The sequence below is a fragment of the Streptomyces malaysiense genome (genome assembly GCF_000980885.2).
In the GTDB taxonomy this organism is placed as follows: domain Bacteria; phylum Actinomycetota; class Actinomycetes; order Streptomycetales; family Streptomycetaceae; genus Streptomyces; species Streptomyces malaysiense.
On the sequence record NZ_LBDA02000024.1, the window covers coordinates 115,344 to 173,014 of the forward strand.

Below are 57,671 nucleotides of genomic sequence, written 5' to 3' on the forward strand. Positions count from 1 at the left end.
CCAGGTACGTCGTGCGGGCACCCTGGTCGGCGGCCGCGACCTCGAACGCGCAGCGGGTGCGCGTCGAGGTCTTCTCGAAGATCAGCGCGATGTTGCGGCCCCGGAGGTACTGGATCTCGGCCCCGGCCCGTTTGGCGGCCTTCAGTTCCGCGGCCAGCTCGACCAGGCCGCGGAACTCCCCCTCGCCGAGGTCCAGCTCCTTGAGGAAGTGGCGGCCGGCGAGGGCGGTCGGGACTGTCGCCATGGGGGCGCTCCAGGGGTACGACTATAGAGACTCTGGAATTCTATACGACCTTCAGTAACTTTATGCAGCCTCGTGACGTGCGGCTTCTCACACAGGATCCCTTTCCACCGGACAGCTCATGCACCGGGGTCCGCCCCTGCCCCGCCCCAGCTCGCTGCCCGGGATCTCGATGACCTCGATGCCCTGCTTGCGCAGATGGGTGTTGGTGGTGGAGTTCCGTTCATAGGCCACGACGACGCCGGGTTCGACGGCGAGCACATTGCAGCCGTCGTCCCACTGCTCGCGCTCGGCCGCGTGCACGTCCTGGGTGGCGGTGAGCACCCGGATCTCGCCGAGCCCGAGGGCGGCGGCGATCGCGCGGTGCATGTGCTCCGGCGGGTGGTCGGTGACCTTCAGCTCCTTCTCGCCCACCCCCGGTTCGATGGTGTACGAGCGCAGCATGCCGAGCCCGGCGTACTGGGTGAAAGTATCGGCGTCGACCATCGTCATCACCGTGTCGAGATGCATGAAGGCGCGCCGCTTGGGCATGTCGAGCGCGACGATCGTGCGGGCGGAGCCGGCCGCGAACAGCTTGTGCGCGAGCATCTCCACGGCCTGCGGGGTGGTGCGCTCGCTCATCCCGACGAGGACCGCGCCGTTGCCGATCACCAGGACGTCGCCGCCCTCGATGGTGGAGGGGTAGTCGGCCTGGCCCTGGGACCAGACGTGGAAGGGTTCGTCCCGGAAGAGCGGGTGGTGCCGGTAGATCGCCTCGAAGTGCACGGTCTCGCGCTGCCGGGCGGGCAGCCGCATGGCGTTGATGGAGACCCCGTCGTAGATCCAGGCCGAGGTGTCGCGGGTGAAGAGGTGGTTGGGCAGGGGGGCGAGGAGGAACTCGTCCAGGTCCATGGCATGGAAGCGGACGGAGGTCGGCTCCGCGTGCGCCGCCAGGAACTCCCGCTTGGTCATGCCGCCGACGAGGGCCTCGGCCAGTTCCCGTGCGGGCAGGGCCTCGAACGCGGCGCGCAGATGGACGGTGGCGAGGGGACCGTACTCCCGCTCGTCGAAGACGCGGTCCAGGACCAGGGTGCGGGCCTCGGGCACCTCCAGGGCCTCGACCAGCAGATCGCCGAAGAGGTGGACGGCGACGCCCCGGTCACGCAGCACGTCGGCGAACCCGTCGTGTTCGGCGCGGGCCCGGCGCACCCAGAGGACGTCGTCGAAGAGGAGGGCGTCCTTGTTGCTGGGGGTGAGCCTTTTGAGCTCGAGATCGGGCCGGTGCAGTATGACGCGGCGCAGCCGCCCGGCCTCGGAGTCGACTTGGAATCCCATGTGACCATCCTGACCACCGAGGACCGGATTCACCCTCCTGTCGGTCATTTCAGCGCGCTCTTGTTGCGACTTCCGCCCGCTCACGCGGCTTCCGGTATGCACCCCACCGCTTTTCGTCTACTTGACGACAAAGGCTTCCCCCTTTATCGTCTCCGCGACGAAAAGAAGCGAGGGGGACCCATGGCCGACATCACCCGGCGTCTCGGCTGGCGCCATCTGCGGGGCACACCGACGGCGCACGTCCGTCACCACCGCTCCGGGCAGTTGGCGCACGACGGACCCGGACTCAGTTTCTGGTTCCGCTCGCTGACCGCGGCACTGTCCGAAGTACCGGTGGACGACCGCGAGCTGGCGATGACCTTCCACGCCCGTACGGCCGATTTCCAGGACGTGACGGTGCAGGCGACCGTCACCTACCGCATCGGCGACCCGGCGCTCGCCGCCGCCCGGCTCGACTTCTCGGTCGACCCGGACACGGGCGCCTGGCGGGGCACGCCGCTGGAGCAACTGGCCACCCTGCTCACGGAGACGGCTCAGGAGCACGCCCTGGACGCGCTGGCCCAAACGCCGCTGTCGGCCGCGCTGACCGACGGGGTGGGCACGGTGCGCGAACGGCTCGCGGCCGGGCTCGCCGCACAGCCCCGGCTGCCGGACACCGGCATCGAGGTGGTCGCGGTGCGCGTGGTGGCGGTGCGCCCGGAACCCGAGGTCGAACGGGCGCTGCGCACCCCCGCGCGGGAGCAGATCCAGCAGGAGGCCGACCGGGCGACGTACGAGCGGCGGGCGGTGGCCGTCGAGCGCGAGCGCACGATCGCCGAGAACGAGCTGGCCAGCCGCATCGAACTCGCCCGGCGCGAGGAGCGGTTGGTGGAGCAGCACGGCACCAACGCACGGCGTGAGGCGGAGGAGCGGGCGGCCGCGGACGCGGTACGCGCGGACGCCGAGGCGGCGCGCACGGTACGGCTGGCAAAGGCGGAGGCGGACAAGGCAATACGGCTGGCCCGCGCGGCGGCCGAGCAGGAGCGCGAGGTGGGAGAGGCGCGGGCGCGGGCGCGGGCGGCGTGGCTGCGGGTGCACGGCGAGGCGGATGTGGCGACGCTGCACGCGGTGGCGGCGATGCGGGTGGCGGAGAACCTGCCGGACATCGAGAGCGTGACGATCTCACCGGACGTGCTGACGGGGCTGCTGGCGAAATGGGGCGGGGCGCGTGCCGGCACCGGCCGGGCCGGCGCGTGAGCCTCGCGCCGCGCGCCGTGCTGGTCCATCGCACCACGGAGTACGAGGAGTTGGTGGCCCGGTACGGCACCCACGGCCAGGCGGCGTTCGTGCTCGCCGCCCGGGGCCGGGACATCGCGGAGATCGCGGCCCGGCACCAGGGGACGCGGCGGGCGCTGGCGGAGGTGGCGGCGGCCGTGCCGCTCACCTGGCGGCAGGCCCGGGTGGAACGCGCCGACCTGGAACGGTTCCTGTTCGCGCCCGAGGACGTCGCCGTGGTGGTCGGCCAGGACGGCCTGGTCGCCAACGTGGCCAAGTACCTGACCGGGCAGCCGGTGATCGGGATCGACACCGACCCGGGACGCAACCCCGGTGTGCTGGTACGGCACCGCCCGCGGGACGCCGCGAAGTTGCTCGCGGCGCCGGGCGGGTGCGACGAACTGACGATGGTGGAGGCGGTGGCCGACGACACGCAGCGGCTGGTCGCGCTCAACGAGATCTACCTCGGCGCCGCGGGCCACCAGACCGCCCGATATCGCCTGGGCCTCGACGGCGACAGGGGTGTCGTCGAGGCCCAGGCCTCCTCCGGGGTCCTGGTGGGCACGGGCACGGGTGCCACGGGCTGGCTCCGCTCCCTCTGGCAGGAGCGGGGCGCGCGGCTCCCCCTCCCCTCCCCCACCGAGCCCCGCCTGGTCTGGTTCGTCCGCGAGGCCTGGCCGTCCCCGGCCACCGGCACGTCGCTGGTCTCCGGGCAGCTGGACACCCGCGCCGCGCTGACCCTCACCGTGGAGTCCGACCGTCTCATCGCCTTCGGCGACGGCATCGAGACGGACGCGCTCCAGCTGACGTGGGGGCAGCGGGTGCGGGTCGGGGTGTGGGGGGAGAGGTTGCGGCTGGTGGGCTGACGGTCACGGTCCCGCCGCTTCGCCGACGTGCCCGTGGCGGCGCCCCGGTGGGGCGCCGCCACGTCGTCGCTGCGCGCGCTACAGCCGTGGGTCCACCGGCTCCGATTCCAGGGCCAGGACCCCGAACACCGCCTCGTGGACCCGCCACAGCGGCTCGCCGTCGGCCAGCCGGGAGAGGGCTTCCAGGCCGAGGGCGTACTCGCGCAGGGCGAGGGAGCGCTTGTGGTTGAGGAAGCGGCGGCGCAGACGGCTGAGATTGTCGGGGCGGGTGTACTCGGGGCCGTAGATGATCCGCAGGTACTCGCGGCCCCGGCACTTGATGCCGGGCTGGACCAGGCGGCCGTCCGGGCGGTGGGCCAGGGCGGTGAGGGGCTTGACCACCATGCCCTCGCCGCCGCGACCGGTCATCTCCAGCCACCAGTCGACGCCCGCGGCGACCGACTCGGGGTCCGTCGTGTCGACGTAGAGGCGGCGGGTGGTGGCCAGCAGGCCGCTGCCGTCGTGCTCCACCAGGCGGTCCAGCAGCGCCAGTTGCTCGTCGTGCGGGAGCGCGGCCAGGCTGCGGCCCTCGGCGGCGAGGATCTGGAAGGGAGCCAGACGGACCCCGCGGAGGCCGTCGGTGGTCCAGCAGTAGCGACGGTACGCGGCGGTGAACGCGGCCGCGTCCAGGGCACGTTCGCGCTGCCGGTCGAGCAGCCCGGTCACCTCGGCACCCCGGGACGCCGCCGCCTCCAGCGCGGCCAGCGCCCCCGGGAACACGGCTGCGGAGGCCGCGCCGACGGCCGCGTACTGGCTGCGCAGCAGACCCGCGGCCTTCAGCGACCACGGCATCAGCTCGGTGTCCAGCAGCAGCCAGTCCGTGTCCAGTTCGGACCAGAGACCGGCGTCGGAGACCGCCGTGCGCAGCCGGTCGAGGATCTCCTCCGTCGTCTTCCGGTCGTCGAAGAAGGGGCGCCCGGTACGGGTGTACAGCGCGCCCGTGGGACCCTCCACGCCGAACCGCTTCGTCGCCGCCGCCGCGTCCCGGCACACCAGGACCACGGCCCGCGAGCCCATGTGCTTCTCCTCGCACACCACCCGCGCGACCCCGTCCGCCGCGTACTGCGCGAACGCCTCCCGCGGGTGCTCCAGGTAGCCGTCCACCTCGGAGGTGGCCGTCGGCGCCATGGTCGGCGGCAGATACGGCAGCAGGCGCGGATCGATCGCGAAGCGGCTCATGACCTCCAGGGCCGCCGCCGCGTTCTCCTCGCGGACCGCGACCATGCCGGCGTGCCGGGTCTCGACCGCCCGGCGTCCCCGTACGTCGGCGAGGTCCAGCGGCCGCCCGTCCGCTCCGCCGGGCGCCTCGGTGCGCAGTGGGCGCGTCGGCTCGTACCAGACCCGCTCGGCCGGTACGTCGACCAGTTCCCGCTCCGGCCAGCGCAGCGCGGTCAGCTTGCCGCCGAAGACGGCACCGGTGTCCAGGCAGATGGTGTTGTTGAGCCAACTGGCCTCCGGCACCGGGGTGTGGCCGTAGACGACCGCCGCCCGGCCGCGGTAGTCCTCCGCCCACGGGTAGCGCACGGGCAGGCCGAACTCGTCGGTCTCGCCGGTGGTGTCGCCGTACAGGGCGTGCGAGCGAACCCGGCCCGAGGTGCGGCCGTGGTACTTCTCGGGCAGTCCGGCGTGGCAGACGACGAGCTTGCCGCCGTCGAGGACGTAGTGGCTGACCAGACCGTCGAGGAACTGGCGTACCCGCGCCCGGAACTCGTCGCTCTCGCCCTCCATCTGGGCGATGGTCTCCGCGAGGCCGTGGGCGTGCCGCACGTTGCGGCCCTTGAGGTAGCGGCCGTACTTGTTCTCGTGGTTGCCCGGCACGCACAGCGCCTGCCCCGCCTCGACCATCGACATCACGCGGCGCAGCACACCCGGGGAGTCCGGGCCGCGGTCGACGAGGTCCCCGACGAAGACGGCCGTACGGCCCTCGGGGTGGGCGCCCTCCACGTAGCCCAGCCTGCCGAGCAGCGACTCCAGTTCGACGGAGCAGCCGTGGATGTCGCCGATGATGTCGAAGGGGCCGGTGAGGTGGGTGAGGTCGTTGAAGCGCTTCTCGGTGACGACGGTGGCGCTCTCGGCCTCCTCGGCGCCGCGCAGCACATGCACCTTGCGGAAGCCCTCGCGCTCCAGGTTCCGCAGGGAGCGGCGCAGTTCGCGGATGTGCCGCTGGATGACCCGGCGCGGCATGTCGGCGCGGTCGGTGCGGGCCGCGTTGCGCGCGGCGCACACCTCCTCCGGCACGTCGAGGACGATGGCGATGGGCAGCACGTCGTACTGCCTGGCCAGTTCGATCAGCCGGCGGCGGCTGTCCTGCTGCACGCTGGTGGCGTCCACGACGGTGCGGCGCCCGGCGGCGAGCCGCTTGCCGGCGATGTAGTGCAGGACGTCGAAGGCGTCGCGGGTGGCGCCCTGGTCGTTCTCGTCGTCGCTGACCAGGCCGCGGCAGAAGTCCGAGGAGATCACCTCGGTGGGCTTGAAGTGCCGGCGGGCGAAGGTGGACTTGCCGGAGCCGGAGGCGCCGACGAGGACCACGAGGGAGAGGTCGGTGACGGGGAGGACCCGTCCGTCGCGTGTCTCGGTCATGCCGCCTTCGCCTCCTTCTCGGTACGGATGGTGAACAGGGCCAGCTGGGTGGGCGGGCCCACCTCGGGGTCGTCGGGACCGACGGGCGCGAACTCGACCTCGTAGTCGTGTCGTCCGGCCACCTCGGCGGCCCAGTCGCGGAACTCGGCGCGGGTCCACTCGAAGCGGTGGTCGGCGTGCCGGACGTGTCCCGCGGGCAGCGACTCCCAGCGGACGTTGTACTCGGCGTTCGGGGTCGTCACGACGACCGTGCGGGGGCGGGCGTGCCCGAACACGGCGTACTCCAGGGCGGGCAGCCGGGGCAGGTCGAGGTGTTCGACGACCTCGCTGAGCACGGCGGCGTCATAGCCCTTGAGCCGCTTGTCGGTGTAGGCGAGCGAACCCTGCGTCAGCTGGACGCGGGACGCCTGCCGTTCGCCCATGCGGTCCAGCCGCAGCCGCCGGGAGGCGATGCCGAGCGCCCGCACGGAGACATCGACCCCGACGATCTCGGTGAACCGGACGTCCTTGAGGAGTTCTTGGATCAACTGCCCCTGGCCGCAACCGAGATCGAGGACCCGGGTGGCACCGCGGGCGCGCAGCGCGGCGACGATCGCCTCCCTGCGCAGCACCGCGAGCGGGGTCGGCCGCTCCTCCGCATCGGTCTCCTCGCCGACCGCGTTGTCGATCGCCTCGACCTCGCTGTCGTCGGCCTCGGCGAGCCGCACCAGTTCCAGCGCCTCACGCGCCTGCCGGGTCAGCGACCAACGGCGGGAGAGGTAGCGACTGGTGATCAACCGCTGCTCCGGGTGGCCGGGCAGCCAGCCCTCACCGGCCCGCAGCAGCTTGTCGACCTCGTCGGCGGAGACCCAGTAGTGCTTGGCGTCGTCGAGGACCGGCAGCAGGACGTACAGGTGGCGCAGTGCCTCGGCGAGGGTCAGTGTCTCGGACTCCAGCACCAGACGGACGTACCGCGAGTCGCCCCACTGCGGGAACTCCGTGTCCAGCGGCACCGGTTCGGCGTCCACGGTCCAGCCCAGCGGCTCGAACAGCCGTCGTACGAGCGCGGCGCCGCCCCGGGCGGGCAGGGCCGGGACCTCGATGCGCAGCGGCAGCGGCGCGGCGGCCCGCCCGGGGCGGGCGGCGCACACCCCGCGCATGGCGCTGGAGAAGACGGTGCTCAGCGCGACGGCGAGGAGGGAGGAGGCGGCGTAGGGGCGGTCGTTGACGTACTGCGCGAGCGCCGCGTCGGGCGCGCCGCCACGGCCCTTGCCCTTGCCGCGCCGCACCAGCGCCGCGGGATCGGTCTCCAGCAGCAGGGCGGCCGTGCAGCGCGCGTCGTCCGCCTCCGGGTAGAAGACGTGCGCGGTGCCGTAGGACGTCGAGAAGCGCTGTGCCTTGCCCGGGTGCTTGTGCAACAGGTACCCGAGGTCGGTGGCCGGTTCGGCGGCGTCGCCGTTGAGAGAGATCGTCAGGAACACACGTCCGAGTCTGGCGGCCCGAGCACCCCGCTGACCACCGGTTTTCACGCCTCCGGGCGGCTTTGTGCATGGTTGCGTCAGCAACGGCGTGCATGATGGGCGTATGGATCTTCGAGTCTTCACCGAACCCCAGCAGGGCGCGACCTACGACACGCTCCTGCGTGTCGCCAAGACCGCCGAGGAACTGGGCTACGACGCTTTTTTCCGTTCCGACCACTATCTCCACATGGGCAACGTGGACGGGCTTCCCGGCCCCACCGACGCCTGGATCACCCTTGCCGGAATCGCCCGGGAGACCAGTCGCATCCGGCTCGGCACCCTGATGACGGCCGGCACCTTCCGCCTCCCCGGAGTGCTGGCCATCCAGGTGGCCCAGGTGGACCAGATGTCCGGCGGCCGGGTGGAGCTGGGCCTCGGCTCGGGGTGGTACGAGGAGGAGCACAAGGCGTACGGCATCCCGTTCCCGAAGGAGAAGTTCGGGCGGCTGGAGGAACAGCTGGCGATCGTCACGGGGCTGTGGGAGACGCCGGTCGGCGAGCGGTTCGGCTACGACGGCACCTTCTACCAGTTGCAGGACTCCCCCGCGCTGCCGAAGCCGGCGCAGAGCCGGGTGCCGGTGCTCATCGGCGGTCACGGCGCCAAGCGCACGCCGGCGCTGGCGGCGAAGTACGCCGCCGAGTTCAACATCCCCTTCGCCTCCGTCGAGGACAGCGAGCGCCAGTTCGGCCGGGTGCGGGCGGCGGCCGAGGAGCGCGGTCGCAAGGGTGACGACCTCGTGTACTCCAACGCGCTGGTGGCCTGTGTCGGCAGGAACGACGCCGAGGTCGAGCGGCGGGCGCGGACCATCGGCCGCGAGGTGGACGAGCTGAAGGCCAACGGTCTCGCGGGCTCGCCGGCCGAGGTCGTGGAGAAGCTGGGGCGCTATGCGGCGGTGGGTTCGCGGCGGGTCTACCTTCAGATGCTGGACCTGGACGACCTGGACCACCTGGAGCTGATCGCGTCCGAGGTCATGCCGCACGTCGCCTGACGGGGCGGACCCTCGCGCACGGGGGCCGGGCGCGCCGTCGTCCTCGGCGGTGGCGCCCGGTGCGGCTGTTCGGGACGGTCGGTCAGGACGGCTGTCCGGGGGGCGGCTCGACGGGCCGTCGTCGGCACTGCGCACTTCGTGGGCCTATGCGCAGGGCGCGCCCCCGAAGGGGCTCCTCTGGTTGTCGTCCGCCGATAACACCTCCTCCCGCGCGGCCAGCTTGCGCAGCATCTCGCGGACCCGGTCACGGGACTCGTCGGCCGCGTCGATGGCCTCCATGCACTGCCAGTACGTCGTCTCGTCGGCCGCGGCACTGGCCATGCCGACCAGGGCGATACCGACCTCGCCGAGCAGCCCGCCGAGGCAGAGCAGGGTCTCACGGGCGTCCTCCAGCCGGGTGAGCTGGGCGGCGCGCAGATCTCCGAGGTCCAGTTCGGGCGGATCGAGGACCCCGCAGCCCCGGCCCGCCAGCTCGGTCAGCCCGAGCGCCTCGCCGCGCAGCTCCGGGGGTCCGGATACCGCGAGCCTGCTGCCGATCGCCTGGGCGAGGGCCTGCGCCTGCCACACCTCCGCCATCAACTCGCGGGTGTCCGCGCCATTCGCCAGGGCTCGTCTGCCGGTGAGGATGAGTCGTACCGCGTCCATCCGTCGCCCCCGTCCCTCCACGCACTCGCTCGTACGTTCACTGGTTCTTCTGTCCACTACCCAGAGTGAGGGTCGTTGGTGCGAAAAGCTAGAGGAAGCCCGAAATCTGTGGACAACAATTCGGATTCGGCAGGTGAATTGACTGCGGAGAGTAATAACGGAACCAGATGGTCCGCCTGTTGTCAGTCCTCAGGCGCCGGAAAGCGGTGTTCGTTGCGGTCGATCTTCTCGGACAGCGCGACCAGCGGGTCGATGTCCAGGACCTGGCAGAGCTGGAGGAGGTAGGCGAGGACGTCGGCGACCTCGTCGCGGACGCGGTGCGCGGTGCCGGGGTCGGACATCACCCGGGCCGACTCCTCCGGGGTCAACCACTGGAAGATCTCCACCAGTTCGGAGCTCTCCACGCTCAGGGCGGAGGCGAGGTTCTTGGGGGTGTGGTAGCGCCCCCAGTTCCGGGCGGCGGCGAACTCGGCCAGCCGGCGCTGGAGTCGGGGGAGGTCAGGGTGTTCCGTCACGGTCCAGGTGTACCACCGCGACGCCCTCGGTCCCCGCGCACCAGGAGGCGTCCTGCACCGCCGCGACGAGCCGGATGTGCCCGTACTCGCCCATTCGGGCCGCGAGCCGCAGCAGCGACCGGCGCTGGCCCGGGTCGAGGGAGCGGTCGAAGCCGTCGGCGAGGACGGTGAGGGAGCGCAGGGCGTCGGGAACCTCGCCCGGCGGGTCCATGTCCAGGACACCGGAGCCGGTCAGCAGCACCAACGCGAGCGCGAGATGGCGGAGTTCGCCCTCGCCGAGGCGGGCCAGTTCCGTGCGGTGGCCGTCACCGCGGTCGAGGAGTGCGCGCACCGTGCCGTCGAAGAGGGGTTCGGCGATCAGGTCGTGCACCGGTCCGGCGCAGCCCGCGCGCAGCACCTCGACCAGCCGGCCGTGTCTGCGGGCACACTCGACGCGGGTGCGCCACAGCACGTCGGCGAGGTTGTCGCAGCCGGGCATCAGCCGGCCGGAGCCGGTGGGCACCGGGGTGCGCATGCAGTCGGGGCGCGGGTCGCAGGCGAACACCGAGCGCAGGGCGACGACCATCTGCTCGGCCGCGGCCAGCACCCTGCGCTGCCCGTCCGTCTTGCCGGCCACGCGCAGCGGGAGCAGGGCGGTGCCGAGGCGGTCGTCGGGCAGTGGCGCGCGGGTCACCGGCGCGGTGCCCGCGGTGTGCCAGGCGGCCTGTACCGCACGGCGTCCCGGGTCGCGTAACGCGGTCTGGAGCAGGACGACATCGCCCGCGCTCAGCCGCTCGCCCACGATCCGCAGCTGCGGTTCGGCCTGCACGGCGACGTCGAGCCGCACCGGCCCCTCGGCGCCGTCGGCCGTGCAGCCGATCCGGAAGCCACGGCGCCCCTCGCCGTCGGGCCGGGCCCGCTCGGGCACACAGGCGACCGGGTCCGGGAACGCCTCCACGAGCGGCGCGCCGCCGGCGAGCCGGGCCAGCGCCTCGTAGGCCGCCAGCGCCGTGGTCTTCCCCGATCCGCTGGGCCCCGCGAACACCGTGACCGCCCCCAGCGGAAAACCCGCGCCCCGGTGTCCGGCGAACGCCGACAACCGCAGCTCGGTGATCCGGGGCCGCACGTCGAGGGGCTCCCGGGAGTCGGGCGGGAGGGTCCCGCCGAACTCCTCGGCCACCGGCGGCTCAGCGGAAGCGAAAGGCATGGCCATGCCCGGAACCTAGGGCTCCGCCGAGGCGGTGAACCGTTTACCCGGCGGAGGTTCCCACGATCGAGGCCGTCGGGGGCAACCACGGGACCCGCGCCTCACCCGGAGGAGCTACGCGGCGGGCCCGGCTCACCCCGCCCCCTCCAGCAGCCCGCTGACCTCCGTGCCGGGCGGCGTCAGCAGGAAGACGTTGCGGTCCACCCGGTGCATGCCGCTGCCCAGGCCGAAGACGACGCCCGTGCTGAAGTCGAGGACCCGCTTGGCGACCTCACCTTCGGCGCCGGAGAGGTCGAGGAGGACGGGCGCGCCCGCCATCACCGTCTCGGCGACGTCCCGGGCGTCGGCGAAGACGTTGACGCGCAGGACCACGAAGCGGCGCCGGGTCTCGGTCTCGTCGTCTGGGAGGGACCGGTGGTCCACCGCCGAGGGCCACGCGTCGCGGCCCCGTAGCGGCACGACCTGGGCGAGCCCTTCCCACTGTTCATCGGTGACGTCGTAGCGGCTCACCGGCTCCCCCCGACCTGACTCGCTTTCCATGCCTGCACCAGCTAATTCTTACGCCAAGTCACCCGTTCGGCCCAACAACGACACACAGCGACACGGAAGCGATCGGTCCGGCGGCGCCAACCCCGCCCCATCTCTGGGCAGATGTGCGAATATGCCCGCTTCTTACCGCTCTCATACCGGACTCTTCACCGCTGGTCGCGCACCGGTCACGCACCGCCGCTAGCGTCCGGTCCCGTGCACTTGGCAGAAACACAGCAGGTGGCGCCCGGCCGGCGGACGAGGCCGGCGGTGTCCGCCGTACCCGGACCGCGCGCTCAGGCGCCCGGAGGGCCCGCGCAGTGGCACCGCGTCCTCACACTCCTCGCCGACGTGAGCCTGTTCATCGGAACCCGGTCCGTCTGGACCCAGGCGGCCACGCACCGCCTGGTCCTCGCCGCGGTCGTCTCGCTCTGTTACGCGGCGATCCTGGCGACCGGCGTCCTCGCGCTGACGGTCCGCCGGGCCCGCTCGCTGGCCCGCCTGGACCTGGTGGTGCTGGTGACCGCGGTCGTCCTCGCCCTGTGCGCGTGGGCGCTGAACCACCGCGGCGGCGACGAGGCGCTCCTGACCACCCAGGCCGCCAGGGAACTCCTCCACGGCCACCACCTGTACGACCACCCCTGGCCATGGCTGTTCCGCATCAAGGGCGTCGCCCTGACCGCGACGACGACCGGCGGCTACGACTACACGTACGGATATCCCCCGCTCGCGCCGCTGCTCACCGTCCCGTTCCTGTGGCTGGGCCACGGCGGCGCCCCGGCGACGGCGGTGGCCACCCTCGCGCTCGTCGCGGGCGCGATCGCGCTGTGGCGGCTGGTCCCGGCGCAGTGGCGGTCGGCGGCCACGATGGTCTTCCTCGGCTTCGGCCTGCTGCCCGGCTACGCCCGCCAGGGCTACCCGGCGATCGTCGCCCTCGCACTGCTGGTCCCGGTGGTGGTCCGCTGGCCCCGGCTCGGCGCGCGCGGCCGGCTCGGCGCGGTCGGCGTCGCCCGCGCCGCCTGTCTCGGCGCGGCCTGCGCGGCCCAGCAACTCCCCTGGTTCGTCGCGCCGTTCCTGCTCGCCGGGATCTACGCGGTGCGCCGCGGCGAGCTGGGCGGCCGGGCCGCCGCACGGGTGGTGCTGCGCATCACCGGGACCGCCCTCCTGGCCTTCCTGCTGATCGACGCCTATCTGATCGTGACCGAGCCCGGCCCCTGGCTGCGCGGCATCGTGCTGCCGCTGACCCAGGGCGCGGTGCTGCACGGCCAGGGCATCGTCGGCATCTCGCTGTACTTCACCCACGGCAGCGACCGCCTCGACTGGTACGGGCACGCGAGCATGCTGCTGGCCGCCGCCCTGCTGGCCCTGTTCGTGCTGTTCGTGCGGCGCCTCGGGCCGGCCGCGACCGTGCTGCCGTGGTGCGCGTTCTTCCTGGCGACGCGCTCGCAGGACGGCTACTACCTGATGATGACCCCGCTGTGGCTGGCGGCGGCGGTCACCGCGCCGCTGCCGGAGTTCGCGCACGCCTGGCAGCCCCGGCCGCGTTTCCTGGCCGGACCGCGGCGCGGGCCCGCCCGGCTCGCGGCCGTCGCGGTGCTGCTCGCGCCCGCGTCGGTCAGCGCGGTCCTCGCGGCCACCGGGAGCCCGCCGCTGCGGATGGACGTCGCGGCGGTACGGCCCCTGGCGCCGGACGCGATCTCCGGGGTGACCCTGAGGGTCACCAACACCGGCGACGAGCCGCTCACCCCGCACTACATGCTCACCAAAGGACAGGGCATGAGCCGATACTGGCCACTCGCGCACGGCCCGGCCACGATCCCGGCGCACGGCGCGGCCACCGTCGAACTCCGCGCGCCCTCCGGCAGCTTCACGCTCCCCGGGAAGCGGAGCACCCGGCTGCGGCTGCGCGCCTTCACCGGCGGCCCCCAGACGCTCTCCACCCGGGACGTACCCCGCTCCGAGCTGCTCGTCAAGGGCTGAACACCCCCGCCCGCCGCGTGCGGTCCGGCCGTCGCGGACGCCGGACCGCACCCTCGTACCAGGGGGATCACCCGCGGGAGCGGTGCGGGTCACAGCCGCAAGGGGAGAAAACTCACAAGCGATTGCTCTGCACTCTTTTGAGCACCCTGGCCTAGCATCCGAGCCATGACGGTCCTGCCTGACGACGGGCTCCCGCTGGCCGCCGAGTTCCCTGACGCGACACACGAGCAGTGGCAACGCCTGGTCGAGGGTGTGCTGCGCAAGTCGGGCAAGGAAGTCTCGGGCACGGCAGCTGAGGACGCTCTGTCCACGACGCTGGAGGACGGGCTGCGCACCCGTCCCCTGTACACGGCGCGCGACACCGCGCCCGACCCCGGTCTGCCCGGGTTCGCCCCGTTCATACGGGGCGCGCGCCCCGAGGGCGGGGTCGCGGGCGGCTGGGACGTGCGCCAGCGGCACACGACGCTCGCCGACGGCGCGGTCCTCACCGACCTGGAGAACGGCGGCACCTCACTATGGCTGGCGCTGGGCGAGGGCGGCATCCCCCTCGCCGACCTGCGCCGGGCCCTGGAGGGCGTCTACCTGGACCTCGCGCCGGTCGTGCTGGACGCCGGGCGGGACACCGCCGAGGCCGCCGAGGCACTGCTGGCCCTCCACCAGGACAAGGGCGTCGAGCCCGGGGCCGTACGCGGCAACCTCGGCGGCGACCCGCTCGGGTACGAGGCCCGCACCGGCGCCGCGCAGGACTTCGCGCCGTACTCCGGCCTGGCCGCGCGCTGCGCCAGGGCCTACCCGGGCCTGCGCGCGCTGACGGTGGACGCGCTGCCGTACCACGAGGCCGGCGGCTCGGCCGCGCAGGAGCTGGGCGCCTCGCTCGGCACCGGTGTGGCCTATCTGCGGGCGCTGACCGAGGCGGGACTCACCGTCGAAGAGGCCGCGGGGCAGCTGGAGTTCCGCTACGCGGCCACCGCCGACCAGTTCCTGACCATCGCCAAGCTGCGCGCGGCACGCCGGCTGTGGGCGCGGGTCACGGAGGTCAGCGGGGCGCCGAGCGCCCAGGTGCAGCACGTGGTGACGTCACCGGTGATGATGTCCCGCCGCGATCCGTGGGTGAACATGCTGCGCACCACGGTCGCGACGCTCGCCGCCGGAGTGGGCGGCGCCGACTCCGTGACGGTGCTGCCGTTCGACCACGCGCTCGGCCTGCCGGACGCGTTCGCCCGGCGCATCGCCCGCAACACCTCCACGATCCTGGTCGAGGAGTCGTACCTCGCCCGCGTCATCGACCCGGCGGGCGGCTCCTGGTACGTGGAGAAGCTGACCGACGAACTCGCCGCGGCGGCGTGGGAGTTCTTCCGGACCATCGAGCGCGACGGCGGCCAGGCGGCCGTGCTGCGCTCCGGGCGGCTGCGCACCGACCTCGCGACGACCTGGGCGGAGCGTTCCAAGAAGCTCGCCAAGCGGCGCGAACCCATCACAGGTGTCAGCGAGTTCCCGCTGCTGGCCGAGAAGCCGGTGGAGCGCGCGCCCGCACCCGAGGCACCGTCCGGCGGGCTGCCCCGGGTGCGCCGGGACGAGGCGTTCGAGGAGCTGCGGGCGCGTTCCGACGCCCATCTCGCGGCGACCGGCGCCCGCCCGCGGATCTTCCTCGCCACCTTCGGCTCGGCCGCGGAGTACACCGCACGGGCCTCCTTCGCCGCCAACCTGTTCCAGGCCGGCGGCATCGAGCCGGTGACCGAGGGCGACTTCGCGGCCAGCGGCGCCACCGAGGCCGTGCTCTGCTCCAGCGACGCGCGGTACGCCGAACAGGCCGAGCGGACGGCCGAGTCGCTGCGCGCGGCCGGCGCCCGGCATCTGTTCCTGGCGGGCCGGGGCGAGTACGCCGGCGTCGACCGTCACGTCTTCGCGGGCTGCGACGCCGTCGATGTGCTGTCCGCGACTCTCGACCGCATGGGAGTGTCCTGATGGGAATCCCCGACTTCTCCGGCATCGAGCTGGGGACCCCGGTGGCCGGCGGCAGCGCCGAGGAGTGGCAGGCCGCCGTCAAGCAGGCCACCGGCGGCACCGACCCGCTGTGGGAGACCCCGGAGGGCATCGGGGTCAAGCCGCTGTACACCGGGCGCGACCTGGAGGGCCTGGACTTCCTGGGCACCTACCCGGGCATGGCGCCCTACCTGCGCGGCCCGTACCCGACGATGTACGTCAACCAGCCCTGGACGATCCGCCAGTACGCGGGCTTCTCCACCGCCGAGGAGTCCAACGCCTTCTACCGGCGCAACCTGGCGGCCGGCCAGAAGGGCCTGTCGGTCGCCTTCGACCTGCCCACGCACCGGGGTTACGACAGCGACCACCCGCGCGTCACCGGCGACGTCGGCATGGCGGGCGTCGCGATCGACTCGATCTACGACATGCGGCAGCTGTTCGACGGGATCCCGCTCGACCGGATGACCGTGTCGATGACGATGAACGGCGCCGTGCTGCCGGTGCTGGCGCTGTACATCGTGGCGGCGGAGGAACAGGGCGTACCGCCCGAGAAGCTGGCCGGGACCATCCAGAACGACATCCTCAAGGAGTTCATGGTCCGCAACACCTACATCTATCCGCCGAAGCCGTCGATGCGGATCATCTCCGACATCTTCGCGTACACCTCGCAGCGGATGCCGCGCTACAACTCCATCTCCATCTCCGGCTACCACATCCAGGAGGCCGGTGCGACGGCCGACCTGGAGCTGGCGTACACCCTCGCCGACGGTGTGGAGTACATCCGCGCGGGGCGCGAAGCCGGCCTGGACGTGGACGCGTTCGCGCCGCGTCTGTCGTTCTTCTGGGCGATCGGCATGAACTTCTTCATGGAGGTCGCGAAGCTCAGGGCGGCCCGGCTGCTGTGGGCCAAGCTGGTCGCGCAGTTCGAGCCGAAGAACACCAAGTCCCTGTCGCTGCGCACCCATTCCCAGACCTCGGGCTGGTCGCTGACCGCGCAGGACGTGTTCAACAACGTCACGCGCACCTGTGTGGAGGCGATGGCCGCGACCCAGGGCCACACCCAGTCGCTGCACACCAACGCGCTGGACGAGGCGCTCGCGCTCCCCACCGACTTCTCGGCGCGCATCGCCCGCAACACCCAGCTGCTCATCCAGCAGGAGTCGGGCACCACCCGGGTCATCGACCCGTGGGGCGGCAGCGCCTATGTGGAACGGCTGACGTACGACCTCGCCCGCCGGGCCTGGGCGCACATCCAGGAGGTGGAGCAGGCCGGCGGCATGGCGCAGGCCATCGACGCCGGCATCCCCAAGCTGCGCGTGGAGGAGGCGGCGGCCCGCGTCCAGGCACGCATCGACTCCGGGCGCCAGCCGGTGATCGGCGTCAACAAGTACCGGGTCGACAGCGACGAGCAGATCGACGTGCTCAAGGTCGACAACTCCTCGGTGCGCGCCCAGCAGATCGAGAAGCTGCGCCGGCTGCGCGCGGAGCGGGACGAGCAGGCGTGCCGGGACGCGCTGGACGCGCTCACCCGGGCCGCCGAGGGCACCGGGAACCTGCTGGAGCTGGCGGTGCGGGCGGCCCGCGCCAAGGCGACCGTCGGCGAGATCTCCGACGCCCTGGAGAAGGTGTACGGCCGGCACGCGAGCCAGATCCGTACGATCTCCGGTGTGTACCGCAACGAAGCCGGGGAGTCCCCGTCCGTGGACCGCACCCGCGCCCTGGTGGACGCCTTCGAGGAGGCGGAGGGGCGCCGGCCGCGCATCCTGGTCGCCAAGATGGGCCAGGACGGCCACGACCGCGGCCAGAAGGTGATCGCGACCGCGTTCGCCGACCTCGGCTTCGACGTCGACGTCGGCCCGCTGTTCCAGACGCCGGACGAGGTGGCCCGGCAGGCGGTCGAGGCGGATGTGCACGTGGTCGGCGTGTCCTCGCTGGCCGCCGGTCACCTCACCCTCGTGCCGGCGCTGCGCGAGAAGCTGGCTCAGGAGGGCCGTGCGGACATCATGGTCGTGGTCGGCGGGGTGATCCCGCCGCAGGACGTGCCCACGCTCCTGGAGATGGGCGCCACGGCCGTGTTCCCGCCCGGGACGGTGATCCCGGACGCGGCGTACGACCTGGTCCAGCGCCTGGCGGCCGACCTCGGCCACGAGCTGTAGGGCCGCGATGGCCCCGATCGATCTCGACACGTACGTGAAGGGTGTACTCGACGGGAAGCGGGCCCTGGTGGCCCGCGCCATCACGCTCGTCGAGTCCACCCGGCCGCAGCACCGGGCGCTGGCGCAGGAGTTGCTGACCCGGCTGCTGCCGCACAGCGGCCGGGCCCGGCGGATCGGCATCAGCGGGGTGCCGGGGGTCGGCAAGTCGACGTTCATCGACGCGTTCGGCACCATGCTGACCTCGCTGGGGCACCGGGTCGCCGTCCTCGCCGTCGACCCCTCCTCGACCCGCACCGGCGGCTCCATCCTCGGCGACAAGACGCGGATGGAACGGCTGTCCGTCGACCCGGCCGCCTTCGTACGGCCCTCCCCCAGCGCGGGCACGCTGGGCGGGGTCACGAAGGCCACCCGGGAGTCGATGGTGGTGATGGAGGCGGCGGGCTACGACGTGGTCCTCGTGGAGACCGTCGGCGTCGGGCAGTCGGAGACGGCGGTCGCCGACATGGTCGACACCTTCCTGCTGCTCACCCTGGCCCGCACCGGCGACCAGTTGCAGGGCATCAAGAAGGGCGTCCTGGAACTGGCCGACGTGATCGCCGTCAACAAGGCGGACGGCCCGCACGAGCGGGACGCCCGGTCGGCGGCACGGGAGCTGGCGGGCGCGCTGCGGCTGATGCACGGCAAGGACGCGTTCTGGACCCCGCCGGTGCTGCACTGCAGCGCGCGCGAGTCCACGGGCCTCGGCACGGTGTGGGAACGGCTTGAGCAGCACCGCACCCTGCTGGACTCCACCGGCCGGCTCACCGCCAAGCGGCGGGACCAGCAGGTCGACTGGACCTGGGCGATGGTCCGCGACGAACTCCTCGGCCGGCTGCACGCGGACCCGGCGGTACGGGCGGCGGCACCGGAGCTCGAACGGCAGGTCAGGGAGGGCCGGCTGACGGCGACGCTGGCGGCCGAACAGATCCTGGGGGCCTTCGGGGCAGGCGGCGCGGGGCCGGCCGGCCGGAGGCGCTAGCCGAGGCCGCCCCGCTCGCAGATCTGCCGGGCCACTTCCCGGAGTTTGACGTTCTTGTCCTGGGAGTAGCGGCGCAGCACGTCGAAGGCCTGGTCCTCGGTGAGGTCGTGGCTGCCCATGAGGATGCCCATGGCCTCGCCGATGACGTGCCGGGTGGCGACGGCCTGCTCCAGCTGGGCGTTGGTGCGGGCGCTGGAGAAGGCGACCGCGGCGTGCGAGGCGAGCAGCCAGCCAGCCGTCTCGCTGGCCTCGCCGAAGGCGCCCGGACCGCGGGAGTAGATGTTCAGCGCGCCCAGGTCCTCGTCCTCGGTGTAGAGCAGGAAACCCATCATGCTGCCGAGGCCCAGTTCGCGGCCCTCGGCCACGTAGCGGGGCCAGCCCGGGTGGTCCTCGCGGAAGTCGGCGATCCGGAACACCCGCTCGTCGCTCTCCGGACGGGCGACGTCGTAGCAGGGCCCTTCCTGGAGGCGCTCCTGCAACTGGTCGCTGTCGATCACCACCTGGTCGGTCGGCGCGAGGGTGCGGACACCCTTGGCGTGCAGGATGAGGATCCCGGCCGCGTCACAGCCCGGGACGAGCTCGGTGGCGGAGCGGGTGATCCGCTCCAGGGTGTCGGTCACCGTGTCCTGCGCCAGCAGATCCCGCGCCAGCACTGCCATCCGCTCGGCGAACCCGCGCCAGTCCATCGTTCTCCTCCCTGTCCGCCTCCATAGACCGACCACCTGCCCTGTTTCCACCATCGCATCCCTGTCCCGCCCCGGCCGACCGCTCCGGGACGGGTGGCGGAGCCGGGAGAAGACCGCCCGGGACCGGGACGACGCCCTCGCGGTCGCCGCCGTCGTCCGCACCGCCGGCGCCGTCGAGAACCCCGCGCGCCGCCGCCGGGCACACCTCCCTCATGGTCCGCCTCGGCGGACTTCCCGGGCCCCGGCCGAGCGCCACCGCGAGCCTCGCGAAGGCCGCGTCCGGCGCGCGGGCGTCCGAAGCGGGTGGTGCGGATGATGGAGACGGGGCGGCAGAGCGCGGACGCGTCGCGGCGGTCGCCCGCGAGGGAGCGGGCGGCAGGGCGACGACCTGGAGGAACGCGATCGGAGAGGGGATCGGATCGGATGTCGACGGATACGGATACGGACCTGCTCAGAATGCCGCTGCCGGAGGCTCTCGCGGAGCTGGACAGCACGCGGGGCGGGCTGAGCGGTGCGGAGGCGCACAAGCGTCTGGAGCGCTGCGGTCCGAACGCGATCGAGGAGCACCGCCGGGGTGTGCCGGCGGAGCTGGCGTCGTTCTTCTGGGGGCCCATCCCGTGGATGATCGAGGTGGCGCTGGTGCTGTCCGGTGTCCTGCGGCACTGGGACGACGTGGCGGTCATCGGGGTGCTGCTGGTGGTCAACGCGGCCGTCGGGTTCTGGCAGGAGCACACCGCCGCGGACGCGGTGGCGGCGCTGAAGAGCCAGCTGGCGCTGCGGGCCACGGTGTGCCGGGACGGCGGGTGGCGGAAGGTGGACGCGGCCGGGCTGGTGCCCGGGGACGTGGTGCGGGTGCGGCTGGGCGACATCGTCCCCGCGGATGTGCGCCTGCTGGACGGGGAGTACCTGAGCGTGGACCAGTCGGCGCTGACCGGCGAGTCGATGCCGGCGGACAAGCGCGAGGGAGACGCGGCCTACTCGGGGTCGGTCGCGGTGCGCGGGGACATGACCGCGGTGGTCACCCACACCGGCTCGCGCACGTACTTCGGGCGGACCACCCGTCTGGTGGCCGCGGCGCGGCCGGTGTCCCACTTCCAGAAGGCCGTGCTGGCCATCGGGGACTACCTGATCTGGATGAGCCTGGTGCTGGTGCTGGTGCTGGTGGTGGTGGAGCTGTTCCGCGGGGCGCGGGTGCTCACCCTGCTGCAGTTCGCGCTGATCCTGACGGTGGCCGCGATTCCGGTCGCGATGCCGGCGGTGCTGTCGGTGACGATGGCGGTCGGCGCGGTGGCCCTGTCGAAGATGAAGGCGATCGTGACCCGGCTGGAGTCCATCGAGGAGATGGCCGGGATCGATGTGCTGTGCAGTGACAAGACCGGCACCTTGACCGAGAACCGGCTCACGCTGGGGGAGCCGGTGCCCGTCGGCGCGCGCGACGGCGGGCAGGTGGTGCTCGCGGGCGCGCTGGCCTGCGCGCCGGAGACCGACGACGCGATCGACCGCGCCGTGCTCGGTGGCCTGCCCGGCGCCGAGGCGCTGCGCGGCTACCGGCAGACCGGTTTCGTGCCCTTCGACCCGGTCGGCAAGCGCACCTCGGCCGACATCACCGGGCCGGAGGGCTCGTTCACCGTCACCAAGGGCGCGCCGCAGGTCGTCCTGGCACTGTGCGACCCGGCGCCCGACGAGGCCGCCCGCGCGGACGAGGCGGTCCGGCGTCTGGCCGCCGCGGGCCGGCGCGCCCTGGGGGTGGCCCGGCGCGACGGGGACGGCCCGTGGCGGTTCCTGGGGCTGCTGCCGCTGTCCGACCCGCCCCGCCCGGACTCCGCCGACACCGTCCGCCGCGCCGTGGAGCACGGCATCACCGTGAAGATGCTCACCGGCGACAACAGCGCCATCGCCGCCGAGGTCGCGGGCCGCATCGGCCTGGGGACCGAGGTCCGTCGCGCGGGCGACCTGCTCGGCGACGACCCGCGGCGGCGGCTCGGGGACGCGGACGCGGCCCGGATCGAGGCCGCCGACGGGTTCGCCGAGGTCTTCCCCGAGCACAAGTACGCCATCGTCAAGGCGCTGCAGGAGCGGGGCCACGTCGTCGGCATGACCGGCGACGGCGTCAACGACGCCCCCGCCCTGAAGCAGGCCGACACCGGCGTCGCGGTCTCCGGTGCCACCGACGCCGCGCGCTCCGCCGCGGACCTGGTGCTGACCGCGCCCGGCCTGTCGGTGATCATCGCCGCCATCGAGCGCGCGCGGATCATCTTCGAGCGGATGAACTCCTACGCCATCTACCGTGTCACCGAGACCATCCGCATCGTGCTGTTCGTCGTCGCCGCCATGATCGCGTTCAACACGTACCCGATCAACGCGATCCTGATCATCCTGCTGGCGTTGTTCAACGACCTGCCGATCATGACCATCGCGGTCGACAACACCCCGCTGGACCCCCAGCCGGTCCGCTGGGACATGCGCCGGGTGCTGAGCGTGGCCACCGTGCTGGGCACGATCGGCGTCGTCGAGACCTTCCTGATGCTGCTGCTGGCCAGGCAGTGGCTGCACCTGGACACCTCGCACATCCAGACGCTGATCTTCCTCAAGCTCGCCGTCGCCGGGCACCTGACCCTGTTCGTCGCCCGCAGCCGCGGCCCCCTGCTGTCCCGACCCTGGCCCGCGCCCGCCATGCTCTGGGCCGCCATCGGCACCAAGGTCCTCGCCACCGCCCTGGTCGGCTTCGGCCTCGGTCTGGTCACCCCGGTCAGCTGGGCGCAGATCGGTTTCGTCTGGGTCTACTGCATCGCGTGGGTCTTCGTCGAGGACTGGGCCAAACTCGCCGTCTACCGCCACCTCGATCACAGCAGCACCCACCACCGGCGCTTCCTCGGCCACCTGCACCAACAGCTGCACCCCGCCCCCGCCGCCGGGCCCCGGGGCGCGCGCCAGGGCCCCGGGAGCACGTGAGGCCCGGGAAGGGCCGTCCCCGGGGAAGGAGCGCGTCGGTGTCCGCCGAGGGAGTGCCGCCGAGTGCGGGGCCGGACCGGAGGGCCGGTCGAAGCAGGGTGGCCTCCGGCGTCCCGCCCGCACGACGGCTCACGGCGGGGCGTCCTCGGACTCCGGGAGGACCAGCCGGAACGCCGCCCCCGTCAGCGCGCGGTTGTCGGGGTCGAGGACCTCGATGTCGGCCGAGACCTCGTCCGTGGCGCAGGACTGGAGGTAGCGGCGGACCCGGTGCAGGCCCCGGCCCCGGCCCTCGCCGCGGGTGGTCCAGGCGGGGCCGAAGATCCGGGCGGGGCGGGAGCGGGCCCTCTCCGGCAGGCCGGGGCCGCTGTCGCGCAGGACGACCAGTACCTCGGGGCTCTCGCGCTCCACCAGGATCTGGAGCACCCCGCCCTGCCCGGCGAGGGCCTCCCCCGCGTTGTCCATCACCTCGTAGAGCACCGCGCGCAGCACGGGCTCGGGCACCGCGACCCGCAGTCCGGGCGGGCAGCGCACATCCAGGCGGACATGCGGGTGCGCCTCCTCGAACTCGGGGCCCAGTGAGCCGAGCAGCACGGCAGGCCCGGTCCCGGGACGACCTGACGGGTCGACGTCCGCCTCGGCCAGCTGGAGCCGGGCTTCCTCGGCGAACTCCTCGAACGCGGTCGGGGTCTCGCGCAGCCGGGAGTACACCGGCACGGTCGCGTAGCGGTTGAGGTGCCACGCCTTCGGACCGTCGCGCCGCTCCTCCCGCTCCAGGGCGAGCCTGCCGAGCAGCACGGTGAGCTGCTGCTCGGCCTCGGCACGCAGGGCCCGTACGACACCGCCGAGCGGGACCCGCAGCTCACCGCCGTCCGGCACGACGGTCAGCAGACCGCGGCGCACGAGGTCGTCGACGGCGGCGCGGACACGCTCCCTGACCCGGGACTCCGCGCCGCACGCCTCCGCCATGTCCGCCGCTTCCTCCCGGCCGACCTGCCCGCCCACCGCGTCGCTCGCCGCCAGCGCCGCCCACCAGGCCGCCTCCGCCGCGGGGCCGCCGCAGCGGGCCACCAGTTCCTCACGCAGGGCGTGGGTCAGCGCCTCGTCCCGCTGCCAGCCGCCCTCGGCCGCCGCCCAGCGCCGGACGGGGCCGGTGCCGCCGACGGGGTCCTGCGCGTACCGCAGCATCACCAGCAGCAGGTGCGGGTCCATGCCGGTGCAGTGCTCCATGGCCTGCACGGCCGCCGGTCCGCAGCCCAGCGACAGCCGGCTGATCCAGCGCAGGGTCCGCCAGGCCACGTCGGCCTCGCCGCCCAGGATCCGGCCGAGCTCGGCACCGCTGTGCCCGGCGAGGGCCGAGACGGGCCACTGCGGGGCGAGGACGCCGAGCAGGGCCGCGGCCCGGTCCGGTACGTCGGTGAGCACCACCAGGCACAGCAGGTCGCGCAGGGACAGCACCGCTGCGGGCCGCCGGTCGGTGTAGCCGGACGGTTCGACCTGGGGGCCGACCACCACGCAGGGCCGCTCGTCCCCGCCGGTGTCCGGCAGGCCGACCGCGCCGGGCCCGCCGACATACAGGTCGACGCGGCCGGTTGGGTGCAGCCGGGAGAGCGCGGGGCCGCCGAACAGGCCGTCCAGGAAGGCGAGATGGAAGAAGCTGTGCTCGACCGGTGTGGCCGTCATCGGTCCGGGCGGCGCCCCGAGGAAGCGGCACAGCGCGCGGGCGAACCCGGCGGCCGCCTCGGCGGACGGATCGTGCTCCAGACCGCCGTACGCCGCCAGCAGCTCCTGTCCCTCGCGGTCGGCCGCCCGCCAGTCGACGAACGCGGGGGGCCGCAGCCGGCCGGGGTTGAGGTGGAAGTCGAGGAACTGGCGCGGGTCCCACTCCGCCTTCCAGACCGGCGGCGCGGTCATGCCCTCGGGGATCGGGGCACCGGGCGGCTCACGGTTCAGCAGGGCCCTGGCCGCGACGAGTTCACCGGCGTCGAGCAGGGCCCGGACGCGAGCGGCCGCCCGGCCCTCCGCTCCCGCGCCCTCCACCGGGATGAGCAGGGCCGTCAGTTCGCCGGCGGCGTCGGCGACGCGCCGTTCGACGTCGTCCGCCAGCGCGTCCAGCCGGGCCACCACCCGGGGCCGCCCCGAGCGTGCCTCGGCCACCAGCGCCTCGGCCTCGGCGGGGTCGTCCCGCCACGCCACACCCGCGCCCTGCGCACGCCGGGCCAGGGCGGCGAGCCGCTGCCGCACCAGTTCCGCGGCCCGCACCCGCAGGCTCTCCAGCTGCCGGGCCAGCCGGTCGGCGTCGTACGGGCGCAGCTCCCCGCAGCCGGCGAGCAGATACTCGGCGGCGTCGAACTCGCCCCGCTCCAGCAGCTCTTCGCAGACGACGCCCACGGGGCGGCCGCCGAGCCGGGCGAGGACCGCGCGGGCCAGCTCGACGGCGTCCTCGGGGCCGTACGACGCCCGCCGGCGCGCCAGCAGGGCCAGTACCTCGGGGTAGCGGAACCGGCCGGGCCAGGTACCGAGCAGGTGGCGGGCGCCGTCCAGGTGGTTCCGCACCTGGCTGTCATGGCTCGGCGCGCTCACGCCTTCTCCTTACCGGCCTTCGGCAGCGCGGACAGCGCCTCCAGCAGGGCCTTGGCCGGATGACAGGCCGGTTCACCCAACTCGTCCGCCTCCTTCACCAGTTGATGCCATGATCCGTCCAGGTGGAGGGCGAACTGCTTCTGGGCGGTGGTCAGCCGAGGTGCGGCGGGACTCTGGTGCCCTTCCTCGGAGCGGGCGACGAGGGACCTGGCCTCGGCGATGAACTCGGCGAGCCGGCGGGCGTAGGCGAAGTGGTTGCTCCACTCGATCTTGCGCAGACCGAGGTCCGCGGACATCCGGTCGAGCTGGGTACGGATCTCGTGCTCGCCCTGTGGCAGCCCCTCGATCACCGGGGCCCAGCGGTCGGCCGGTCGGGGATCGCGGGCCATCTCGCGGACCTCGGCGAGGATGCCGCCCGGCCGGAAGAGGGCGCGGTGGAGCTTCTGGCCGTCCGTGAAGCTGAAGTGGTTCTTGGCCTGTTCGAAGTCGTCCACCTCGGCGGCGAGCCGGTCCCAGCGCTCGTCGGTGCGCGCCGAGCGCTCCTGGCCGGCCGCCCATTCGTCGACGTCCCGCAGGGGCAGCGGGGCCGGTGCCGCCTCGAAGCAGGCGCGGGCGGCGCGGGCCAGCTCCAGCCAGGCCGTCGGCAGCCCCTCGGCGGGTGCCCCCTCCATCAGGTGCCGCAAGACGAGCCGGCCCGTGTCGCCGCCGTGCAGCAGCATCTCGGCGACGGCGCCCGCGAGCGCGACGGTGCGCTGCTCGGGCGGGGCCGCCTCCAGCGCCAGGGCGCTGAAGAAGAGCTGCTCACCGAAGGGGCCGTGCTCCAACGGGAGCGCCGCGGCGGCGAGTTCGACGGAGAGCGCGCCGGGGCGGCCACCCAGCAGCGGGGTGAGCAGATACGCCTCCATGAACGCCCCGCGCCGCCAGGCGTCCTCCAGGAGCCAGCGGGACCATCTGTCGGAGTCGGCGAGATGGAGACCGGGCCGGTGGGCGGCGGGGCGGTGGGGGCCGGTGCCCCGGTCCTCGGCGCCGCCCGGACCCTCCGGCTCGCCGTCCCCCGCCGAGCCGTCGCGGCTCCGCTCCTCCGCGCCGTGCGCACCGCCCGTGTCACCCGCGCGCCCTGCCGTCCCCTCCCCGTCACCCATCAGCAACGCCGCCGCGTACCGGCGCAGTTCCTCCGCGCCGCGGCCCGCCCGCTCCCGCTGGGCCAGTGCCGTCCACGGGTCGTCGTCCAGCGGGATGGCCGCGAACACCCCGGCCGTGGGGTGGTACTCCGGGCCCACGGCCCCGGGGCCCCTCGCGTCCCCGAACCACTCCGGAATCCCCAGCTCCCGCGCGAAGTCCACGGTGAACCCGGTTCCCACGACGTGCAGTCCCACCTGCGCCACCGCGCCCTGCCCCGGATGCGCCGCCCCGTGCCCGACCGGGTGGTGGCTGCCCACCACCATCTCGTGGTCGCTGAGCACCGCCCGCGCCCTGGCCTTGCCGACGCGCAGGGTGCCGTCCGCCCTGAGGGCCTTGAGCAGGGCGTCGTACGCGGTGGCGGTGCGCCGGCCGCCGCCGAGCGAGGGATGCTGGAGGTGCACGACGCCGCCGGCCTCCCGCAGCCGGCGCAGCCGCAGGGCGAGGGTCTCGTCGCACGCCTCGTGCTCGGCGCGGTCGTCGGTGACGGCGAGCCGCTCGCCCGCGCCCGCGACGAGGCGGCCGACCGCCTCCGTGTACGCGCCGTCCCACACGGCGCGTACCACCGGGTCGGGCCCCCGGTACACGTCGTTCACCGCGTCCACGAGTTCGCGCAGCACCCGGCCCCAGGCGGCCGACCAGCCCACCTGGAAGCCCACCGGGTCCTCGTCCCAGCGCTCCGGCAGCTCCGGGGGCTCCCACCGCCACCAGCGCACGGGCTCGGCCGGCAGTCCGCGGCCGGTGCGGCCGAAGTCGTCGGGGGCGATGGCGATGCTCCGCGCGGTCTCCCAGTAGGTGTAGACCCTGCGGACCCAGCTGAGCAGGTCGGCCACGCACAGCGGGGGCGTGTCGGTGTCCTCCGGCGGTTCCACGAGCACTCCGGCGCCGGTCTCGCCCGACAGGAAGCCGCGGGAGCCGACGTAGGCGGCACGGTTGTCGCAGATCAGCAGCGATGCCGCGCTGGAGCTGCCGCGCTTCTCCAGCAGCACCTTGCCCGGGTGGCGGGCCTTCAGGTCGAACAGGGCGGTCTCGACCCGGGGTTCGAGTCTCGCCGTGGGGTGCTCGCCCCACAGCAGGACGAGGGTGGCGCCCCGTTTGAGCGCCCCCTCGATGCCGGGCAGCAGCGGGTTGAGGGCGTCGTAGGCGATGGTGGGAGCGGCCAGCACCAGCTGGTGTTCGGCGCGGTCGATCAGGTCGCCGACGACATAGCCGACCCCGGCCCCGGGCGCTACCCGCTGAGCCGCGCAACGGGCCCTGCGCGCCTCGGAGATCTGCTCCCGCAGCTGGTCCGTCCTGGACCTCAGCGCGTGGTGCCGGCCCGGCAGGTCCGGCAGTTCGGGTGCGCCGTCCAGTCCCTCGGCGAGCTGCTCCAGATCACGGATCAGCTCCTTGAGGGTGTCGGGCCGTACCACTTCCGGCACCTGGCGGTTCAGAAGCTTCTTGACGAAGTCGCTCTCGGCGCGGGTGCGCAGCAGATGGGTGATGTGCGCCTGGAAGAGCTGGGCGCCCCTGCGTCCCCAGCCGGACGGCGCCTCGACGGGCACCGCGGCGATCTGGCCGCTGCCGGGGTCCTTCTTCACCACGACCTCGACCGTGCTCCAGCGGACCGCCTCGGGCGGGCTGAGCACGGGGTTGGTGAACGACACGTTCAGCACCCGGCGGCGCACGCCCCGGTTGCGGCGGTCCTCGGCGACGGCCTGGCGGACGGCGCGCAGCAGTTCGGTCTGCGGCAGGTCCTCCGCCGAGACGCCCCGGGCCATCGGCATCTCCAGGGCGCCCGGCGGGACCCGGACGCTTCCGTCCCGGTACGGCAGGATCGTCTCGGTCACCGGGTCGAACAGGAACTTGCGCGAATCCACGCTGGTGGCGACCGCCTGCGCGCCGTCGCCGTCGCCGAGCACCGCCTCGGCCGCCGGGGTGCCCTCCAGGGTGTGGGAGGTGAAGTCGACGGCGAGGAAGCCCCGGCTCCACAGGGCGTGCACCACGTCCAGCATCAGCCGGCGGGGCAGCGAGAAGAGGTCGCCGAGGGAGTCGACGGTGGTACGGCCGCCGGCCACCGCGGCGAGCACCAGCTCCTCAAGGGTCGAGGCACCGGCCTCCGAACCGAGTTCCACCCGCAGGGTGATCACCCGGCAGGGCAGCGCCACCAGGGTCGTCTCACTCACCGGCGTCCTCCGCTGCCATGGCTCCGGCGGCGCCCTCGGACGCCTCGTCCCGCGGCGCGGGCAGGACCGCCCGCCGGCCGCCGGTGATCTCCTCGGTGACCGCGTCCACGATCACGCCGCTGTCCCGGAACGCCTCGATGACCGTCGCCCAGTCCGCGCCCCCGTACTGCTCGAAATGCGCCAGGTCCCCGACGACGACCAGCAGTCGGCGCGCCCGGGACAGCATCACGTTGACCACCTCGGGCTGCGCGGTGTGCCCGACGTTCCCCCGGGTGCCCTCGCCGCGCACGGCGCTGCGCACCAGGGAGACGATCACCACCTCCGCCTCGCCGCCCTGGAAGGAGTGCACGGTGTGCACCCGTCCCCTGAGCCCCTTGGCCTCCAGGATGCCGGCCTGTCTGCGATAGGGGGTGATGACGACGAGGGCGCCGGGGTCCGTGCGGTGGGCGAGCCCGAGCCGGGCCACGAGGTCGTCGATCAGCCCCGCCTCGCCCTCGTTCCCCCAGTAGGGGGTGTCGCGGCAGCCGTCGTGCCGTGAGGTGTCGAGCCACACCAGCGGCGCGTTCGTCAGGTACGGCGGCTCGGTGCGGCCGTGGATCTGCTCGATGAACGGGTCCGAGGTCAGGAAGGTGCCGGTCGGGCCGGCATCGGGGTAGAAGGCCCGTGCGAAGGGCGCGGCGATGTCGGGGTGCATGCGGAACTGGGTGACCAGGACGTCGACCGGCCGCCGCGAGGAGGCGGTGCGCCGGGGATCATGCCCCTCGAAGAAGCGCCGGAACATGTGCAGGTGCTCCAGGTAGGTGTCCTGGTTGGCGTGGTGGGCCTGGATCCGGTCGTGCTCGTGGGCGGCGAGCCCCTCCAGGAAGTCCCGCATGTCCTGGGCGCGGTGCGGGCCGAGCTGCTGGTAGTCGCCGACCAGCGTCCAGCGCACGCCCCGCACCAGCGGCATGACGACCTCGGTGGGCCAGGCCTTGGCGGCCTCCTCGATGATCACCCAGTCGAACATGTCGCTCGGGTCGCGGACCTCGTCGGACAGGGTGCCCGCGATGGAGCAGGTGGCGAAGACGATGTCGGCGCCGGACTTCACCCGCTCGATCAGCTCCAGGCGGGTGTCACCCGCGAGTTCCGCCCACCGCTTCATCAGCTTCTTCTCGTCCTCGCCGCGCGCCCCCTCACAGCCCCGCTCCACCCGGCGGACGATGTGCGCCACGAGGTCCTCGACGATGTTCTCCGCCGTCAGCTTCCGTACGGCGCCCGGCGCTTCCTCGCGTTCCCTGCTGCGGGACAGCTCCCGCAGGGCGAGCAGGGAGCGGTCGTCGATGCGTGGCCGCAGCTCCTTGACGATCTTCTCGGCGAGCTGGTCGAGCGCGTCGTTCGACTGGGCGCTCACCAGGACCCGGGCTCCGTGCTCCATCTCCAGGAAGTCCCGCAGGGCCTTGGCGACGACGGTGCTCTTGCCCGTGCCGGGCGGACCCTGGAGGGCGTAGAAGGGGTGGAAGCGCAGCATGTTGGAGACGATGGTCTGACCCTTGCCCCGCAGCTCGCTCTGGTCCCGGCTCGTGCCTCCCCTGCTGCGCAGCTCGATGGCCTCCGGCGCGTCCAGGATCCGCACCAGGCCCGGCTTGTGCGCGAGCGAGTCCAGCCCTCGTGCCTCGCGGCGCAGCTGGGTCTCGGTGCCGCGGTCCTCGTCGGGCCTGAGCCAGCCGCGCTCGGGCACCTGGCGCCCGCCGAGCGGCTGGATCTGCACCGAGTCGGCGTCCAACCGCACCCTCAGCCGCGCCTCCACCGCCCTGCCGCCGAAATAGGGGTCGGTGGGATGGCCGTCCCGGCCGGTGCGGTCCTCGACCAGGGTGACCCGCGCCCACTCGTTCTCCGTGAGCAGCTGCCGGGCGAAGTCCCCGAGCGGGGGCCTGCGCCGGGGCTGCGCGTAGGAGGTGAGCAGCGGATCCCCGTGCAGCCAGCGGCGGTCGCGCTCATGGTCCTGGGTGAGGACGATCGCGTCGCCCTCCTCCGAGCGCACCCGCACATAGGGGTACTGGCGGGCGCGGAGGGCGACGCCCTGGTACTCCAGCATGAACCGGTAGGAGCGCAGCAGTCGCTGCGAACCCTGGTGGTCCACGGCGCGCTCGGTGACGACCGCCTGGGTCAGCTCCTCCCAGGAGGGCCGCGTCTCTCCGCCCTTGTCCAGCGTCTGGCCGATCCAGAAGGGCACGAGGTCGACCTTGCCGATGCCGCGCCTGGGCCAGGCGGTCAGCAGGTCGTCCGCGTACCGCTTGTCCAGCAGGTACTTGATGACCAGCGTGTCCTTGTGGATCTTCTTGCGGCGGCCGGAGATCGCCTCGTCGTAGTGGAACGCGCAGAACCACACGGCCTGGTTGCCGATGAGCGCCCACTCCGCCTCGGCCTGGGACTGCGGGGAGTCGCCGTGCACGAAGCCCTGGGCACCGCTGGGGCTGTGCACCAGCTGGGCCTGGCGCAGCTCGTCCTCCAGGAAGGTCTGGAGTTCCCGGCATCCCTCCGGGGTGTCGGGGCGGTGGTCGGTCCAGCCCCGGCTCTCGTGCACCGTCTGCACGGACTTCTCCGGCATGAACGCCAGCAGCTTCGGCTTCCCGTCGTGCCGGTCCCCCGAGGCGAAGCCGAGCGTGATCTCCGTCCAGTGGCGCTGCAGCGCGGCCGCCGCGTCGAAGGAGGAGATACGGCCGCTGGGGGACGGGTCGAGCATGGCCGCCAGCACCTCACGCAGCCGGCGCGGCACCCCGGTGGTCGCGGTCAGCGTCCGGCGCATCGCGGTGTGCAGTGCGGCCAGGGCCTGTGCGAGCCGTTCCCCGGGCGCCCGCTCGACCGCCGCGCACTCCTCGGGCAGCAGCTCGGTGACGGCGCCGAGGAACAGCTCCCAGCCGAGCACGCCGAGTCCGAACACGTCGGTGCTGCCGTGGTCGAGCCTGCGGACGCGCATCCGGCCGAGGAGCGAGGGATGCGTCTCGGGCGCGAGGTAGGCGAGGTGGCGCGCCCTCGGGACGCCTGCGGGCGGGGCGAGGAACAACTCCCGGACGTCCTGGGAGCGGTGGTCGTCGGGACCCGCGACGTGGTGCAGCAGGTTCTTGAGCAGGGCGCTGAGTTCGAACCGGGTCAGGGCGAGGGCCGCGCGCTCCGGCCGCCTCGGCTCCATGGCCAGCCTGATCGCGCCCAGGGTCAGATTGCGGTGCACGATCCGGGTGCCGTGCAACTGGCTGAGGGCGTCAACCAGCAGGCTGAACTGCTCGAACGCGACGATCGGGTGCCTGCCGACCCAGTCCCGCACGTCGGCCCAGTCCTGCTCCGCCAGCGGCCCGCCGACCTTGCGGGTCATGATGAACGCCACGCGGTTCGTCTTGTCGAACCGCCCGTCCACGATCTCCGGCAGCGCGGGGTGCCCCAGCATCCGCAGCCGCAGCAGATTGCGGACCTCGTGATCCCACAGCTCGCCCGCGAGATCGTCCACTCCGTGGAAGAGCGACACCTCCCGGGGCGGTTCCTCCCCTTGCGGGGCCCGCAGCACGAACCGGGTCAGCCATCCGTCGATGACGTGCTCGACCCCGCCGTCGAGCTCCCAGCCGCCGCCCTCCGGCGCGTAGACCGCCCGCCCGCCGGTGAAGAGGTCCTTGATCTGGAACTCCACGTCCTGCTGCGCCCACGGTTCATCCATCCCGGTCCCCCGTCTCGTCGTTCCCGGGACCGGAGATCCCGGCCGCGCCGGCGCCCCGCTCCCGGGACTTCACCGCCGCCACGGCCAGGACGACCACACCGTCCCTGAAGGCCACCGCGAGCCGCCCGCCGGAAAGGGCCGACAGCCCGAGCACCGGGGAGCCGAGCCGGATGCGGTGGCCGGCGGCGAGGGGCCGGGCGGCGGGCGCACCGGTGGCCCACAACTGGACCTCGCCGTCGTCGCCGGCGCTCGCCCACATCCCCCGGTACGCCGCCCCGCGCAGCCGCGCCATGCCGGTGACATCGCCCGGGTGCGCCCGCGTCACCTCCGCCGGCGGGCGGTCCGCGGCGCCGTCCCACCCCATGCGGTCGCCCGCCCGGACCGCTTCCCCGGTCAGCTCCCGGCCGCCGGCCGCGTCCAGGACCCGCACGGCCCTCTCCGTCCGCCCCGGGGCCCGCACCTCGTGCCACAGCGCCAACGCCTCGGTCCCCTCCTCGGTGACGTACCGGTGCATGCCGATGATCCGGCCGAACGGCACCCCGGCGCCCGGCGCCGCGCCGGTCAGGTGTTCCGCGGGGTCCCAGAAGTGGATGGCCGGACCCCGTTCCGCCGCGGCCGCCACCACTCGCCCTCCGTCGGGTCCCGCCAGCAGCGCGAGCGCACGGACCCCGCCTCCCGGCCCGGCGCCGACCGGCCGGCGGGGCCGGTCCGCCGTCATGGCCCACAGGCCCCGGGGGTCCCCCCACAGGACCGTCCAGCCGTCCCCCGCCCGCCACCCGGCCAGCGCCGCGGAGCCGGCCGCCCGCAACGGCCCCGGGACGTCCGAGCGCTCGACCGCCGCGTGCCCCTCGGACGAGGCGTCCCACCGCCACAGCGAACCGTCGTCACAGGCCACCGCCAGCTCCGCACCGGCCAGCACGGTGAGCGCGGCGAGCTGCCGCCGCAGACTCATGGTGTGCAGCAGCCGCGGCACCGCCCCGGCCACCTCCCAGAGCGTGAGGTCCCCGGCCCGTTCGGCCACCGCCAGCCACGGCTCGCCCCCGGGCCCGGTGACCGCCGCCAGACCCACCACGTCGCTGCCGGGCGCGCCCGGCGCGGGCGACAGCCGCGCGCCGCCCGGTTCCCCGGCCGCGCCGGGGTCCAGCAGCGCCACCCAGCCCGTCTCCCCGGCCACGGCGAACCGTCCGTCGGGCAGCGCCACGAGCTGCCAGACCGGCTCGGGCGCCTCCAGCACGCGCTCGTCGGCAGCGGCGGCGGTAGCGGCATCGGGGTGCCAGATCCGCAGCGTACGGTCCTCGTGCGCCGACACGACCAGGTCCGGGCCCGCCCCGGCCGGGACGTCCCCCGCCGTCCCCGAAGCGCCGTCGGCGGCCCTCGGGACACCGCCCGCCGCCACCGCCGTGACCGGGCTGTCGGAGCCGCGTGTCAGCAGGACCGGGGCGTGGCTGCGCCAGGGCTCCCACAGCGTCACGGAGCCGTCGCGGGCGCCGCTCACCAGCCACGGCCGGTCGGGACGCGCGGCGACCGCGGTGACCATCTGTCCCGCGTCGAGCTGGAGATGCGGTGGCGTACGGGGCACCGCGCCCCAGCACACCTCCCACTCGCCGCCGTCCCCGGCCGGGTGCGGCTCACCGCAGGCGCGCAGCCCGCCGAGCTGGCGCAGTCCGGGCCGGTCGGCGGCGCCCGAGCGCTCGATCAGATGCGCGGAGGCGACCGTGCCCAGGATCTCGGCGGGCAGGTCGGTCGGGACCGTTCTGCCGCCGCGCCGCCCCGGAGCGAGCGCGAGCCCGCACAGCGTCGCCACCCGCAACCGGTCCAGCACAGCGCGACGGGCGGCCAGTTCGCGCCAGCCCGGGGCGCCGCAGTCGGCCGCGTACTCGGCGAGCCGGCTCTCCAGGTGCGGGCTCGGCGGCCGGCCCTCGGCCACCTGGTCGGCGGCGAGTTCCAGCAGCGCGGTGAGCATGGCGAGCCGCTGCCCACCGGTGACCCCGGCGGCCAGCCGCTCGGCATAGGTGCGATGGGCCAGCCGGTAGACACTGCGCCGGTCCTCCCCGTCCAGCAGCACATAGGCGGCGGCCTTGCCCAGGAACTCGGTGAGCCCCCGTTCGTCCGACGCGCCTCCGTCCCGCCCCGCCAGCGCGCTCGCCGCCCGCAGCCAGATCCCGTCGGCACGCGGCAGCCCCCGGCCGTGGCCGAGCGCGAGCGCCCTCAGGAACGGCAGCGCCATCGGCAGCTGCGCCGTGAGACGCGCCACGGCCGCCCCGAACAGCCCGGAACGGTCCCGGTCCAGGAGCTTCAGGAGCGCCTCCCGCGCGCCGGGGTCAGGCGACAGCACACCCGGATCCCCCTCGATCTCCCGCACGAGCAACGCCACCTGGAGGAACTGCCAGGCTCCCTCACGCACATGCTGCTCGACGGCCGCCCGCACCGTCTCGGTCACCGCGTCCGCCCACGCGGGGCCGGTCTCCACCGGCGGCGCGTCGGCGCCCTCCCCGAGCGCCCTGCGGACCCCGTCGGCGGCGTAGGCACCGGCCGCGACCGGGTCCGGCAGGAATTCCAGCACCCGCGCACCGCCGGTCTGCGAGCCGAGCACCGTCGGCAGATCGATCCGCGCGCCCCCGGGACGCCCGTCGTCGCCGGGTGCGCTGCGGGTGCCGATGATCAACGAGACCTGGGGGTGTTCCGTCACCGCCAGCAGCAACTGGGCCGTCGGCACGGGGTCCCGCGCCTCGTCGAGCGCGTCGGCGACCACGAGGATCCGTCGGGCGGGCTCCGGGGAACCCGGGCCCCGCTCCCCCGCGGGCGCCCGCCCCGCCCCCACCCCTGCGAGCCGGTCGCGGACCTCCGCCACGGTGCTCCCGGTCAGCCGCAGCACGGCCCCGACCCGGGCCCCCGACTCCCGAAGCCGCCGCAACGCCTCCCCGAGGAACGCCGACTTGCCGACGCCGGGCGCCCCGGGCACGATCAGCACCCGCTCCGCTCCGGGCTCGGCGGCCCACCGCACCACCTCGGCCAGCTCCGTCTCCCGCCCGGTGAAATGCGGGACGACCTCCAGGAACCCGGCGCGCTCGCGCTCCTCCGGCGACTCGACCACCCGGGTCCCGGTCACGGGTGCGGCTTCGAACTCCCGCTGCCTGCGCCGCTGCTCGGCCACCGTGGTGACCCCGGGCAGCGGCACCCGGTCCCGCACCAGCAGCCTCAGCTCCGCACAGGACTCGCCACCGAACTCGCAGTAGTGGCCGGACTGCTTGAAGAACCGGCCCAGCTCATGGAGTTCGAAGACGTCATGGCTGGTGAGCGTGTCCAGGTAGTCCTCCAGCGTCTCCCGGAACGTCCCGAGGTACGCCTGCGCCGCGTCCTTCCCCGTCGCGATCAGCAGAATGGAGTAGGGGGCGTCGTCCGTCGCGGCCGCATGGTCGAGACGTTCCCGCACCACCCTCGCGAAGTCGGAGGACTTGCACGCCTCGATCACCACCATCGCCCACTGCCCCTCCGCCGGACGGCGGTTGCGCCATTCGGCGTAGAGATGCTGGGCGAACAGGTCGGGCGTGAGCTGCGCGTGGTCCCCGCGCGCGGCCGACCCGGGCACGAGCAGGGCCGGCCCCATGCCGCCCCGGCGGCCGTGCCCCAGCCAGACCAGGGCCGAGGGCCGTTCCTTCGGGCGGCGCTCGCCGGGTTCGCCGTACTCCCCGGACCAGCAGGCGAGTTCGTCGTCGGCCACGCCGAGGGAGTCGACGGTGCCGGGCCGGGCGGACGACGGCAGCGCCGGCTGTCCCCCGATCCGCCGCAGTACGTCGAGTACGGCGGCCGCCTCCGCCGCGGTGTCCGCCTTCGGGTACCCGGCGACATGCCCGACCGGCACCACCAGCGCGTCGAACGCCTCCGCCACCGTCCCGTCCCGGACCGCCCCGCCCTGCCGCGGCACGACCAGCGACGCGGGCGACGCGGGCCCGACGGTCCCCGTGCCTGTCACGGTTCCGGTTACGGTTACGTCCCCCGCGGCTGCCGGCTCGCGCCCCGCCGACACCAGTTCCGCCGCCATGGCGTCAGCCGTCGTGCACCATGTCGAGGACCGGGACGAGGCGCCGTTTGGGCTCCGCGCCGCCGGTCACCTCCACCTCGTACATCCCCGGCCGGCCGGGAGTGCAGGAGGCCGCGAGGACACCGGGCCGGCCCGGTACCGGCCGCAGGGCGGGGGTCAGCAGCTCGTCCAGGCCGTTGACGCCGCGCACCCTGCACTCCAGGTCGGCGCCCCGCGCGACCCCGTCGACCTCGATGGCGAAGGGCTCGCCCAGGGTGGACCACTCCGGCGCGCACAGCTCGAACTCCGCCTCGTCCCCCAGCATGGCGCCCCGCTCGTCCGGATGGCGCAGCCCGTGCATCAGGCCGGAGGCCATGTCGAGGACACTGCGGGAGCGGATGAGCTCGCCGTGCTCGTGGTAGAAGTGCACCGGCCTCGCGGTGCCCGGCAGCTGGGCCGCGTACTGGTACACCGTCCCGTCGCCGGTGCGCGGGTCGCGCTGCGGCCGGCCCTCGGCGTCCGGGAGCAGCCGGCCGTCGTTGTAGCGCTTGAAGAGACAGCGGTCGAACAGCGCGACACCGTCGGCGAGCCGGTAGCTGGTCCAGGTCCGCTGGCCCATACCGACGACCGTGACGTGCTCGGGCAGGGTGGTCTCCGCCCGGCCGGCACGCCTTTCCACGGCCGCCTTCGCCAGGTCGCGCCGCCCGCCGAGCGCCACGATGTCCTCGATGCCCGGCACCCGCATGTCACCGTCCACCTCATGGGCCCGGTAGCTGGGCAGCAGGTCGTACAGCCCCGGCATGGTCGCGGCGACCGGGCGCAGGACCGCGGGCGGCACGGGGAGCGGCAGGCCCTTGCCGGCGTTGAGCATCAGCACGGCCTTGACCGAGCCGCTGAAGGGGGTGCCGACGGTCATCACCGCCCGGATGTCGGCGCGCAGCGTGCTGTCCAGGTGCAGGGCCTCGCGGATGAGCAGGCCGCCCATGGAGTGGGCCACGAAGACCAGCCGGGCGGGTCCCGCCTCGGGGTCGGCGTCCAGGTAGTTCCGGTGCTCGGAGTGGGCGCGCCAGGCGTCCAGGTGGCGGCGGGCCGCGGCGGCGAGGAGGGCGCCGTTGTGCTCGACGGACAGCCGCCAGTCGTAGGGGAAGGGGAGGAGGGCGGCGGGGTCCACCACGCTGCGCCGCATCTCCGTGACCATGGCGGTGTAGGGGTGGGCGGAGCCGAGCCCCGGTAGCGATTCGAAGCTCTCCAGGAGCCCGGTCGCCTCGACGTCTGCGGTGCCGCCCTCCCGCTCGCTCCCGGTCACCTCCAGCCGGCGCAGCTGGTCGGTGTGGGCCCCCGCCGTGTAGGCGAGGAGCTTTCCGACGCCCCATAACTTCCGGCCGGTCCTGGTCTCCCTGAGCTCGCTGCCCATGATGCCGGGCACGATCACCACGGCGTCGTGCAGCCTTCGTCCCGGATTGCTTCTGCGCATGAGCTTCGCCTCGAACGCTCTGACGACCCGCATCCCCTGGGGTCGATGTCATGGACGGAATCCAAGAGGCTAGCACAGCGCACCACGCTCCGTGACTGCCTCAACTAACCTACTCAGCCTGGGAGTTGCCCCTTCCGCTTGCGTCGCCTCCGGTCGCGCCCGCGCGCCCGGAACGCCGGACCGGGCCGCCTCGCCGAGCGCGTACTTCGAGGTCCGCCCGCGTGTCGCGGCCCCCGGCGAGCGGCGGGACGACGCACACTGCCCTATTTTTTGATTGATGACCGAAAGGCCGGTTTCGCCGTGCCGTACCTCGGCCACCGATGACCCAGGGTCACCCCAGGAGGGCGCGATGTACCGCTCCGAGACCGGACGACCGGCCACGGGGAGCCCCTGATGGCCGGGCCCGAGAACGGGGCGTCGCCGAAACAGCCGGAGGATTCCGACCTGCACGTCCGTCTGCGGACCGAGCTGGGCCGCATGGACGAGCAGATGCGCAGCCTGCTGGAGGCCATGGACCGGCTCCAGGGCCTGCTGGACGCGGTGGTCGCCATCACCAGGGAGAACGAGCTGCCCTCGGTCCTGTACCGCATCGTGACCACCGCGATGGACCTGGTGGGCGCCCGCTACGGAGCGCTCGGCGTGCTCACCCCCTCCGGTGACGAACTGGACCAGTTCATCACCGCCGGCCTCACCGAGGAGGAGCGGGCCGCCCTCATCGGCACCGACTTCCCCCACGGCCGGGGCGTCCTCGGTCAGCTGATCCACCACCCCGAGCCGCTGCGGGTGGACGACATCGCGGCCCATCCGTCCTCCGTGGGCTTCCCGCCCAACCATCCGCACATGGGCACCCTGCTCGGCGTCGCCATCAGCGTCCGCGGCGAGATCTACGGCGACCTCTACCTCTCCGAGCGCCAGGACGGGCAGCCCTTCGACGCCGACGACGAGAGCGTGGTCACCGCCCTGGCCGGCGCCGCCGGCATCGCCATCGAGAACGTCCGTCTGTTCGAACGGGTGCGCGAGGGTGCCGAGCAGTTCCAGCGGCTGCTCCTGCCCACCCTGCCCGACCTGCACCCCTTCACCGCCGCCGCGGTCTACCGGCCGGCCGCCGAGCCCAGCCAGCTCGGCGGTGACTGGTACGACGCCATCCCGCTGCCCGGCGACGTCGTGGCGATCGTGATCGGGGACGTGGTCGGCCACGACCTGCCGGCCGCGGCCGCGATGGCCTCCACCCGCAACATGCTGCGCGCCCTGCTGTTCGACCGGGGCAACGCGCCCGGCGCCATCCTCACCCAACTGGATCACACCCTCCAGGCCATCACCGAGAACCCCATCACCACCATCACGCTGGCCCGTATCGAACCGGACGAGGCGGGCTGGCGGCTGTCCTGGAGCACCGCCGGACACCTTCCGCACCTGCTGATCGCGCCGGGCCGCCCGGCGGAGTACCTGTTCGCCGAGCCCGGACTGCCGCTCGGCGTCGACCCCGGACTGCCCCGCCCCGACCACTCCTGTTCCGTGCCGCCCGGCGCCACCGTGGTCTTCTTCACCGACGGCCTGGTCGAGCACCCCGACCGCCCGATCGACCAGAGCCTCGCGGAACTGATCGAACTCGCCGTCGAGTACGCCTCCCTCCCCCTGGACGACTTCGTCCAGGCCCTCGCCGACCACCACCCCAGCGACGGCCACGACGACATGGCCGTCCTGGCCCTGCGCACCCCGCCCGCCTGACCCGGCCGCCGCCCGCCCCGGCCCGTTTCCCACCCTGGGGTCCCAGGCCGTCCCCTGCCGTGGAGGATCCCCCCGAACCGGCGGATGATGGTGGCCGGGGCGGTGTCGATGCGGAGGTCGCCGATGACGGTCGCGCGGCGTGGAGGACTCCGGCGCGGTGGTGTCGCCGCTCTGGAGATCTGCGCCCTCGCGGCGCTGTACTACGGCTCCGCCGAACTGGGACTGCTCCAGCAACTGGTGCGCGGCCAGGTCACCCCTCTATGGCCCCCGACCGGTATCGCCGTGGCGGCCCTGCTGCTGCGCGGTCCGCGGATCTGGCCCGGCATCACGCTCGGCGCGCTGCTGGTCAACCTCTCGCTCGGGCCGTCGTACACCGCGCTGCTCCTGATCGTCGTGGGCGACACCCTCGCGCCCCTGTGCGCATACGTCCTCCTGCGACGCGCGGGGTTCCGTCCCGAACTGGACCGGCTGCGCGACGCGATCGCGCTGGTCTTCCTCGGCGCCTTCGCCGGGACGCTGGTCAGCGCGACGACGGGCAGCGGGACGCTCGTCCTCACCGGCGGCCTGAACACCGACCGGTTCTGGACGACCTGGTGGGTCTGGTGGACCGGTGACGCGATGGGCGTCCTGGTGGTGACGCCGGTCCTGCTCGTGCTGTCCCGGGCACGTCTGCCCTGGCACGTGAAGCCGTCCCGCTGGGCAGAGGTCCTGCTCCTCCTCGCGGCCACCGCCTGTGTCGGGGTCGTCGACACCAGCAGCACCCCTCTCCTCTTCCTCGGCTTCCCGCTGCTGATCTGGGCCGCCTTCCGCTTCCGCCTGGCCGGCACCGCACCCGTAGCCCTGGCCGTCTCGGTCTTCGCGATCATCGCCGCCGGCCGCGGCTCGGGCCCGTTCGCCGAGCACGGCGTGCTCACCGACATGGTCACCCTCCAGGCCTACAACGGTTCCTCCGCACTGACCGCCCTGCTCGTCGCGGCGGCCGTCAGCGAGCGGGACAAGTCCCAGAGGGAGATTGCCCGAGCCTGCGGCCATCTCGCCGACCTGGTCTCCCGGCTCTCCGCCACCGGCACCCAGCCGACACCGCCCGCCTCCGGCTCCCATCCCCACCCCGGGCCGCCTCGCGGCTCCGACGCCGGCTCCGGGTCTCGCCCCCGCCCCGGCTCCACTCCCGGCGCCGGCGAAGAACGCCACCGCTCCCGCTCGACCTACCGTCCGGCACCGCCCCCGCGCGGAACCGCCGACCCGGACTGAGACGGACGAGCCGAGCCGGACCAGACGGGGACCGCGGCAGGCGCCGCCCCGCCTCCCGCTCCTCCGGCACAGGGCGACGGATCAGGCCGCCCCGAGTCTCGGGAAGAGGACCTCCGCGTCGCCCCGGTTGATCGCGTCGAGCTGTCCCGGTTCGTAACCGTCGTAGCCGTCGAGCATCGAGTCGAAGAGCTTGCCGTGCTCCTCCGCGGCGAAGGGCGGGTCACTGCCGTAGAGGACATGGCCCGGAGCCGCGAAGGCGAGCAGGGAGGGCAGGGCGGAGGGGCTGGCGGACAGGGCGGTGTCGAAGTAGAAGCGCCGCAGGCCGGCCAGGACGCCCTCGGGCGTGGCGCCGGGGCTGAACTGGGCGCCGAGGGTGAACCGCCAGGCCGCATAGGGCAGGAACCCGCCCGCGTGGGAGAGGATCACCCGCATCCGGGTGTACCGGCTCATCACTCCGTTGAGCGTCATGTGCAGCGCGGTGCGGGTGGTGTCGAAGGGGAAGTCGACCACGGGACCGGGCAGGCCGTCGAGCATGGGCAGCGCCGAGCCGGTGGGGTGGACGAAGACCACGGCGCCGCGCGCGTCCAGCTCTTCCCAGAGCGGGACGAACTCCTTGTCCCCGAGGTAGCGGCCATGGACGTTGGACATCAGCACCACGCCGTCGGCATGCAGTTCGTCCAGCGCGTACGCGGCCTCGGCGAGCGCGCCGTCCACGTCCGGCAGCGGAAGGCTCGCGAAGATTCCGAAGCGGTCGGGGCGGTCTTTGACCAGTTCCGCGCCGTACTCGTTGACACTCCGGGCCACCGCGCGGGCCTCCGTGTCGTCGCCGAAGTGAGTGCCCGGTGAGCTGACCGAGAGGACGCCGGTGGCGATCGAGCGGCGGTCCGTCATCGCGATCGCGCTCTGCGCGTCCCACGCGGGCGTGGGCCAGCCCGCCGCCGTGGCGCCATGCCGCTCCATCACCTCCCGGTAGGCACCCGGAACGAGGTGCTGGTGGACATCGATGCGCCGAGAAGCGACCATCTCCTCTTACCTCCCTAACATTTAGCATGCTAACGATTGCTTTGCTAAAGTAGCAGCCGTGAGTGACAGACGCAACAGCCTTCACCCCGGCGAGCAGCCGACCTCGGACGACGGCCGGCCGGAGGACCCCGCCCCCGGGCCGGCGGCGGACCGCGACCGGCCGGCGGCGCGGGGCGGCATCGGCGCGGAGGAGATCTCCCAGGCCGCAGACGCCCTCTTCTTCGCGATGCGCCGGGCCCGTACGACCGGCGCGGAGCACTACGGGGGCCTCTCCCTCCCCCAGGTCGCCCTCCTCGAACCGCTGGCCACGGAGCCGGACCTGCCAGTGGGCCGGCTGGCGAGCAGCGCGGACGTCAGCGTCCCGACCGCGACGCGGATGCTCCAGCAACTGGAGTCGAAGGGCGTCGTCGTACGCCGCCGCTCATCCGAGGACGAACGGCGTGTCCTGGTCAGCCTCACCGACGACGGCGCCCAGCGGCTCGCCCTGCTCCGGGGCCACCTGCGCGAGCGCCAGGCCCGCGCCTACGAGGCGTTCACCCCGGCCGAGCGCGCCCTGCTGGTCACGCTGCTGCACCGGCTCACGGACCTGGTCGCCGACACGGGCACCGGCTGAGCCCTCGGCGGTTCGTTCACGTCCGCCTGCGCGAGCCCCGCTGCGGACAGCGCACGCCGCCGGCAACGCGACAGGTCACCGTCCGGCGATGAGCGCGGGCAGTACGCGCATGTCGTGGAAGACGACGGTCCCGGGTCCCGCGAGCCGCTCGGCGGGGGTGATCCCCCCGGCGTACCCGAAGGCGCGCATCCCCGCGGCCCGCGCGGCCCGCACACCGGGCCCGCTGTCCTCGACCACCGCACAGGCGGCCGGCTCGACCCCCATACCGCGGGCGGCGTGGAGGAACAGGTCCGGCGCCGGCTTGCCGCGGGAGACCTCGGCGGCGCTGTAGATGCGGCCCGCGAAACGGTCGTACAGCCCGGTACGGCCCAGAGTGTGCCGCATCTTGTCGTGGGAGCCGCTGGACGCCACGCACATCGGCAGCGTGATCGCGCCGAGGGCCTCCACCAGACCGTCCACAGGGGCGAGTTCGGCGTCGACGGCCTCACGGTGCCGCTCCTCGAAACGCTCCGACCAGATCGCGGCGGTCCGCGCGCCCAGCCGGTCTGCGACCTGTTCACGGATCGCGGCGTGCGAGCGGCCGATGAACCTGCCGACGACCTCGTCCTCGCTCAACGGCCAGCCCAGTTCGGCGCCGAGGGCGACCTGGAGGCGGACGGCGATGCGCTCGCTGTCGACCAGTACACCGTCGCAATCGAATATGACGAGCTCAATCGGCTTGATCATCCTGGCAGGATAGACACTTGCCCGGCGTGCCGCCTCCCTCTCGAAGAAGTGGCACGCCGGGCCTCGTGTCCAGCTGTCGTGGCGCTGCTCGTCCGAGCCCGGGTCCGTCCCCCGTGCGGATCTGGCCTCAAACCCCCCGCGCATTCCCCGACGGCTGCTTCCCCTCGTCCCCGTTCAGCAGATGTGGAGCGAGAGGGAGTCGGCCGAGACGGGTCGAGCGTCTCGGTCGTCCTCCTCCAACCGGTCCTCGACGCGATCCAGCAGCGCCTCCCAGCTCACCGGATCGATCTCTCCCGGTGGCTGCCGAGTCGGCGCCCGGCATGCCTCCGCCGCCTGGCGGAGCAGTTCGAATGTCTGGTACATCCCGCGTGTTCCCTCCCGAGGTGTGCGTGTGAACCTTGTCTTTCTCCGGGTCGCTAGGACCCAACCTGGGCTCACGGGAGGCGACGTGTGGGCCCCCTCCCGTGAGTCCGAGTAGCGGCACTAGCTCGTCACGTCGCCCAGTACCTCGTCGTAGATCGTTTCCTTGTAGGGCTCCAGGGCCTTGCACACGTCCTTGAACCGGCGGCCCACCGTATGCCGGTCGATCTTGAGGCAACGCGCGATCTCCGCCTGGCTGAGGCCCTCGACGATCGCGAGCCTGCCGACCGGATACAACCTGTCCGTCAACTTCTCGGCGAGGAAACGGTCGATGGCCTTGAGGCGGACCTCCCGTGCGTGGTCCCCCTCGTCCGCCTCGACCGGCACCTCCGGGAACTCGCGTACCGGGGAGGAGAGATCACGGTCCCTGCCGCGCACCGCGTCCGCGATGACGTCGCGCATGACCTTGCGCGCGAAGGCCCGTCCGCCGTCCCGCCGGTCGAGGGCGAAGTCCGGCCTCGACCAGGCGCGCACCAGCTGCAGCACGCAGGTCTGCACCAGGTCCTCCAGCATGTACTGCATACGCGCCTGGCGCACCATCCCTTCGAGGAACGGCTTCAACCGACCCAGTTCCTCGACCTGTTCCGCCGTCAGCCGTCGGCGGGGCTTGGACTCGGGGGCGGGACGGGCGCCGGGGACGGGGTCCGGCGGGGTACTCGGTGGGTCGTTCGGCTCCGTCGGCCCTCGAACATCGGGGGCGTTGCGCATAGGGACCAGTCCTTCCCGTCAGTCAGCCAACTCGTCACTGGCCTGCGGCAGTTCACCGCTTCATCCATCCATGCCGTGGGGCGGACCCGGTACGGTGCGTTTTCGGACCACGAGTTCGAGCGACGGGCGCTCAACCCAGCACCTGGAGAACGAAGACCGCGACTCCGACACCCACGAGCAGGGCGACCCCGAGCGGCGGGTCGAGGAAGGCCACGTAGGTGACAAGGCCCGCGACGACCATGATCAGCAGGGTGCGTCGAATCTTCCGGAGGGAATCCATTCGGGCTGCTCCAAGAGGGGGGTTGCGACGCCGGTCCTGAACCGGCGCGACCGGTCGTCCGCCGGTTCACCGGAGCAGGCCGTACCGGTGGACCCCGGAGGGAGCGCGGCACACGGTGACCGTCGTCACCTCGCGCGTCGCACCCGGCGCACCCCGCCCCGCACGCGGGTGTCTCCCGGGGCCGAGCGGGGCAGCCGGACCGTCCTCTCCGACGGGGGCGGGAGGTTGTCCATGGTCACCCCGCTCGCGCCCGCGCCGGGCGAACGCATGGTCGGCGCGAATGCGCTCGGGATGAATGAGTAGGCTGCGGTGCCGTTCCGTCAGAGCTGTCATGCCCATTCGAAAGGCCGCAGTTGAGCACACCACCGTCGTATCCCGACCCCCGGCAGATGCCGGGGCCGTATCAGCAGGCTCCGGGGCCGTACCAGCAGGCGCAGGCGCCGGGGGCATATCAGCAGGCGCAGGCCCCGGGGGCGTACGCGCCCGCGCCGGGACCCTACCCTCAGCCAGGGGCGGCACCGTACGCGCCCGCGGCCGCTCCGGGGCCGTACCAGCAAGCCCCCGTTCCTGGCCCGTACCAGCAGCCGCAGGCGCAGCCGTACGGCGGTGGGATGCCGGTCGGTGGGGCGATGCAGGCATGCCAGATATGCGGGGCCGGGCCCGCGGCGCAGGTCACGGTGCGGGGGCATCAGGGGATGCTGATCATCATGCGTTCCCTGCGCCGCCGGGGGACGATGTGCCGTCCCTGTGCGCTGGCCACCTTCCGGGAGATGCAGGCCAACACCATGGTGCAGGGGTGGTGGGGGCCGATGTCGGTGGTCATCACGCCCATCACGCTGCTGATCAACCTCGCCGCCCTGTCCACGATCCGCCGTATCCCGGAGCCGGTCGCGGCCGGGCACCGGCCTTCGCTGAACCCGGGCAAGTCGGTGTTCAAACGGCCGCAGGGCATCCTCGGGCTGATCCCGCTGTGCCTGGTGCTCGGTGTCCTGCTGCTCGCCGTCGTCGGCATCGCGGCCGGGTCGAGCGACGACAACGGTGCGGCGCCGGCCGTGAAGGTCGGATCGTGCGTGCGCGGTGACACCGCGGCGACGTGTTCGGATCCGCTGCGGAGTTAGGGGCTTGTCCGGCCGGTGACGGTCGGACGGGTGAGTGGTCCGGTCATGGCGACGGGCCGGTGCTTCACGCACCGGCCCGTCTTCCATGAGGGTTGCGTCCCGTCAGTGGCGCCTGAAGCGACGCCTACGGCCGAGACAGACGGCTGCCGCGCCCGCGCCGAGCAGCAGGGCGACCAGGGACAGGATCCTCCCCATGCCGGCCATGCCGGTGCTGGCGAGGGGGCCGCCGCCCTGGTTCGTGCCGCCCGGAGCCGGGCCGGTGGACGGCTGGGCCGTCGGCGGGGTCGAGGCCGGGGGTGTGGTCGGGGTTGTGGTCGGGGGCGGGGTCGTCGGCGGGGGCGAGGTCGGCGGGGTCGCCTTGGGGACGTACACACCCGCGTCGATGGTGTGGTCGACACCGCCCGGCCTCGCGGGTGCCGTGACCGGGGCCTGCCCGCTGCACAGCCGGCCCGTGGTCGGCGGGGTCACGTTGGAGTCGTGGGCCCGGTCGTCGCCGGCCCTCGGGAGGGTGAACCGCAGGTCGGTGGGGGCGGGTCGGTCCGGCACCCCGCCGGTGTCCGCGGTGCACACGTCGAACCGCACGGTGTACTTCGCGCCGGGCGTCAGCTGGTAGTCCGCGCCGGCCCCGCCGAAGTAGTACTCGCCGTCGGCATCGGTCCTGGTCGTGGCGACCTGCTTGCCGTCGGCGTCCAGCAGGTCGATCGTCGCGCCCGGCAGCGGCACCTGCCCGGCGTCCTGGATGCCGTTGTGGTCGCCGTCGTACCAGACCACGTTGCCGATCTGGATCGGCGCGTTCGCCGCCGCGTACGCGATGTCGCCGAGACCGCCGGCCTTGCCGAACCCGTTCTGGTTCGGGCCGATGAACTGGTAGGCGTTGGCGGACGGGTCGTTGCCGGGCCCGGCGCCGGTGGTGATGTCGTAGTAGCCGGTGCCGTCGGTGATGACGTTGCCGGTCGGGTCCATCTGCGTGCTGACGACCCACTGCTGCTGCGGGATGTAGGCGACCGAGCCGAGCGAGGACTCCTGGTGCGGTCCGGGCTGGGTCGCGGAGCCGCCGTTCGGGAAGAAGTCGCCCGGGAAGTACTCGACGACGCCCGGTGCCTCGGCGCCGTCGACGGCGGGAGCCGCGTGGTCGGGGCAGGCCCCGGTGCCCTCCCAGTCGTATCCGCCGGTGGGCTTGGCGCAGGCCATGTTGATGTCGCCGCCCGACATGCCGTTCTCCGGGTCGTCGTTCGAGGGCCTCGGGTCGAGCCCGCCCCAGCTGACGATGTCCATGAACCGGTCGCGGAACCCGAGGACCATCGAGCCGTCACGGGCGAAGGCCATGCTGGCCAGTTCCGGCTGCGGGTCGATCATCGTGTTGTTCACCTTGAAGCTGTCCCAGTCCTTCAGGCTGCCGTTCCACGGGTTCCAGAAGTGGGCCTGCGGGAAGGCGGCGTCGCCGCTGAGCACGTTGCCGCGCTCGTAGGTCAGCGCGTGGGTCAGCACCGGGGCGAACCGCTCGCCGTCGTAGGAGTAGACGACGGCCTTCAGGTCGTCGCGTTTCTGCGTGCTCTCCGCGTCGCACACACCGCCGACGTACAGGGTGTTGTCGTGGGCGGCCAGTCCGAAGGGTCGCCAGTCGCCGGACGCGGCGCAGCCCGGGTCCGGGATCGGCACGGTCGCCCGGGGCGCCGAGGCGGACGGACCGGTCGCGTCGAAGCTCACCAGGGACCGGGTACGCAGGTTCACCGCGTACAGCGTCGAGCCGTCCTCGGACAGAGCCAGCCCGCCGATGCTCTCCTTGCCGGGCGCGTCGGTGAAGCCCGCGTCCTTGATCAGACGGGCGGTGTCGTGCGCCGTGACCGAGGCGCCCGGCACCTTCGCGAACAGCTTCGGGGCGCCACCGCCGGCGGCCGGCACCGTGTAGATCGCGTCGCCGCCGTCGGGGCCGTACTTGGTGTACCGCCGGGCGAACTCCGCCTGGAAGAGCCGCTTCCGGGCCTTGTCGTAGGCGAGCCCGAAGGTGGTGCCCACCTGTTCCTGCGTGTCGAGTACGTCCGGACACGCCGTCTTGTCGGGGCAGTTGCCCCGGGCGCCCGTGCCGAAGGCGACCAGTGCCCGGGTGTCCGTCCCGCCGCCGCCGTTCTGGACCGGCACGAAGTACCGGGAGTCCGGCAGGGCGTAGTCGGCCGCGTCCCAGACGCCGGTGATCACCGAGGCGTCCTTGCCGCCGGAGACGTCCACGAACGAGGTGAAGCTGTCGAAGTGGTTCGCCGCCGTCGAGGCCGGCGCCGCCCGCAGATAGTCGCTGTAAGGCGCGGGGACGGTGACGTCGACGCGGTACCGGCCGCCGGACAGCTCGGCCGACGGCTGGACGACGGCCTTTCCGGTGGCGTCCGTGACGCCGGTGACGTGGTGCCCGGCGGGATCGGTGACCAAGACCTTCATGCCCCGTTGGGGGACGTCCATGGTCGTGTTGATGACGCCGGTGCCGAAGAAGTCCCGCAGTGTCTCGACGGTCAGTGTGCCGTCGGAGGTCGAGGCGCCGGCCTGCCCGGCGCTTGTCGCGATCGTACCGGTGGCTCCGCCCATCAATAACAGACCGGACAGGCCCACCCGCAGCAGCCTACGTAATGGCATCGCATTCCTTCGCGTTGTCTACGTCGTCGCCCGACTCGGCGCATTGACGGCAACCCCCGGCTGCAGAGTACAAGTTGATGGCACGTCATATGGCCGAATCGGAAAATTCGAAAGAGACGTCGGCGGGAGCTGTTAGCATCGCGCCGCGTGCGGACCAAGAGAATCGAGCGAGGTCTCCGGCGGGATACGGCGGACAGGCGCCGCCGATGGCCGCGGGCGGCCTGGACCGGGGGCGCGCTCGCCCTCGTGGCCGCGGCGGCGACGGCGTTCGTCCTCATCGGCGGCAACGGCGCCTCCACCGCTCGGCGCGCGCTGACGCCGGACGAGGCGAACCGGCTGGCGATCACCCGCTTCCTCAACTACCAGGCGGGCGGCCGTGCGGTGACGATCACCGTGCCGAGCACCGCCGGCGGTCTGGTCGTCACCGGGTCCGTCGACTACCGCGCCGGGATCGGGTACGGGGTGGTGCGCGGCACCGGACGTGACACGTCCAGCGACGGGCTGATCCAGTGGACGGCCGCCGCCGTGCTCGTCCACCCCATGGCCGACGTCCCGGCCACGGCACCCCCCTCGCCGCCCCCGTCCGGCTGGTACCGCCGACCGGTCCAGAGTTCCGGGAACGCGCTGGACACCTCGCTCGCCATCGCGCTCGGCCTGGGCAGCGACCGGCCGGACAACGCGGAGTTGCTGCCGCAGAACGGCGCGGCGGTGGTCGGACAGGACAAGGTGCGCGGCCATTCGGTGGAAATCATGACCGGGCCGAACGTTCATACGAAGTCCGGGACTTCGGCCGACGCCGTGTCCGGCACCGGCGATTCCGTGCGGTACTGGATCGGCGTGGACGGGACCATGTACCGGGTGCGGGCCGGCGTGGCTTCCGAGTCGCGGCCTGTGGTCATCGATTTCGACGACCGGAAATACGTTCCGGTACGGCCCGCGCCCGGAGTGACGCCGGCCGGGTAACGGGCGGTGGGATGGCCGGGTGGCCGTCCCGTCACTCAGGAGGTGCGCACCCGCGCCCCGGTGGCGAGCAGCGACGGCGGCGGCAGCGGGATACCCGCGATGTCCGGGAGCGCCGGCACGGCCGGCACCTTGGTGGCGCCGGTGGTCGTGGCACCCGGGAACTGCGGCTGCGGGCCGGGCGCGGCCACCTCGGTGAACGGGATGCCCCTGGGCGCGTTAGGTGCCGTCCAAGTGCCCGACGGTGAGGGTGAGCCGGATGTCGCTGCCGCTGCCGCGGGGCAGGGCGCCGTCGCCACGAGCCGTGCGGGCACGGTCGTGCGCAGCGTGTTGCCCCGCAGGCAGTTGCCCCTGCCGTGGGTGGCGGTCGGGAACGTCCAGCCGACGTCGATGCCGTTGGCGGCGAAGGTGTTGTCCGTGATCCGGTTGCCGTCGGGGGTGATGTCGGCGGTCGCGGTGATCACGAACCCGGCGTCGGAGTTGCCGCTGATCCGGTTGCGCAGGAACCGGTTGTCGCTGCCGCCGTCGACACCGATGCCGATCCCCCAGCCGCCGTCGGCCTGTTCGGGGGTACGGCTCTGCTGGTTGTCCGCGATCAGGTTGCCGGCGACGACGGCGCCGCGCTGCGGAAGGAGCTTCTCCTGGTGGTCGGAGTCGGTGGTCAGGCCGACGCGGTTGCCGACGAGACGGTTGCCGACGACGTACATGTCGCCCCCGGCGTTGGTGCCCTCGTACCCGACCGCGTTGAGTTCGGCGATGTTGTCCCGCACCACGACACGGCACGGCTTGCACTGTCCGACGTAGATGCCCGAGTCCGCGCCGCCCGAGGCGTAGGAATGCTCGATGACGCCGTTCTGGGCGGAGAAGGCGTAGATGCCGTACAGGCCGTTGCGGGTCGCGGTCACGTAGGACACGAGGAAGGACTTCAGGAAGGTGACCGGCTCGTCTCCCGTGTCGTAGCCGCCGCTCCGCCCCGGCAGTCCGGCGACCGCCGCCGCCGAACCGGTCACCAGCACCCCGTTCTGCGTGTTGTTCTCCACGGTCAGGTTCTCCACGGCCACCCCTGGCGCCGCCACGACGACACCGTTGGGCTGCCGGAGCCGCCCGTCGATGACGACCTTGTCCCGCGACGCGCCGCGCAGGGTGACGCGGGGCGTCTTGATCCGCACCGACTCGTGGTAGACGCCGGGGGCGACCAGCACCAGGTCACCGGGCCGGGCCAGGGACACCGCCGCCGAGATCGTCGGGGCGTCGGCGGGGACGTGGATCGTCACCTGCGCGCCGTCCGGCCGCCGGCCCTTGCCCGATCCGCCGTCGTCGCCACCGTCGCCGCCGGCGCAGCCGGTCACCAGGGCCAGCGCGCCGAGTACTGCCGCCGCCATCACGCGAAGTGCTAATCGAGGCATGATCCCAGTCTGGCACGCCGGCGAATTCCGCACCGGAATGCGGAACTTGAGCGGCACGGCCGTTCAGGGTGTGGCACCCTGCACCCCATGCACCGAGCCGATCACCGCCCGTCACGCCGCACGTTCCTCGATGTCACCGGTGCCATGATGGCCGCCGGCCTCACGGCCGGGTGCACGGCGGACGCCTCCGGGCCGGGGCGGCACGGTGCTTCCGCCGGGACGACGACGACCCGGGTTCCGGCGCTGGGCCCGCACCAGGCGGGGGTCACGCTCCCCCAGCCGGCTCAGGGCAACCTGCTGATCGTGGTGGCCGATCTCGGTACGAGCGTGGCCGCCGGCCCGCTGCTGGCCGAACTCGGCCGGTCCATCGGCGCGTTGACCTCGGGGACCGATCCCGGGCTGCTGGGCCTGTCACCGGGCGACCTCACCGTGACCATCGGTGTGGGCCCCCGGCTGGTGCGCGCGGCCGGTGCCTCGCTGCCCGGCAGGGACGACCTGCCGCGGTTCTCCCGCGAGCGGATCGCCCCCGGGGCGCGCGGCGGCGACCTGCTGATCCAGATCTGCGCGAGCGACCCGCTGGTCCTCCCGCTCGCCGCCGCCGCGCTCCTGGACCGGGCCGGTGACCGCGTCCGTGAACGCTGGCGGCAGTCGGGGCGCCGTGGCGCGAACGTGCCCGTCGGCAAGGATCTCGCCGCACCGCGCAACCTGCTGGGCTTCATCGACGGCATCGTGGGTCCGCACACCGCCGCCGAGCAGCGCCGCGATCTGTGGCTGACCGGGCCGCCCCCGGTCGCCGGGGGCACCCTGGCCGTGGTGCGGCGCATGGAGCTGGACCTGCCGCGGTTCGCCGCCCTGTCCGTCACCGAGCAGGAGGCGGTCTTCGGGCGGCGTCGGGCCAGCGGGGTCCCGCTCTCCGGCGGCGCCGTCGCCTCTGGTCCGGACCTCGGCGCCAAGACGCCCGACGGCCGCTACCTCGTCCCGGCCAAGGCCCATGTCCGCAGGGCGCACGCCGGCGTGGTCGGCGTCGGCCTCATGCTCCGCCGCTCCTACAGCATCGACGAGCCGGCCCCCGGCCTGCTCTTCGTCAGTTTCCAGAACGACCTGAGGACGTTCACCGCCACGCTCACACACATGGACGCGGCGGACTCCTTGCTGGAATTCACGACCACGACGGCCACCGGCACCTTCCTGGTCCTGCCCGGATTCGATCGTCAGCATCCTTTGGGGGCAGGGTTGTTCGGCGTCGACGGGTGACGCGGTGCGAGGCGAGGGGGCGCGGTCGAACCGGCGCGGGGCCGGAGCATGGCAGGGAACGCCGTCACGAGCGGCAGGAGCGGCGACTTCTCCCTCATCCAAACGTTTGATCCAATGGTAAGAAATTCATTAAGGTCATGCTCCAACCCCCGTTTCAGTGCTCACTCGGACGGAGTGACGGCGGCGGGCCCCGCCCGCCGCCGTGCCGGCAGGCGGCCGAAGGAGCAAGGAGCTCGCCCCTGTGGCCTCCCATCGTCGACCCAAGCAGCCCAGCCGGGCGCGGGTCACCGTCCTGACCACCGCGGCAGCCGCCGCCGTGGCCCTGAGCACGCAAGCCGCCGACGCCGCACCGAGCCAGAAGCCCGGCAAGGACGAGGTCAAGGCGAAGGTCGACAAGCTCTACGAGCAGGCGGAGCAGGCGACCGAGAAGTACAACGGTGCCAAGGAGAGGCAGCAGAAGCTCCAGAAGGAGATCTCCGCGATCCAGGACGCTGTCGCCCGCGGCAGGCAGGAGCTGAACGAGCTGCGCGACGGCCTGGGTTCGACGGCCAGCGCGCAGTACCGCTCCGGCGGCCTCGACGCCTCGGTCCAGCTCTTCCTGTCCTCCGACCCGGACGACTTCCTGGACAAGGCCTCCACGCTCGACCAGTTGAGCGGCCGGCAGGTCTCCGCCCTGAAGAAGATCCAGGCCAAGCAGCGTGAACTCGCCCAGCGGCGCGCCGAGGCCACCGAGAAGCTCAAGGACCTCGCCGACACCCGTACCGAGCTGGGCGACAAGAAGCGGGAGATGCAGGGCAAGCTCGCCGAGGCGCAGAAGCTCCTCAACACCCTGACCGCCAAGGAGAAGTCGGCCCTCGCCGCCGAGCAGCGGCGGGCCGGCCGTTCCGCCACGGAGCGCGTACGGCTCGGCGACGAGAACTCCGCCTCCGGCCGCGCCGCCGCCGCTTTCGCCGCCGCCCAGGGCCAGCTCGGCAAGCCGTACTTCCGCGGCGCCACCGGCACCGCCTCCTACGACTGCTCGGGCCTGACCTCCTGGGCCTACGCCCAGGCCGGCGTCCACATACCGCGCACCTCCGAGGAGCAGGCGGGCATCGGCACCCGCCTCACCCGGAGCCAGCTCCAGGTCGGCGACCTGGTCTTCTTCTTCGACGACCTGCACCACGTCGGCCTCTACGCCGGCAACGGCCAGATCCTCCACGCCCCTCGCACCGGCACCGTCGTGCGCTACGAGTCGATGGACACCATCGGCGGACCGTTCATGTTCGGCGTCCGGGTCTGACCCGCAGCCCCGCTCAGGGGGGAACACCTCGCCGCGATGCCGTGCCGATGCGCACACCACCCCGGTCGAAGTCGCCGCGCTGGAGCGGCTCGCCCCCCCCTGGGCGGAAAGGCCGCGCGGCAGGGTGAGCGCCGCGGCCCAGGCTTCCCGCCGCCACTCGGCACCGGTACCGTCCGGAAAGCCCGTGAGAACACGGGGCCCTGACAGGGCCGGCGCGTGACGTCGGGCGCGAAGCGGGCAGCGGACGTGGCGCGCGCACGGCGGTTTCCGCCAGCGGCCCGGCGATTCCCGGGGTAGGCGCCAGGCGCCGTACCAGACCGCCGCATGCCGGCACCCGGAGCGCCGTACGAGCGTCACGGTGCCGCAACCGTTCAGCCCTCCGCCGGCCGACCCGCGAGGCGGCCTTCACCGGGATCCGCCTCTTCGGGGGGCCGGCCCGGACGAGCCCGTCACGTGGCCGAAGACGCGCCGGTCGGGGCCCGCCCTCCGGAGCCGTGTCGCGCCGCGCCCCTGACCGACGAGGGCCGGGCGCCGCGGGCGACCACCGCGCACCGCCGTGACCGTCTCCCGACTCCCGCCGCCGGAACAGGCACACGTCCACGCTGACGGTTCGTCGGACAGATGTGAGCGAAGCCGCTCCGAGACCCGCCGGTTCGTCGGTGTGTGCCGTGTCACGCATCCAAAATGTCACCCGAGTTGCGTGCATCACAGCGTAAATGTCCGTTTAGCGTCCATGCTCGAACCAGCCACCGATTCCCGAAGTGGGGTCCCCCGGCTTCCTCTTGGGCGCGAACTCTCGAAGCGGCCCACCACCCGGCGATCGTGGCGTTCCTCCCTGCTCTCCCCAGAAAGGTGCCCACCATGGCTGCTTACGTCTGCGCTCCTGCCGTGATACACGGCGAGCACTCCGTGAAGACCAGCGAGATCGTGGCGGAGGTACGCGACCGGCACCCGGACGCGGCGTGGGCGCCGCGCATCGACGGCATCGCGGCCGGCACGGGCATCGAGAGCCGCGGCTGGATGCTGCCGCTGGAATCCGCCGTCGCACCCGGCAACGGCGGCGTCCTGGGGACCGCCGGCGCCGGACCGGCCCAAGAGTCGCTGGTGCGCGAAGGGTTCACCCAGCAGGACGTCGACCGCGTGATGGCCGCCCTCGAAGCGATACCCGCGCCGCAGACGGTCCAGGAGCGGACCGCGCCGGCCTGGGAGGCCGTGCGGAGCTACGGGGAGCGCGCGGCGCGCGGGGCCCTGCAGATCGCCGGGATCGACGCCGCCGACGTCGACTGCCTGATCACCAGCAACTCGACCACCCCCGCGCTGCCGGGGCTGGACATCGCCCTGGCCAACCAGCTCCGGCTCCGCGAGGACGCGATGCTGCTGCCGGCCACGCAATGGGCCTGCATCGCGGGAACCCGTTCCCTGGCACTGGCCGCGGACCTCGTGGCCGCGGACCCCGACCGAGTGGTCCTGGTCGTGATCGCGGAGGCGCTGAGCACGACCTACCAGCCCGCGGACGACACCCTGGAGTCCCTGATCGTCCGGTTGCTGTTCGCGGACACCGCGGTCGCCGCCGTCGTCACGGGCCGCCCGCGACGCGAATCGGTGCTGCGGCTGGACGCGTCCTGGAACCACACCCTGCACGGCACCCAGGACCTGCACCGCCTGGAGACGCGGTCCGACGGAACCCACTTCGTGATGGACCGGCGGGGTCCGCGCGCCGTACAGGAGACGGTCACCGCGATGTGGGAGTGGCTGCGCGTCCGGTACGAGGACAGCCCCGACTCCTGGCACCCCGACGTGCTGCTCGCGCACCCCGGCGGGACCCGCGTGCTGGAGTACATGGAGCAGACGATGCCCGACACCTGGCCGTCGGGGCTGCTGGACCACAGCCGCGACAGCTACACCAGCGGCAATCGCGGAGGCGCCGCCGTGTTCGACATCATGCGGCGGGCGCACGACGCCGGGCAGAGGCCGGGCAGCCGCACCGTCCTCTACGCCGCGGCGCCGGGCCTCACCGCCACCGCCCTGGAAGGGGAGTGGCTGTAGCAGGCGCCCGCGCGGCCCGTACCGGCGCGCGGGCCATCCGGATCACCGGGCACCACACCGCTGCCGCGGCGAGCCCCGTCGGTGGGTCCGCCGCACGCGCCCGCCGCCACCGGCACCCCCGGGAAACCCGCCGCCCACGGCTCTTCGCCCATGCGCCCGCCCGGCAGCCGCGTCACCTCGCGACTTCCGCCCAGACCACCTTGCCGGTGTCCGTCCACCGCACTCCCCACCGCGTGGTGAGCCTGTGCACGATGTGCAGGCCGCGCCCGCCCTCGTCGAGGAGGTCCCGCCGGTTCAGCCGTGGCCTGCCGTTGCCGGTGTCGCCCACCTCGCACAGCAGGCCGCGGCCCGACCTGATCAGCCGTACCGTGATGGGCCCCGTCGCGAAGCGAACCGCGTTCGTGACCAGCTCGCCGACCAGCAACGCCACGTCGTCCAGGGTGTCCTCCCTGGTGCGCCACCGCCGCAGCAGGGCGGCGACCTGCGCTCGGGCACGGGCGGGGGCGTCGTAGCGGGCGGGCAGCCGCCAGGTGGCGGTGTCCTCCTTGCGGTAGCCGATCATGCGGGCCAGCAGCAGAGTCACGTCGTCGCGCTGGCGGACGGGCGCCAGCCCCGCGACGACACGCCGTGCGGCCTGCTGCAGGGCGTCCCACGGGTGCACCGCGGACAGGGCGTCCGCCAGCCTGCCGATGCCCTCGTCGATCGACAGGGCCGGATCCTCCACCAGGCCGTCGGTGTAGAGCGCGAGCAGGGACCCCGGAGGCGCGTTGAAGGTGTGCACGTCAAAGGGCTCCCGAAGGGCGAACTCGGCGCCCAGACCGGGATGGGGGCGGACCGCGAGCGGGCCCACCCGCCCGTCCGGAGACACCAGGACCGGGGGAAGGTGCCCGGCGCTGGACAAGGCGACGCGATGGCTGACCGGGTCGTAGAGAGCGATGCAGCAGGTCGACCCGAGGGCGCTGTAGCCGGCCGTCAGCCCGGACTCCGCGTCGTCCAGCAGCGACACGGTCTCGTCCAGGTGCTCCAGCACCTCGTCGGGCGCCAGCCCCGCGGACAGCAGCGCACGGGCCTCCATGCTCAGCTGGCCCATGGTCGCCGCGGCCCCCAGACCGTGCCCGACGACGTCACCGACCACCAGTGCGGTACGGCCGTCCGACAGCGGAAAGCTGTTCACCCAGTCGCCGCCGACACCCGCGCTGTCCGGGGTGGCGGGCTGGTAGATGCTCGCGATCTCGACGGTGTCGCCGCCGGTCCGGGGCAGCAGCCTGCGCTGCAACGCCAGCACCTGCGTGTGCTCGCGTTGGTGCTGACGGGCCAGGTCGACGTGATGGGCGGTCCTGGCCACCAGCTCCTGCAGCTCGAACAGCTCGCCGTCCCGGAAGGGGCGGTCCGCCCGCCGCCAGACCTCCGCCACGCCGAGCACGACGGGCGGCTCGCTGTCCAGGACCAGCGGTATGCACGCCACGCCCGCCGAGCGGTCACCCGGCACCAGGGCACGCATCACCCGCGGACCGCCGAACACCCGCTCGACCGCCGCACGGTCGGGGATGACGATGGCCTGCGGGGCGTCGTCGCGCTGTACCGCCTGTGACAGCAGGCGACTCGCCTCGCCGGGAAGATCGTCACCCGGAGTCACGTAGCCCTCGGGCCACGCCCGGTCCGGCACCAGGGCAGCGCGCCGCAGCCGGATGCGCCCGTGGGACCGCTCGGTGACTCCCTCGCCCGTCCAGACCGCGAAGTCGAGGTCGATGGCGGCCACGTCCCCCCAGGCCAGCAGGGACCTGGCCAGCGACTGAGCGGTCTCGCCGATGTCCAGTGAGGTGCCGATCGCGGTCTCGGCCGCGTACAGGTGCAGCCTCCTGGCCATGGCGATCACGGAGACGGTCAAGCCTTCCTGCGGCGCCGCGGCGGGCAGGATGCTCAGCGAGACCACCAGTTCCGACCCGTCGCCGCGCCGCAGTCGCTGGATCCGGGCCACATGCGCCTCACCGGTCTCCAGCACCTGCCGCAACCGCCGGGTCACCGTCGGTACGTCCCCGGGCGGCAGCAGGTCGACGAAGGGGCTTCCCTCCACGGCGTTCAGACCCGCGAACACAGGGGCGTCGAGATTGCAGCGGGTGATCCTCAGATCGTCGTCCACGTTGATCGCGCCGAGGATCTGATCCTGCCGGTCGGCCGCCCCGTCGTCGGACACGCGCCGGCCCCTGGCGCGGTCGCCCCGCGCCTCGGCGGGAACACCCGCCGCTGCCGCTCCGCCGCGCGGGAGGTAGCGGCCGAGGGCGCTACTGACCAGCTCGAACGGCGAAGACGACGACGGGGAGGGGGTGGAGTCCATGCGGCTCTCTCGGCAATCCCCGGCGCAGCACCGGGGCCGTACTCGGACCCGTGCGACGGGGCCCCGAGATCCCTGACCGCACACCTCATTGAATAACACCGGGAGTCGCTTCGCCCACATCGGCGGATCACCCGGCGATCGCGGACAGTAAGGAGTGCCGGCGGAAGGCGGGCCCCCGGCGCTCGCCGGTCACCGTGCGGAGAATCCAGGCGCTCCCCGCTCGCCGGAGCGGTCAGCCGTCCCGTTCCTCGACAGCTCCTGGTCACGGACCGACCGCGGCCGGAGGTGACACCCGGCTCCGGGGCGGGTTTCCGCCTCGGCCCGCCTGTGCCCCGGCGGAGGTCATGGGGTCGATCCCGCACGGGGTG

General features: G+C 73.2%; 38 protein-coding genes (1 of these 38 only partly in view). 16 read left to right on the forward strand and 22 right to left on the reverse strand.

Annotated elements, in window-relative coordinates; genetic code table 11:
• Both argF and VT52_RS11770 read right to left on the reverse strand, forming a co-directional pair.
• Positions 1-244, reverse strand: the beginning of a protein-coding gene (gene argF, locus VT52_RS11765; RefSeq protein ID WP_046422029.1) for an ornithine carbamoyltransferase. Its footprint begins 767 nt before the window's first position; 244 of the gene's 1,011 nt are visible here — the first part of the coding sequence; the start codon lies at positions 242-244; its stop codon lies beyond the left edge, outside the window.
• Positions 245-331: 87 nt separating this feature from the next.
• Positions 332-1,555, reverse strand: a complete 1,224-nt coding sequence (locus VT52_RS11770) for an arginine deiminase (RefSeq protein WP_046422030.1) — start codon at positions 1,553-1,555, stop codon at positions 332-334.
• A gap of 180 nt (positions 1,556-1,735) precedes the next feature.
• On the opposite strand from VT52_RS11770, the gene VT52_RS11775 reads away from it, so the two are divergent.
• Both VT52_RS11775 and VT52_RS11780 read left to right on the forward strand, forming a co-directional pair.
• A complete protein-coding gene (locus VT52_RS11775) occupies positions 1,736-2,791 on the forward strand; it encodes an SPFH domain-containing protein (RefSeq protein ID WP_046422031.1) in 1,056 nt (351 codons plus the stop codon).
• Positions 2,788-3,675, forward strand: coding sequence for an NAD(+)/NADH kinase (locus VT52_RS11780; RefSeq protein WP_046422069.1), 888 nt, complete (start codon positions 2,788-2,790; stop codon positions 3,673-3,675). Before VT52_RS11775 ends, VT52_RS11780 begins: the two co-directional genes overlap by 4 nt.
• A 78-nt stretch (positions 3,676-3,753) precedes the next feature.
• Here the strand turns inward: VT52_RS11780 and VT52_RS11785 are convergent, their stop codons facing one another.
• Together VT52_RS11785 and VT52_RS11790 are read right to left on the reverse strand one after the other, a co-directional pair.
• Positions 3,754-6,294 carry a polynucleotide kinase-phosphatase gene (locus VT52_RS11785; RefSeq protein ID WP_046422032.1) on the reverse strand — a complete coding sequence of 847 codons (2,541 nt, stop codon included), beginning with the start codon at positions 6,292-6,294 and terminating at the stop codon, positions 3,754-3,756.
• A complete protein-coding gene (locus VT52_RS11790; protein ID WP_046422033.1) occupies positions 6,291-7,754 on the reverse strand; it encodes a 3' terminal RNA ribose 2'-O-methyltransferase Hen1 in 1,464 nt (487 codons plus the stop codon). Before VT52_RS11790 ends, VT52_RS11785 begins: the two co-directional genes overlap by 4 nt.
• 103 nt (positions 7,755-7,857) lie before the next feature.
• Between VT52_RS11790 and VT52_RS11795 the strand changes: the two genes are divergently transcribed.
• A complete protein-coding gene (locus tag VT52_RS11795; protein WP_046422034.1) occupies positions 7,858-8,781 on the forward strand; it encodes an LLM class F420-dependent oxidoreductase in 924 nt (307 codons plus the stop codon).
• Positions 8,782-8,925: 144 nt separating this feature from the next.
• Here VT52_RS11795 and VT52_RS11800 read toward each other — a convergent pair whose 3' ends face one another.
• The 4 genes from VT52_RS11800 to VT52_RS11815 form a co-directional block, all read right to left on the reverse strand.
• The gene (locus tag VT52_RS11800; protein WP_206306489.1) at positions 8,926-9,426 is read right to left on the reverse strand and encodes a DUF6099 family protein; all 501 of its coding nucleotides are present in this window, start codon (positions 9,424-9,426) and stop codon (positions 8,926-8,928) included.
• A gap of 182 nt (positions 9,427-9,608) precedes the next feature.
• Positions 9,609-9,941 (reverse strand): nucleotide pyrophosphohydrolase, encoded by a 333-nt coding sequence (locus VT52_RS11805; protein ID WP_046422035.1) that lies wholly within the window; start codon positions 9,939-9,941, stop codon positions 9,609-9,611.
• Positions 9,925-11,133 (reverse strand): AAA family ATPase, encoded by a 1,209-nt coding sequence (locus tag VT52_RS11810; RefSeq protein WP_046422036.1) that lies wholly within the window; start codon positions 11,131-11,133, stop codon positions 9,925-9,927. Before VT52_RS11810 ends, VT52_RS11805 begins: the two co-directional genes overlap by 17 nt.
• A gap of 126 nt (positions 11,134-11,259) precedes the next feature.
• Positions 11,260-11,667 (reverse strand): cell division protein SepF, encoded by a 408-nt coding sequence (locus VT52_RS11815; protein WP_046422037.1) that lies wholly within the window; start codon positions 11,665-11,667, stop codon positions 11,260-11,262.
• A 258-nt stretch (positions 11,668-11,925) separates the two neighbouring features.
• Here VT52_RS11815 and VT52_RS11820 point away from each other — a divergent pair, with 258 nt between their 5' ends.
• The 4 genes from VT52_RS11820 (at position 11,926) to meaB (ending at position 18,792) form a co-directional block, all read left to right on the forward strand.
• Positions 11,926-13,635 (forward strand): membrane protein, encoded by a 1,710-nt coding sequence (locus VT52_RS11820; RefSeq protein WP_046422038.1) that lies wholly within the window; start codon positions 11,926-11,928, stop codon positions 13,633-13,635.
• Positions 13,636-13,800: 165 nt separating this feature from the next.
• The gene (locus VT52_RS11825; protein WP_046422039.1) at positions 13,801-15,600 is read left to right on the forward strand and encodes a methylmalonyl-CoA mutase family protein; all 1,800 of its coding nucleotides are present in this window, start codon (positions 13,801-13,803) and stop codon (positions 15,598-15,600) included.
• Complete coding sequence (gene scpA, locus VT52_RS11830) at positions 15,600-17,774, forward strand: methylmalonyl-CoA mutase (protein ID WP_046422040.1); 2,175 nt, start codon at positions 15,600-15,602, stop codon at positions 17,772-17,774. Before VT52_RS11825 ends, scpA begins: the two co-directional genes overlap by 1 nt.
• A 7-nt stretch (positions 17,775-17,781) precedes the next feature.
• Positions 17,782-18,792 carry a methylmalonyl Co-A mutase-associated GTPase MeaB gene (meaB, locus tag VT52_RS11835; RefSeq protein ID WP_046422041.1) on the forward strand — a complete coding sequence of 337 codons (1,011 nt, stop codon included), beginning with the start codon at positions 17,782-17,784 and terminating at the stop codon, positions 18,790-18,792.
• On the opposite strand, the gene VT52_RS11840 is transcribed toward meaB, so the two are convergent.
• Positions 18,789-19,478 carry a GAF and ANTAR domain-containing protein gene (locus tag VT52_RS11840; protein ID WP_046422042.1) on the reverse strand — a complete coding sequence of 230 codons (690 nt, stop codon included), beginning with the start codon at positions 19,476-19,478 and terminating at the stop codon, positions 18,789-18,791. The genes meaB and VT52_RS11840 overlap by 4 nt on opposite strands.
• A 423-nt stretch (positions 19,479-19,901) precedes the next feature.
• On the opposite strand from VT52_RS11840, the gene VT52_RS11845 reads away from it, so the two are divergent.
• Positions 19,902-22,430, forward strand: coding sequence for a plasma-membrane proton-efflux P-type ATPase (locus VT52_RS11845; RefSeq protein WP_046422043.1), 2,529 nt, complete (start codon positions 19,902-19,904; stop codon positions 22,428-22,430).
• Between the two features lie 129 nt (positions 22,431-22,559).
• Here VT52_RS11845 and VT52_RS39385 read toward each other — a convergent pair whose 3' ends face one another.
• From VT52_RS39385 to VT52_RS11870, 5 genes are all read right to left on the reverse strand, one after another.
• Complete coding sequence (locus VT52_RS39385) at positions 22,560-25,010, reverse strand: ATP-binding protein (protein ID WP_046422044.1); 2,451 nt, start codon at positions 25,008-25,010, stop codon at positions 22,560-22,562.
• Positions 25,007-28,354 carry a phospholipase D-like domain-containing protein gene (locus VT52_RS11855; RefSeq protein WP_046422045.1) on the reverse strand — a complete coding sequence of 1,116 codons (3,348 nt, stop codon included), beginning with the start codon at positions 28,352-28,354 and terminating at the stop codon, positions 25,007-25,009. Before VT52_RS11855 ends, VT52_RS39385 begins: the two co-directional genes overlap by 4 nt.
• Positions 28,347-32,039, reverse strand: a complete 3,693-nt coding sequence (locus VT52_RS11860; protein WP_046422046.1) for an AAA domain-containing protein — start codon at positions 32,037-32,039, stop codon at positions 28,347-28,349. The genes VT52_RS11855 and VT52_RS11860 overlap by 8 nt, the downstream gene beginning before the upstream one ends.
• Entirely contained in the window at positions 32,032-36,012 is a 3,981-nt protein-coding gene (locus VT52_RS11865) for an AAA family ATPase (RefSeq protein WP_046422047.1), read from the reverse strand. The genes VT52_RS11860 and VT52_RS11865 overlap by 8 nt, the downstream gene beginning before the upstream one ends.
• 73 nt (positions 36,013-36,085) lie before the next feature.
• A complete protein-coding gene (locus VT52_RS11870; protein ID WP_167377684.1) occupies positions 36,086-37,534 on the reverse strand; it encodes a lipase/acyltransferase domain-containing protein in 1,449 nt (482 codons plus the stop codon).
• Between the two features lie 393 nt (positions 37,535-37,927).
• Here VT52_RS11870 and VT52_RS11875 point away from each other — a divergent pair, with 393 nt between their 5' ends.
• Complete coding sequence (locus tag VT52_RS11875) at positions 37,928-39,262, forward strand: PP2C family protein-serine/threonine phosphatase (protein ID WP_046422048.1); 1,335 nt, start codon at positions 37,928-37,930, stop codon at positions 39,260-39,262.
• Between the two features lie 123 nt (positions 39,263-39,385).
• Entirely contained in the window at positions 39,386-40,513 is a 1,128-nt protein-coding gene (locus VT52_RS11880) for an MASE1 domain-containing protein (protein WP_079174992.1), read from the forward strand.
• An 81-nt stretch (positions 40,514-40,594) separates the two neighbouring features.
• Here VT52_RS11880 and VT52_RS11885 read toward each other — a convergent pair whose 3' ends face one another.
• Positions 40,595-41,536, reverse strand: a complete 942-nt coding sequence (locus tag VT52_RS11885) for an amidohydrolase family protein (RefSeq protein WP_046422049.1) — start codon at positions 41,534-41,536, stop codon at positions 40,595-40,597.
• Between the two features lie 58 nt (positions 41,537-41,594).
• On the opposite strand from VT52_RS11885, the gene VT52_RS11890 reads away from it, so the two are divergent.
• The gene (locus tag VT52_RS11890) at positions 41,595-42,149 is read left to right on the forward strand and encodes a MarR family winged helix-turn-helix transcriptional regulator (protein ID WP_338059186.1); all 555 of its coding nucleotides are present in this window, start codon (positions 41,595-41,597) and stop codon (positions 42,147-42,149) included.
• Positions 42,150-42,224: 75 nt separating this feature from the next.
• On the opposite strand, the gene VT52_RS11895 is transcribed toward VT52_RS11890, so the two are convergent.
• The 4 genes from VT52_RS11895 to VT52_RS37915 form a co-directional block, all read right to left on the reverse strand.
• Positions 42,225-42,875 carry an HAD family hydrolase gene (locus VT52_RS11895; protein ID WP_046422050.1) on the reverse strand — a complete coding sequence of 217 codons (651 nt, stop codon included), beginning with the start codon at positions 42,873-42,875 and terminating at the stop codon, positions 42,225-42,227.
• Positions 42,876-43,049: 174 nt separating this feature from the next.
• A complete protein-coding gene (locus VT52_RS11900) occupies positions 43,050-43,238 on the reverse strand; it encodes a hypothetical protein (RefSeq protein ID WP_046422051.1) in 189 nt (62 codons plus the stop codon).
• Between the two features lie 120 nt (positions 43,239-43,358).
• Positions 43,359-44,003, reverse strand: a complete 645-nt coding sequence (locus VT52_RS11905) for a sigma-70 family RNA polymerase sigma factor (protein ID WP_107481307.1) — start codon at positions 44,001-44,003, stop codon at positions 43,359-43,361.
• Between the two features lie 130 nt (positions 44,004-44,133).
• Positions 44,134-44,283: a hypothetical protein gene (locus tag VT52_RS37915; RefSeq protein ID WP_167377685.1), complete on the reverse strand. Its 150-nt coding sequence runs from the start codon at positions 44,281-44,283 to the stop codon at positions 44,134-44,136.
• A gap of 707 nt (positions 44,284-44,990) precedes the next feature.
• Here VT52_RS37915 and VT52_RS11910 point away from each other — a divergent pair.
• Positions 44,991-45,401 carry a hypothetical protein gene (locus VT52_RS11910; protein WP_240509722.1) on the forward strand — a complete coding sequence of 137 codons (411 nt, stop codon included), beginning with the start codon at positions 44,991-44,993 and terminating at the stop codon, positions 45,399-45,401.
• A gap of 102 nt (positions 45,402-45,503) precedes the next feature.
• On the opposite strand, the gene VT52_RS11915 is transcribed toward VT52_RS11910, so the two are convergent.
• Positions 45,504-48,023 carry an SdrD B-like domain-containing protein gene (locus VT52_RS11915; protein WP_071387429.1) on the reverse strand — a complete coding sequence of 840 codons (2,520 nt, stop codon included), beginning with the start codon at positions 48,021-48,023 and terminating at the stop codon, positions 45,504-45,506.
• Positions 48,024-48,269: 246 nt separating this feature from the next.
• Between VT52_RS11915 and VT52_RS11920 the strand changes: the two genes are divergently transcribed.
• Positions 48,270-48,986, forward strand: coding sequence for a hypothetical protein (locus VT52_RS11920; RefSeq protein WP_046424473.1), 717 nt, complete (start codon positions 48,270-48,272; stop codon positions 48,984-48,986).
• A 35-nt stretch (positions 48,987-49,021) separates the two neighbouring features.
• On the opposite strand, the gene VT52_RS11925 is transcribed toward VT52_RS11920, so the two are convergent.
• On the reverse strand, positions 49,022-50,389 hold the full coding sequence (locus tag VT52_RS11925; RefSeq protein ID WP_046424472.1) for a right-handed parallel beta-helix repeat-containing protein: 1,368 nt from the start codon (positions 50,387-50,389) through the stop codon (positions 49,022-49,024).
• Between the two features lie 87 nt (positions 50,390-50,476).
• Between VT52_RS11925 and VT52_RS11930 the strand changes: the two genes are divergently transcribed.
• From VT52_RS11930 to VT52_RS11940, 3 genes are all read left to right on the forward strand, one after another.
• Positions 50,477-51,643 (forward strand): Dyp-type peroxidase, encoded by a 1,167-nt coding sequence (locus tag VT52_RS11930; RefSeq protein WP_046424470.1) that lies wholly within the window; start codon positions 50,477-50,479, stop codon positions 51,641-51,643.
• A gap of 241 nt (positions 51,644-51,884) precedes the next feature.
• Positions 51,885-52,922, forward strand: a complete 1,038-nt coding sequence (locus tag VT52_RS11935) for a C40 family peptidase (RefSeq protein WP_046424468.1) — start codon at positions 51,885-51,887, stop codon at positions 52,920-52,922.
• A gap of 861 nt (positions 52,923-53,783) precedes the next feature.
• Entirely contained in the window at positions 53,784-54,968 is a 1,185-nt protein-coding gene (locus VT52_RS11940; protein WP_046424464.1) for a beta-ketoacyl-[acyl-carrier-protein] synthase family protein, read from the forward strand.
• Between the two features lie 172 nt (positions 54,969-55,140).
• Here VT52_RS11940 and VT52_RS11945 read toward each other — a convergent pair whose 3' ends face one another.
• Positions 55,141-57,303, reverse strand: a complete 2,163-nt coding sequence (locus VT52_RS11945; protein ID WP_046424462.1) for an ATP-binding SpoIIE family protein phosphatase — start codon at positions 57,301-57,303, stop codon at positions 55,141-55,143.
• Positions 57,304-57,671 lie beyond the last annotated feature (368 nt).

What these genes read in the sequence shown, in the direction of transcription:
- VT52_RS11915 (WP_071387429.1), bottom strand. Translation starts at nt 48,023, where the DNA reads ATGCCATTACGTAGGCTGCTGCGGGTGGGCCTGTCCGGTCTGTTATTG.
- VT52_RS11875 (WP_046422048.1), top strand. Translation starts at nt 37,928, where the DNA reads ATGGCCGGGCCCGAGAACGGGGCGTCGCCGAAACAGCCGGAGGATTCC.
- VT52_RS11810 (WP_046422036.1), bottom strand. Translation starts at nt 11,133, where the DNA reads ATGGCCATGCCTTTCGCTTCCGCTGAGCCGCCGGTGGCCGAGGAGTTC.
- VT52_RS11900 (WP_046422051.1), bottom strand. Translation starts at nt 43,238, where the DNA reads ATGTACCAGACATTCGAACTGCTCCGCCAGGCGGCGGAGGCATGCCGG.
- VT52_RS11840 (WP_046422042.1), bottom strand. Translation starts at nt 19,478, where the DNA reads ATGGACTGGCGCGGGTTCGCCGAGCGGATGGCAGTGCTGGCGCGGGAT.
- VT52_RS11800 (WP_206306489.1), bottom strand. Translation starts at nt 9,426, where the DNA reads ATGGACGCGGTACGACTCATCCTCACCGGCAGACGAGCCCTGGCGAAT.
- VT52_RS11905 (WP_107481307.1), bottom strand. Translation starts at nt 44,003, where the DNA reads ATGCGCAACGCCCCCGATGTTCGAGGGCCGACGGAGCCGAACGACCCA.
- VT52_RS11785 (WP_046422032.1), bottom strand. Translation starts at nt 6,294, where the DNA reads ATGACCGAGACACGCGACGGACGGGTCCTCCCCGTCACCGACCTCTCC.
- VT52_RS37915 (WP_167377685.1), bottom strand. Translation starts at nt 44,283, where the DNA reads ATGGATTCCCTCCGGAAGATTCGACGCACCCTGCTGATCATGGTCGTC.
- VT52_RS11945 (WP_046424462.1), bottom strand. Translation starts at nt 57,303, where the DNA reads ATGGACTCCACCCCCTCCCCGTCGTCGTCTTCGCCGTTCGAGCTGGTC.
- VT52_RS11940 (WP_046424464.1), top strand. Translation starts at nt 53,784, where the DNA reads ATGGCTGCTTACGTCTGCGCTCCTGCCGTGATACACGGCGAGCACTCC.
- scpA (WP_046422040.1), top strand. Translation starts at nt 15,600, where the DNA reads ATGGGAATCCCCGACTTCTCCGGCATCGAGCTGGGGACCCCGGTGGCC.
- VT52_RS11925 (WP_046424472.1), bottom strand. Translation starts at nt 50,389, where the DNA reads ATGCCTCGATTAGCACTTCGCGTGATGGCGGCGGCAGTACTCGGCGCG.
- VT52_RS11885 (WP_046422049.1), bottom strand. Translation starts at nt 41,536, where the DNA reads ATGGTCGCTTCTCGGCGCATCGATGTCCACCAGCACCTCGTTCCGGGT.
- VT52_RS11815 (WP_046422037.1), bottom strand. Translation starts at nt 11,667, where the DNA reads ATGGAAAGCGAGTCAGGTCGGGGGGAGCCGGTGAGCCGCTACGACGTC.
- VT52_RS11910 (WP_240509722.1), top strand. Translation starts at nt 44,991, where the DNA reads ATGCGTTCCCTGCGCCGCCGGGGGACGATGTGCCGTCCCTGTGCGCTG.
- VT52_RS11860 (WP_046422046.1), bottom strand. Translation starts at nt 32,039, where the DNA reads ATGGATGAACCGTGGGCGCAGCAGGACGTGGAGTTCCAGATCAAGGAC.
- VT52_RS11770 (WP_046422030.1), bottom strand. Translation starts at nt 1,555, where the DNA reads ATGGGATTCCAAGTCGACTCCGAGGCCGGGCGGCTGCGCCGCGTCATA.
- VT52_RS11775 (WP_046422031.1), top strand. Translation starts at nt 1,736, where the DNA reads ATGGCCGACATCACCCGGCGTCTCGGCTGGCGCCATCTGCGGGGCACA.
- meaB (WP_046422041.1), top strand. Translation starts at nt 17,782, where the DNA reads ATGGCCCCGATCGATCTCGACACGTACGTGAAGGGTGTACTCGACGGG.
- VT52_RS11795 (WP_046422034.1), top strand. Translation starts at nt 7,858, where the DNA reads ATGGATCTTCGAGTCTTCACCGAACCCCAGCAGGGCGCGACCTACGAC.
- VT52_RS11845 (WP_046422043.1), top strand. Translation starts at nt 19,902, where the DNA reads ATGTCGACGGATACGGATACGGACCTGCTCAGAATGCCGCTGCCGGAG.
- VT52_RS11880 (WP_079174992.1), top strand. Translation starts at nt 39,386, where the DNA reads ATGACGGTCGCGCGGCGTGGAGGACTCCGGCGCGGTGGTGTCGCCGCT.
- VT52_RS11895 (WP_046422050.1), bottom strand. Translation starts at nt 42,875, where the DNA reads ATGATCAAGCCGATTGAGCTCGTCATATTCGATTGCGACGGTGTACTG.
- VT52_RS11930 (WP_046424470.1), top strand. Translation starts at nt 50,477, where the DNA reads ATGCACCGAGCCGATCACCGCCCGTCACGCCGCACGTTCCTCGATGTC.
- VT52_RS11870 (WP_167377684.1), bottom strand. Translation starts at nt 37,534, where the DNA reads ATGCGCAGAAGCAATCCGGGACGAAGGCTGCACGACGCCGTGGTGATC.
- VT52_RS11825 (WP_046422039.1), top strand. Translation starts at nt 13,801, where the DNA reads ATGACGGTCCTGCCTGACGACGGGCTCCCGCTGGCCGCCGAGTTCCCT.